The organism is Corynebacterium sp. (assembly GCF_030532195.1).
GTDB lineage: Bacteria > Actinomycetota > Actinomycetes > Mycobacteriales > Mycobacteriaceae > Corynebacterium.
Genome location: NZ_JAUNLP010000008.1, coordinates 1 through 57,671, shown reverse-complemented (window position 1 = coordinate 57,671; position 57,671 = coordinate 1). Strand labels below are relative to the sequence as shown.

Annotated in this window: 48 protein-coding genes and 6 tRNA genes (1 of these 54 running past the window's edge); 34 read left to right on the top strand and 20 right to left on the bottom strand. The window is 58.3% G+C overall.

Translation table 11 applies throughout. The features are described 5' to 3' along the window. Both Q4E11_RS09205 and Q4E11_RS09200 read right to left on the bottom strand, forming a co-directional pair. Nucleotides 1-446, bottom strand: the 5' portion of a protein-coding gene (locus Q4E11_RS09205) for an ATP-dependent DNA helicase (RefSeq protein WP_303165338.1). It extends 1,597 nt beyond the left edge of the window; the window shows 446 of its 2,043 coding nt (coding positions 1-446); the start codon lies at nt 444-446; its stop codon lies off the left edge, out of view. A 15-nt stretch (nt 447-461) separates the two neighbouring features. Then, nucleotides 462-1,772, bottom strand: a complete 1,311-nt coding sequence (locus Q4E11_RS09200) for a nicotinate phosphoribosyltransferase (protein ID WP_303165337.1) — start codon at nt 1,770-1,772, stop codon at nt 462-464. Nucleotides 1,773-1,853: 81 nt separating this feature from the next. Here Q4E11_RS09200 and clpS point away from each other — a divergent pair, with 81 nt between their 5' ends. The 8 genes from clpS to Q4E11_RS09160 all read left to right on the top strand — a co-directional run bounded on the left by clpS (nt 1,854) and on the right by Q4E11_RS09160 (nt 8,005). Beyond that, nucleotides 1,854-2,147, top strand: a complete 294-nt coding sequence (clpS, locus tag Q4E11_RS09195; protein ID WP_303165336.1) for an ATP-dependent Clp protease adapter ClpS — start codon at nt 1,854-1,856, stop codon at nt 2,145-2,147. 47 nt (nt 2,148-2,194) lie between these two features. Then, entirely contained in the window at nt 2,195-2,746 is a 552-nt protein-coding gene (locus Q4E11_RS09190) for a DUF2017 domain-containing protein (protein WP_303165335.1), read from the top strand. Nucleotides 2,747-2,801: 55 nt separating this feature from the next. Further along, complete coding sequence (locus Q4E11_RS09185; protein ID WP_303165334.1) at nt 2,802-3,932, top strand: P1 family peptidase; 1,131 nt, start codon at nt 2,802-2,804, stop codon at nt 3,930-3,932. A gap of 167 nt (nt 3,933-4,099) precedes the next feature. After that, the gene (locus tag Q4E11_RS09180; RefSeq protein WP_303165333.1) at nt 4,100-4,705 is read left to right on the top strand and encodes a rhomboid family intramembrane serine protease; all 606 of its coding nucleotides are present in this window, start codon (nt 4,100-4,102) and stop codon (nt 4,703-4,705) included. Between the two features lie 68 nt (nt 4,706-4,773). Then, a complete protein-coding gene (gene murI, locus Q4E11_RS09175; protein ID WP_303165332.1) occupies nt 4,774-5,601 on the top strand; it encodes a glutamate racemase in 828 nt (275 codons plus the stop codon). A gap of 79 nt (nt 5,602-5,680) precedes the next feature. Next, the gene (locus Q4E11_RS09170) at nt 5,681-6,457 is read left to right on the top strand and encodes an MBL fold metallo-hydrolase (RefSeq protein ID WP_303165331.1); all 777 of its coding nucleotides are present in this window, start codon (nt 5,681-5,683) and stop codon (nt 6,455-6,457) included. Nucleotides 6,458-6,545: 88 nt separating this feature from the next. Beyond that, entirely contained in the window at nt 6,546-7,307 is a 762-nt protein-coding gene (rph, locus tag Q4E11_RS09165) for a ribonuclease PH (protein ID WP_303165330.1), read from the top strand. Next, the gene (locus Q4E11_RS09160) at nt 7,304-8,005 is read left to right on the top strand and encodes a non-canonical purine NTP pyrophosphatase (RefSeq protein WP_303165329.1); all 702 of its coding nucleotides are present in this window, start codon (nt 7,304-7,306) and stop codon (nt 8,003-8,005) included. Before rph ends, Q4E11_RS09160 begins: the two co-directional genes overlap by 4 nt. A gap of 48 nt (nt 8,006-8,053) precedes the next feature. On the opposite strand, the gene Q4E11_RS09155 is transcribed toward Q4E11_RS09160, so the two are convergent. After that, entirely contained in the window at nt 8,054-8,407 is a 354-nt protein-coding gene (locus Q4E11_RS09155; protein ID WP_303165328.1) for a DUF3817 domain-containing protein, read from the bottom strand. A gap of 37 nt (nt 8,408-8,444) precedes the next feature. Further along, the gene (locus Q4E11_RS09150) at nt 8,445-8,837 is read right to left on the bottom strand and encodes a hypothetical protein (RefSeq protein WP_303165327.1); all 393 of its coding nucleotides are present in this window, start codon (nt 8,835-8,837) and stop codon (nt 8,445-8,447) included. Between the two features lie 151 nt (nt 8,838-8,988). Here Q4E11_RS09150 and Q4E11_RS09145 point away from each other — a divergent pair. The 4 genes from Q4E11_RS09145 to Q4E11_RS09130 all read left to right on the top strand — a co-directional run bounded on the left by Q4E11_RS09145 (nt 8,989) and on the right by Q4E11_RS09130 (nt 19,275). Next, nucleotides 8,989-9,070 (top strand) — tRNA-Leu (locus tag Q4E11_RS09145). Between the two features lie 144 nt (nt 9,071-9,214). Continuing rightward, nucleotides 9,215-9,412, top strand: a complete 198-nt coding sequence (locus Q4E11_RS09140; protein WP_303165326.1) for a hypothetical protein — start codon at nt 9,215-9,217, stop codon at nt 9,410-9,412. A gap of 384 nt (nt 9,413-9,796) precedes the next feature. Continuing rightward, a complete protein-coding gene (locus Q4E11_RS09135) occupies nt 9,797-18,874 on the top strand; it encodes a type I polyketide synthase (protein WP_303165325.1) in 9,078 nt (3,025 codons plus the stop codon). Further along, nucleotides 18,871-19,275, top strand: coding sequence for a holo-ACP synthase (locus tag Q4E11_RS09130; protein WP_303165324.1), 405 nt, complete (start codon nt 18,871-18,873; stop codon nt 19,273-19,275). The genes Q4E11_RS09135 and Q4E11_RS09130 overlap by 4 nt, the downstream gene beginning before the upstream one ends. 15 nt (nt 19,276-19,290) lie before the next feature. Here the strand turns inward: Q4E11_RS09130 and Q4E11_RS09125 are convergent, their stop codons facing one another. The 3 genes from Q4E11_RS09125 to bcp all read right to left on the bottom strand — a co-directional run bounded on the left by Q4E11_RS09125 (nt 19,291) and on the right by bcp (nt 22,424). After that, nucleotides 19,291-21,039, bottom strand: a complete 1,749-nt coding sequence (locus Q4E11_RS09125) for a neocarzinostatin apoprotein domain-containing protein (protein WP_303165323.1) — start codon at nt 21,037-21,039, stop codon at nt 19,291-19,293. Between the two features lie 168 nt (nt 21,040-21,207). Continuing rightward, nucleotides 21,208-21,870: a TetR/AcrR family transcriptional regulator gene (locus Q4E11_RS09120; protein ID WP_303165322.1), complete on the bottom strand. Its 663-nt coding sequence runs from the start codon at nt 21,868-21,870 to the stop codon at nt 21,208-21,210. Between the two features lie 23 nt (nt 21,871-21,893). After that, nucleotides 21,894-22,424, bottom strand: a complete 531-nt coding sequence (gene bcp, locus Q4E11_RS09115) for a thioredoxin-dependent thiol peroxidase (protein ID WP_303165321.1) — start codon at nt 22,422-22,424, stop codon at nt 21,894-21,896. Between the two features lie 140 nt (nt 22,425-22,564). Here bcp and Q4E11_RS09110 point away from each other — a divergent pair, with 140 nt between their 5' ends. Continuing rightward, entirely contained in the window at nt 22,565-22,846 is a 282-nt protein-coding gene (locus Q4E11_RS09110) for a DUF3618 domain-containing protein (protein WP_303165320.1), read from the top strand. 297 nt (nt 22,847-23,143) lie between these two features. On the opposite strand, the gene Q4E11_RS09105 is transcribed toward Q4E11_RS09110, so the two are convergent. Continuing rightward, nucleotides 23,144-23,216 (bottom strand) — tRNA-Lys (locus Q4E11_RS09105). Nucleotides 23,217-23,928: 712 nt separating this feature from the next. On the opposite strand from Q4E11_RS09105, the gene Q4E11_RS09100 reads away from it, so the two are divergent. Continuing rightward, nucleotides 23,929-25,089, top strand: coding sequence for an Ig-like domain-containing protein (locus Q4E11_RS09100; RefSeq protein ID WP_303165319.1), 1,161 nt, complete (start codon nt 23,929-23,931; stop codon nt 25,087-25,089). A 146-nt stretch (nt 25,090-25,235) separates the two neighbouring features. Here Q4E11_RS09100 and Q4E11_RS09095 read toward each other — a convergent pair whose 3' ends face one another. Together Q4E11_RS09095 and Q4E11_RS09090 are read right to left on the bottom strand one after the other, a co-directional pair. Beyond that, nucleotides 25,236-25,922: a response regulator transcription factor gene (locus tag Q4E11_RS09095; protein WP_303165318.1), complete on the bottom strand. Its 687-nt coding sequence runs from the start codon at nt 25,920-25,922 to the stop codon at nt 25,236-25,238. A 44-nt stretch (nt 25,923-25,966) separates the two neighbouring features. Beyond that, nucleotides 25,967-27,169 carry a sensor histidine kinase gene (locus tag Q4E11_RS09090; protein ID WP_303165317.1) on the bottom strand — a complete coding sequence of 401 codons (1,203 nt, stop codon included), beginning with the start codon at nt 27,167-27,169 and terminating at the stop codon, nt 25,967-25,969. Between the two features lie 160 nt (nt 27,170-27,329). Between Q4E11_RS09090 and Q4E11_RS09085 the strand changes: the two genes are divergently transcribed. Together Q4E11_RS09085 and Q4E11_RS09080 are read left to right on the top strand one after the other, a co-directional pair. Further along, the gene (locus Q4E11_RS09085) at nt 27,330-28,355 is read left to right on the top strand and encodes an ABC transporter permease (RefSeq protein WP_303165316.1); all 1,026 of its coding nucleotides are present in this window, start codon (nt 27,330-27,332) and stop codon (nt 28,353-28,355) included. A gap of 46 nt (nt 28,356-28,401) precedes the next feature. Further along, the gene (locus Q4E11_RS09080; protein ID WP_303165315.1) at nt 28,402-29,169 is read left to right on the top strand and encodes an ABC transporter ATP-binding protein; all 768 of its coding nucleotides are present in this window, start codon (nt 28,402-28,404) and stop codon (nt 29,167-29,169) included. An 83-nt stretch (nt 29,170-29,252) separates the two neighbouring features. On the opposite strand, the gene Q4E11_RS09075 is transcribed toward Q4E11_RS09080, so the two are convergent. Then, nucleotides 29,253-29,328: transfer RNA gene (locus tag Q4E11_RS09075), tRNA-His, on the bottom strand. A gap of 151 nt (nt 29,329-29,479) precedes the next feature. Next, nucleotides 29,480-30,133 (bottom strand): oligoribonuclease, encoded by a 654-nt coding sequence (gene orn / locus Q4E11_RS09070; protein ID WP_303165314.1) that lies wholly within the window; start codon nt 30,131-30,133, stop codon nt 29,480-29,482. Between the two features lie 264 nt (nt 30,134-30,397). On the opposite strand from orn, the gene Q4E11_RS09065 reads away from it, so the two are divergent. Further along, complete coding sequence (locus tag Q4E11_RS09065) at nt 30,398-31,045, top strand: TetR/AcrR family transcriptional regulator (protein ID WP_303165313.1); 648 nt, start codon at nt 30,398-30,400, stop codon at nt 31,043-31,045. A gap of 65 nt (nt 31,046-31,110) precedes the next feature. Here Q4E11_RS09065 and Q4E11_RS09060 read toward each other — a convergent pair. Next, nucleotides 31,111-31,183 (bottom strand) — tRNA-Arg (locus Q4E11_RS09060). Between the two features lie 86 nt (nt 31,184-31,269). Here Q4E11_RS09060 and Q4E11_RS09055 point away from each other — a divergent pair. From Q4E11_RS09055 to Q4E11_RS09035, 5 genes are all read left to right on the top strand, one after another. Beyond that, complete coding sequence (locus Q4E11_RS09055; RefSeq protein ID WP_303165312.1) at nt 31,270-33,417, top strand: cytochrome c oxidase assembly protein; 2,148 nt, start codon at nt 31,270-31,272, stop codon at nt 33,415-33,417. A gap of 229 nt (nt 33,418-33,646) precedes the next feature. Further along, on the top strand, nt 33,647-34,276 hold the full coding sequence (locus Q4E11_RS09050; RefSeq protein WP_303165311.1) for a single-stranded DNA-binding protein: 630 nt from the start codon (nt 33,647-33,649) through the stop codon (nt 34,274-34,276). A 164-nt stretch (nt 34,277-34,440) separates the two neighbouring features. Continuing rightward, on the top strand, nt 34,441-36,111 hold the full coding sequence (gene ettA, locus Q4E11_RS09045) for an energy-dependent translational throttle protein EttA (RefSeq protein WP_303165310.1): 1,671 nt from the start codon (nt 34,441-34,443) through the stop codon (nt 36,109-36,111). 155 nt (nt 36,112-36,266) lie between these two features. Continuing rightward, complete coding sequence (locus Q4E11_RS09040) at nt 36,267-36,692, top strand: thioesterase family protein (RefSeq protein WP_303165309.1); 426 nt, start codon at nt 36,267-36,269, stop codon at nt 36,690-36,692. A 7-nt stretch (nt 36,693-36,699) separates the two neighbouring features. Further along, entirely contained in the window at nt 36,700-37,473 is a 774-nt protein-coding gene (locus Q4E11_RS09035; protein ID WP_303165308.1) for a hypothetical protein, read from the top strand. A gap of 6 nt (nt 37,474-37,479) precedes the next feature. On the opposite strand, the gene Q4E11_RS09030 is transcribed toward Q4E11_RS09035, so the two are convergent. Continuing rightward, a complete protein-coding gene (locus Q4E11_RS09030; protein WP_303165307.1) occupies nt 37,480-37,878 on the bottom strand; it encodes a globin in 399 nt (132 codons plus the stop codon). Nucleotides 37,879-37,931: 53 nt separating this feature from the next. After that, on the bottom strand, nt 37,932-40,634 hold the full coding sequence (gene pepN / locus Q4E11_RS09025; protein WP_303165306.1) for an aminopeptidase N: 2,703 nt from the start codon (nt 40,632-40,634) through the stop codon (nt 37,932-37,934). Between the two features lie 135 nt (nt 40,635-40,769). On the opposite strand from pepN, the gene Q4E11_RS09020 reads away from it, so the two are divergent. Beyond that, nucleotides 40,770-41,414 carry a DsbA family protein gene (locus Q4E11_RS09020; RefSeq protein ID WP_303165305.1) on the top strand — a complete coding sequence of 215 codons (645 nt, stop codon included), beginning with the start codon at nt 40,770-40,772 and terminating at the stop codon, nt 41,412-41,414. A gap of 17 nt (nt 41,415-41,431) precedes the next feature. Here the strand turns inward: Q4E11_RS09020 and Q4E11_RS09015 are convergent, their stop codons facing one another. Beyond that, on the bottom strand, nt 41,432-42,616 hold the full coding sequence (locus Q4E11_RS09015; protein ID WP_303165373.1) for a TIGR04053 family radical SAM/SPASM domain-containing protein: 1,185 nt from the start codon (nt 42,614-42,616) through the stop codon (nt 41,432-41,434). A 244-nt stretch (nt 42,617-42,860) separates the two neighbouring features. Between Q4E11_RS09015 and Q4E11_RS09010 the strand changes: the two genes are divergently transcribed. Continuing rightward, nucleotides 42,861-43,334, top strand: coding sequence for a ribose-5-phosphate isomerase (locus Q4E11_RS09010; RefSeq protein WP_303165304.1), 474 nt, complete (start codon nt 42,861-42,863; stop codon nt 43,332-43,334). 135 nt (nt 43,335-43,469) lie between these two features. Here the strand turns inward: Q4E11_RS09010 and Q4E11_RS09005 are convergent, their stop codons facing one another. From Q4E11_RS09005 to Q4E11_RS08995, 3 genes are all read right to left on the bottom strand, one after another. Beyond that, nucleotides 43,470-44,348, bottom strand: coding sequence for a DUF1542 domain-containing protein (locus Q4E11_RS09005; protein ID WP_303165303.1), 879 nt, complete (start codon nt 44,346-44,348; stop codon nt 43,470-43,472). A gap of 157 nt (nt 44,349-44,505) precedes the next feature. After that, entirely contained in the window at nt 44,506-44,739 is a 234-nt protein-coding gene (locus Q4E11_RS09000) for a hypothetical protein (RefSeq protein WP_303165302.1), read from the bottom strand. A gap of 76 nt (nt 44,740-44,815) precedes the next feature. Next, nucleotides 44,816-44,890: transfer RNA gene (locus Q4E11_RS08995), tRNA-Gly, on the bottom strand. Between the two features lie 565 nt (nt 44,891-45,455). Here Q4E11_RS08995 and Q4E11_RS08990 point away from each other — a divergent pair. The 5 genes from Q4E11_RS08990 to clpX all read left to right on the top strand — a co-directional run bounded on the left by Q4E11_RS08990 (nt 45,456) and on the right by clpX (nt 49,748). After that, nucleotides 45,456-45,532: transfer RNA gene (locus Q4E11_RS08990), tRNA-Pro, on the top strand. Then, the gene (gene tig, locus Q4E11_RS08985; RefSeq protein WP_303165301.1) at nt 45,505-46,974 is read left to right on the top strand and encodes a trigger factor; all 1,470 of its coding nucleotides are present in this window, start codon (nt 45,505-45,507) and stop codon (nt 46,972-46,974) included. Before Q4E11_RS08990 ends, tig begins: the two co-directional genes overlap by 28 nt. 98 nt (nt 46,975-47,072) lie before the next feature. After that, nucleotides 47,073-47,687 (top strand): ATP-dependent Clp protease proteolytic subunit, encoded by a 615-nt coding sequence (locus Q4E11_RS08980; RefSeq protein WP_303165300.1) that lies wholly within the window; start codon nt 47,073-47,075, stop codon nt 47,685-47,687. 38 nt (nt 47,688-47,725) lie between these two features. Continuing rightward, entirely contained in the window at nt 47,726-48,355 is a 630-nt protein-coding gene (locus Q4E11_RS08975; RefSeq protein WP_303165299.1) for an ATP-dependent Clp protease proteolytic subunit, read from the top strand. Nucleotides 48,356-48,485: 130 nt separating this feature from the next. Continuing rightward, a complete protein-coding gene (clpX, locus tag Q4E11_RS08970) occupies nt 48,486-49,748 on the top strand; it encodes an ATP-dependent Clp protease ATP-binding subunit ClpX (RefSeq protein ID WP_303165298.1) in 1,263 nt (420 codons plus the stop codon). A gap of 81 nt (nt 49,749-49,829) precedes the next feature. Here the strand turns inward: clpX and Q4E11_RS08965 are convergent, their stop codons facing one another. Beyond that, nucleotides 49,830-50,615, bottom strand: coding sequence for a TetR/AcrR family transcriptional regulator (locus tag Q4E11_RS08965; RefSeq protein ID WP_303165297.1), 786 nt, complete (start codon nt 50,613-50,615; stop codon nt 49,830-49,832). A gap of 229 nt (nt 50,616-50,844) precedes the next feature. Between Q4E11_RS08965 and Q4E11_RS08960 the strand changes: the two genes are divergently transcribed. From Q4E11_RS08960 to ndk, 5 genes are all read left to right on the top strand, one after another. Further along, nucleotides 50,845-51,828 (top strand): malate dehydrogenase, encoded by a 984-nt coding sequence (locus Q4E11_RS08960; protein ID WP_303165296.1) that lies wholly within the window; start codon nt 50,845-50,847, stop codon nt 51,826-51,828. Between the two features lie 162 nt (nt 51,829-51,990). Next, nucleotides 51,991-54,726, top strand: coding sequence for a valine--tRNA ligase (locus tag Q4E11_RS08955; protein ID WP_303165295.1), 2,736 nt, complete (start codon nt 51,991-51,993; stop codon nt 54,724-54,726). 185 nt (nt 54,727-54,911) lie between these two features. Continuing rightward, nucleotides 54,912-56,417 carry a folylpolyglutamate synthase/dihydrofolate synthase family protein gene (locus Q4E11_RS08950; RefSeq protein WP_303165372.1) on the top strand — a complete coding sequence of 502 codons (1,506 nt, stop codon included), beginning with the start codon at nt 54,912-54,914 and terminating at the stop codon, nt 56,415-56,417. Then, nucleotides 56,414-56,941 carry a DUF4233 domain-containing protein gene (locus tag Q4E11_RS08945; protein ID WP_303165294.1) on the top strand — a complete coding sequence of 176 codons (528 nt, stop codon included), beginning with the start codon at nt 56,414-56,416 and terminating at the stop codon, nt 56,939-56,941. Before Q4E11_RS08950 ends, Q4E11_RS08945 begins: the two co-directional genes overlap by 4 nt. A gap of 109 nt (nt 56,942-57,050) precedes the next feature. Then, nucleotides 57,051-57,461: a nucleoside-diphosphate kinase gene (gene ndk, locus Q4E11_RS08940; RefSeq protein ID WP_303165293.1), complete on the top strand. Its 411-nt coding sequence runs from the start codon at nt 57,051-57,053 to the stop codon at nt 57,459-57,461. The last annotated feature ends 210 nt before the right edge of the window (nt 57,462-57,671 follow it).

Below are 57,671 nucleotides of genomic sequence, written 5' to 3'. Positions count from 1 at the left end.
GCATCTTCGTCATCATCAAAGACAGGGTCCTTGATGACATTTCCCACCTTCGACTTGCACAGGTAATTCGAGCGACCCTTCAAAATCGCAAACGTGGGTGTCCGCGATAGATGCGGCTCCAAGGACTCAACCAGCCGCGGTAAGTCGCGCTCCACCAGCTGACGCTGCAGCGCGATTGTTGCAGTCGAGATAATCACCGGCTCATCGGTCTCCATGGCCTGCACAATTGCAGGAACAAGGTAGGCCAGCGACTTACCGGTACCGGTACCGGCCTGCACTGCCAGGTGGCGCTCCCGAGCAAATGCTGAGGCAACCGCGCGGGACATTTTGACCTGGTTGGGGCGGGTGGTGCCGCCGAGTCCCTTCACGGCCGCGCCGAGCAGGTCCTCGATGGAGTCGAGGTCATGAACGCTGGGGTGCTCCGTGCTATCTGACCTATCTGACACAGGCTCACTCACCGCTTACACGCCGTGGAAGCGGACAGACAGCACCGGCTCATCGCGAGAGAGCGCCAGGCCCTCCCACGGCAAGCTCACCAGTGCATCTACCAGGTGCTTTCGAGACTCCTCCAGGGTTGGCAGACCGTCGAGAATCTCACCGTCGCGCATCATCGGAATGGTCAAATCGCGGTATTGCAGATTGCCAACGTCGGGAATCTCCGCACCGAGTGGGAAGGCAATCTCCTCCACCGCCGTACCCGAGCGACGGCACGTACGAATCGCCGCTTTCACGCCACCGTGGCTGCGCTTGTCCAGGGAACGCTTGGCGACGGGCACACCGTCGACCTCAACCATCTTGTAGACCAGACCCGCAGTCGGTGCGCCGGAGCCGGTGACAACAGAGGTGCCCACACCGTAGGCATCAACTGGTTCCGCACGCAGGGCAGCAATTGCGAATTCGTCGAGATCGGAGGACACCACAATGTTGGTGTTGTGGGCACCGAGTGAATCCAGCTGCTGACGTACCTGGCGGGCCAGAACACCGAGGTCACCGGAGTCAATTCGAACGCCACCGAGTTCTGGGCCGGCTACCTCAATTGCAGTGTTGACGCCCTCGGTGATGTCGTAGGTATCCACCAGCAGCGTGGTTTCGATTCCCAGTGCATCCACCTGTGCCTTGAAGGCGGCTGCTTCATTCGGAGTGCCGTCAGGGTTGGTGTGCAGCAGTGTCCATGCGTGAGCAGCGGTACCGGAAGCTGGAATGTCGTAGCGTGCTGCAGCCTCCAGGTTGGAGGTGGCGCTGAAGCCGGCCAGGTATGCGGCACGTGCCGCGGTGACTGCGGCTTCCTCATGGGTGCGGCGCGAGCCCATCTCAATAATCGGGCGGCCACCTGCGGCAGTGACCATACGAGTTGCCGCAGACGCAATTGCGGAGTCGGCATTGAGAATGGAAAGAATTACTGTTTCCAAAATCACGCACTCTGCAAAGGTGCCACGCACAGCCAGAATCGGGGAAGCAGGGAAGTAGAGTTCGCCTTCGCGGTAGCCGTCAACGTGGCCGGTAAAGCGGTAATTGCGCAGGTAATCCAGCGTGCGCTCATCGAGAAAGTCGAGTGATTCCAGCTGCTGTTCGGTGAACCGGAAATTCTTAATAGCTTCCAACACACGAGCCGTGCCAGCGACAACACCGTAGCGGCGCTCATTGGGAAGGCGACGGCCAAATACCTCAAAGGCGCACTGTCGTTCGCTGGTGCCGTCGGCAAGCGAGGCCTGCAGCATCGTCAGTTCGTACTTATCGGTGAGAAGGGCGGTGGAGGAATGCTTATCAATCACGCAGAACAGTCTAGTCGCCGAACCCGTGCGCGGGCAGTCCGTTCCGACCCCAGCGTGTAAGTCCGTACTATCCTGGTGCCTATGAGCATGCCAGCAGCAACACCGATGCCCACCATGGATGCCGATGTCGTGACGGAATCGAATCGACCCTGGCAGTGCATTGTGTGGGATGACCAGGTTAATTCCATGAGCTATGTCACCTACGTGTTCCAGATGCTCTTCGGCATGGATCGCAAGAAAGCCCATGCGCTGATGATGAAGGTGCACACAGAGGGCAAGGCAATTGTGTCCTCAGGCGAACGTGACAAGGTGGAGACAGACGTCAAGAAGCTCCACAAGGCCGGTCTGTGGGCGACAATGGAGCAGGCGGACTAAAGCAATACTGTCTAAACCAATACTGTTAAAAGCGGGAGAGAAATTACATGCGTCCTTGGAAGCGCAAGCGGTCCATCCTCGGTGGTGGCGTCAAGTACGTCACTACCTTTGAGGGCACGGAGCGGGATTTGCTGTTAAATCTCGCGGCGACCGTGGCGGATTCACTGATGGATCGTGCCCGCACGGCTCCGAAGGATGAGCTGGCGGAATTGACGGGTATGCCGACAGGCCACTCGGAAGCTCCTGCTGACCCGCGGCTGGCACGCCTATTGCCGGATTTTGCCAAGCCGGATGCGGAGAGCGTGGAGGGCGAAAATGCCCTGATGCGCCAACTGCATGAATCTGAAATTGTAGAGAGCAAGCTGCATTCCCTGCGGGCCATCATCGATGCGCTGGAGCCGAGCGAATCCGGGCAGGTCTCGATTTCCGAAAGCGATGCACACGCATGGGTCGCTGGAATCAATGATCTGCGTATTTACCTGCACGTAACCATGGAGAACCTGCAGGGCTCCATCGAGCAGATTGAACAGGCTGATGCGATGTATCAGTGGCTGTCGTACAACCAGGAGTCGCTGCTTGACCAGCTCATGGGTGAGTAGGGTCCCTGCCGCAGCTTAAAGACACTAACCGTCTCGAAAGGTGCCGTGGTCGACAATGAACAATTCCCCTAACAATTCCGAAAGCTCCTCGCCGGCCACGGGCCTTTTTGGTATTCCCGCTGCCGATGTTGCCCGCCACGCCAGTAGCAGTGCGTTCGGCACTAGCATCACCGCTGGCCCAGGTAGTTTTGCCGATATTGACGGTATCTCTATCGGGCACGCGAGCGAAGGCGACACAGGTGTGACCGTCATCGCCGCCCCCAGTGGTGCCACAGGCGCTGTCGATGTGCGCGGCGGAGGTCCCGGCACGCGCGAGACCGACCTGCTCGCCCCGGAAAACACGGTCGAACGAGCCCACGCCATCGTGCTCGCCGGCGGATCCGCATTCGGATTGGCCGCCGCCGACGGCGTCATGCGCGAATTGCGCGACCGCGGCATCGGCTTCGAAATCACCCCGACACGCCCTGACATCCTGGTGCCCATCGTCCCCGGCGCCGTCATTTTCGATCTCCTGCTCGGAGAGCCCACGCTGCCTACCGCGCAGCTTGGACGAGAAGCACTGTCGCACGCGCTTGACGACGACTCCGCCGCCTCGCCCTCCGGTACTATCGGTGCTGGTACAGGCGCTATGGCCGGTGCCATCAAAGGTGGTTTCGGGCAGGCTAAGGTGACCTCGGCCGATGGCAAGTACTTCGTCGCCGCGGCAATGGTGGTGAACTCCTTTGGTGCGGTTATCGATGATGAAGGTCACCTTTACGGCATGCCCACGGCCGCTGGAGTCAGCCGCGAAGCGCTTGCCAAATTGGATGAGGTTTTCGTCGGACGGACCAAAGTGTTGACCGAGGAGGCCGGGCAAGGGCAGCCGTCGCAAAGCACGCGTAACACCACGATTGGAACACTGGTGACCAATGCGCCGCTTTCAACGGCTCAGCTCAAGCGACTTGCAATGTGCGGCCATGACGGGTTGGCGCGGGCAATCCGACCTGCGCATGCGCCGATGGACGGTGACACGCTCTTTGCACTTAGTACGGGAAATTTGGCTGAATCAGAGGGACTCGATCCGGAGGTTGTGGCACTGTTGACGGCGATGGCAGCTGACGCGGTGCAAATGGCCATTGTTGATGCAGTGCTCAGTGCATCCGGGCGCGCAGGAGTTGCGGCCGTGTCGGAGATGCGCGCGAAATAGGGTGTGAGGACTAGGCTCGGAAGCAACATCCGGCCTCTATATGTGAGGAGAATTCACCTACGATGCCTTCCCAGAATCCGGGTTGGAGCCCGAATTACTCTCCACAGTATGCGGGGAACCCTTATCAGGGCAGCCAGTTTTCAGGCAGCCCGTACACGGGTGGTCCCGTGCAAAACCGTCGGCGCAATCAGCTGATGCCGCAGGATCGCGATGGCGGGCTGAGCGCCGCTATCAGCACCGCGGTCGGCTTTTTGGTTGTCATTTGGCTGGTCTTCCTGGTTAATCACTTCATATTCTTCGACAGCCTCAATAACTTCGGCGTTCGGCCGCGCGATACGTCGGCGTGGTGGGGTATTTTTGCGGCACCACTGTTGCACGCTAACTTCTCGCACATCATGGCCAATTCACTGCCCGGCGCGTTATTTGCCGGGCTGATTGCGCTGTCGTCGAAACGCCTGTTCTGGCAAGTCACGCTTTTGGTCACGGTGGTCTCCGGTGCGTGTACGTGGCTTGTGGGTGATATTTATAGTGTCCACATCGGTGCTTCGGGCCTCATTTATGGCTGGTTGGCGTTTCTGATTGTGCGTGGTTTCGTCAACCGCCGCATACTGCAAATCATTCTGGGCATTATCTTGGCATCGATGTATTCCGGTCTGGTCTGGGGCGTATTCCCAACGGAGATGGCCATTAGCTGGCAGATGCACCTCTTCGGCGCGCTCGGTGGTATCTGGGCGGCCTTCATGTTTAAGCGTGGTCGTCAGCGGTCTGCCTAAGATAGATACTCGATAGACACGCGCGTAGCGCAGTGGGCGCAAGTGGATTGAGGAGTTTTTAAGTAACCGTGGACGCTTCGCAGGACAGCGGTTTTCCGGACCCAACGGCACCAATCGGCATTTTTGACTCCGGTGTTGGCGGGTTGACCGTGGCTCGCGCAATCATGGATCAGCTGCCACATGAGTCGATTATGTACATCGGTGACACAGCCAATGGGCCATACGGTCCGCTGCGTATTGCCGAGGTTCGACGTCATGCGGAGGCTATCGCCGATGATTTGGTTGAGCGCGGTTGCAAGATGATTGTCATTGCCTGCAACACCGCGTCGGCGGCATTTCTGCGGGATGCACGTGAGCGTTACCCAATCCCGGTTGTTGAGGTAATTTTGCCTGCTGTGCGCAGAGCGGTCTCGACGACCCGCAACGGCAAGATTGGCGTAATTGGCACTGCCGCGACTATTCGTTCGCGCGCTTATCAGGATCTGTTTGATGCCGTGCCGGGCGTGGAGGTCTCTGCAGTTGACTGCCCGCGGTTTGTGGACTTTGTGGAACGCGGTATCACCTCGGGCCGCCAGATTTTGGGTATCGCCGAGGGATACCTGGCTCCGTTGCAGGCGGCGGGAGTTGACACGTTGGTGCTTGGCTGCACGCACTATCCATTGCTCTCTGGTGTCATTCAGTTGGCCATGGGGGAGGATGTGGCGCTTGTTTCCTCCGCAGAGGAAACGTCCAAGGACGTGCTGCGCATCCTCACTGAGACGGATATGCTCGCCGATCCGGAGAATAATCCCAACCCGGTTAGAACCTTTGAATCCACTGGTGACCCCCAGGTTTTTGCTACTTTGGCCAAGCGCTTCCTCGGCCCATGTATTAGTCAGGTCACTATGCATGCCTAAATGTGACGTTTGTTATTGATGGCGTGTAGTCGACTGGTTTTTGTCTCTACTTTGGGTAGATACATGGCAAGCTTGAAGTATGCGATTGAAGGTTCTGGGATGTACGGGCAGTATGGGCGGCCCATTGGCGCCAGCATCTGGCTACTTCGTCGAGCTAGATAATGGCCGAACCTTTGCCATGGACATGGGCCCTGGTGTCCTTGTGGAATTGCAAAAAGTCGCAGACCCAGCTGCGTGCGACTTGTTGCTGACGCATGTCCACCCAGACCATACTGCGGATATTCCCGGTCTTCTGGTGTGGCGTCGCTTCCACCCGACCGCCCCTGCAAAAAACCGCAATCTGCTTGTTGGCCCTGGCGATATCCACACGCGCATTGGCGTGATGTGTGCAGCTATGGGCAATGAGGACGACGCAAATCTGGATGACACCTTTGAACAGATTGTGTGCCACCCTGGTGAGTCCTTCAACGTCGGTGGACACCCTGATGACGGAGGTGCCGTCGTCACGCCATATTCAATGATTCATCCGGTGCCTACGGTCGGTTACCGTATTGAAGCCGATGGACAGGTTTTCGCTTACTCCGGCGACAGTGCGTGGACGGACCAGCTGGTGGAGCTGGCTCGAGATGCGGATGTCTTCGTATGCGAAGCCACGTGGTGCAGTAACGAAGAGGGCAATCCGCCGAACATGCATATGTCCGGCTATGAGGCTGGCAGAGCGGCGAGCCTGGCAGGGGTAAAACGTCTGGTACTGACACACATCCCGCCGTACAGCGATGGCAATGAAGCACTGCGTGCGGCGAAGACAACTTTCGACGGCGAAGTGGAGCTGGCCTACCTGGGCATGGAGCTTTGAGGCCTACCAGTCCTGGATGGATCCGTGGCGGTAGGCCGACTGCTGCTTTTGTCGCGGCGTCTCCGCGCCGGGCGGTAGGGTAGTGGTTATGACTACAGCTGATTCCGATTTCCGTCGCGCAGACGGCCGTGCGCTCGATGAGATGCGCAAGGTGACTATTACCCGTGGTTTCACCGATAACCCAGCAGGTTCCGTGCTGGTGACTTTCGGCAACACTCGTGTGATGTGTACGGCCTCCGTAGAGCAGTCGGTGCCGCGCTTCAAGCGCGATACCGGTGAGGGCTGGCTGACCGCCGAGTACTCCATGCTGCCTGCCGCTACCCATGAGCGCATGCCTCGTGAATCTATGAGGGGCAAGGTCAAGGGCCGCACTCATGAGATTTCCCGTCTGATTGGCCGTTCCCTGCGTGCAGCTGTGGACCTGAAGGAACTCGGCGAGAACACCATCAATATCGACTGTGATGTGCTGCAGGCCGACGGCGGTACTCGTACCGCCTCCATTACCGGCGCATATGTTGCGCTGGCAGATGCCCTGACCTACCTACACGCAGCCGGCGCCGTGCCAGGTGCACCGCTGAAGGCCCCGGTTGCCGCCGTCTCTGTCGGCATTGTCGATGGTCGCGTCAGCCTGGATCTTCCTTATGAGGAGGACTCGCGCGCTGAGGTCGACCTCAACGTTGTCATGACGGCAGAGGGCAAGTTTGTGGAAATCCAGGGCACTGGCGAGGACGGCACTTTCGACCGCGACCAGCTAAATGCCATGCTCGATTCCGCTGAAAAGGGTCTTCGTGAACTCATCGCCATTCAGCAGGAAGTTCTGCGCGCTCCGTACCCAGGAGAGCTGCCGTGAAGCTGCTAGTTGCTACGCGCAATGCCAAGAAGCTGGAAGAACTCGACCGTATTTTGAAGGCCGAGAACATCGACTCGATTGAGCTGCTGTCGCTCCGCGACGTCGAAGAATACGAAGAAAAGCCGGAAACCGGTCGCACTTTTGTCGACAACGCCCATCTGAAGGCACTCGAGGGTGCTCGCCATACCGGTCTTGCCTGTTTGGCGGATGACTCTGGCCTCAGCGTCGATGAGCTCAACGGAATGCCGGGTGTGCTGTCTGCCCGCTGGTCGGGCGCTCATGGTGACGATGCCGCAAACAATAAGCTGCTGCTAGCGCAGATGGCTGACTGCCCAGATGAGCGCCGCGGTGCTTCCTTCCGCAGTGCCTGCGCGCTGGTGATTCCGGGTGTCGGCAAGGTACCGGCCGCGCTTTCCGACGCCGGTTTCCCGGCGGTCATCGATGATTCCGGCAACCTCTTGCTGTTTGTGGAGGGCCGCTGGCCGGGCAAGCTTCTGCGTGAGCCTATCGGCGAAAATGGCTTTGGCTACGACCCAATCTTTGCACCGGAGGTGGGTGAGGGCGGTAATGCTGAGGGCACTTTGTCCGCAGCACAGCTAAGCGCCGAAACCAAGGACGCACACAGCCACAGGGGGCGTGCATTGCGTGCGCTGGCTTCGGCGCTCAAGATTCTGGCTGGACTGCCGGAATTCGCCTAAGCGGCGTCCGGCTTAACCGTTGCCGTAGCCGCTAAAGCGGCAGCGGCCTTATTTCAGCTGGAAGGTTTCGGCGACCTCGTCGCGGCGCTTCTTTTCAACGAAGAAGGACAGGAACGGGACAACACCGCCGAGTGCGGTGATGATCCACTTGGCAGGCTCCCAGCGGGCCTTGGTGCCCAGGTTCACGGTGGCAATCAGGAACGCCATGTAGCCAAAGCCGTGAACCTGGGCGATGGTGAAGAACCATCGTGGCGACTCACCGGTGTCGCCCAAAATGCCGTAGCGGTAAATCATTGCGCCGACAAGTGCGAGCAGCATCACGCCGGTGAAGTAGGCAGTAATCGAGAAAAATGTCAGTGCCTTCTTCACACGCTGTTGACGATCTGGGTTGATGTTGGTCACTAAAAGTCCTTTTCTAAAAAGTAAGTGGTGAAGTCACCTAGGAATTAGCGCTGTCGGCCGAGCTTGCCTGGTCAGGGTGTGGCTCTTTTCGAGAACCATCCGGGTTCGTTGGCAGGAACTCGTCCGGAATCTCAGTCATTACGTCGTCACGCACGACATGCGCAGCTTCGTCGTTGCCCTCTAGTCGTTCGCGCTCGTATTCCATGTACTTGCGGTAGGCCCAGATGAAGAACAGGCCAAAGGCTGGCCACTGTAGCGCATAACCCAAGTTTTGGAACGAGCTAGTCGTGTTCCACCGGCTGAATTGCCAATAAGCGAGCGCGAAAGTAGCACCGACGGCGATGACGAGAAAGATCAGCTGAACTACCCGCGTGCGGGTAGGAATCTTTTTAGGCTTGTCGGTGACATTGTCATGCTTCGAAGTGGACACATAACCACCATAGCCAGTGAGAGTCTTGCCTAGCCAGCGTCGTTTAGCGGGCCTGTTATTAGGGCATTAGGAAATCTGGTCTTAACTCGATAAAGTGTGTACAGTCCAAAAGGGTTGTGATGAATTACTCATCGTGGCTTCTTTTCGACGAGCGCCTGTGGCGGAATTGGCAGACGCGCTGGATTTAGGTTCCAGTGCCTTAGGGCGTGGGAGTTCAAGTCTCCCCAGGCGCACAGTATTTCACCCCGTGACTATGCAGGTCACGGGGTGTTTTATTTTTCGGCACGTCTCTACCCGCGCCTAAGGCAGATTTACGCCAGCTGCGGCAATTTGCAGGAGAACTACCAACCTCATTTAATAAGGGCAGGGAGGCAATAATGAGCATCTCAATGCACTTGGATGAATACATGGCGCGACGCGGAATTGTTCCCGATGACACCGTCGTCAGCGATGACCCCTGCGCAGTTTTTGACGGCAATGTTGTTCGCAACGGTAAGTCGCAGCAGGATGTTGAGGAGTCCGAGCGCCGCTTAGCGGAAGCGGAGTCCGCGATTTTGGACGCACTCGGCGACTAACTAAGGCCATATTTTCATAGGCTGCACACGTGCCATATCTGTGATGTTCATCACGAAACATCGTAGGTAGTGGCACTATTTTTGTGTCTCCCTTTGCCGTAATGACAACTCTCCCGGCGATGGTCGCGTAAAACATCCCGGCGGGGAACACTGTTTCCTACCTGCGGAAATCATTCCCCTGACAAAACCTTTCGCCCTCTAACTGGTGTGCTCGTCCATGTGGGCCTTCCTATGTAGTTGCGTTGCTACCTGATGTTCTTATCGCGTACCCGCCACAACAAAACATGATGAATCCCTCATGATTTGTGGCATAGTGTCCTGACAAGGATTCGGAAACAAAATCAGTTTCCGTCTCATACTTCAAAAGACAAGGACCTCAGCCACGTGAAATTCGAAATGCTCGACGCCTCGCGCACGACCACCCCAGCCGTGCCAAACCTCGGTACTTTTGCAGTTACTTTCGCCGGTCAATCACGTCCCTGGCTGGACACACTCGCAAACGCCTTGGCCAGCGGAACCGCACACAGCCTCCGGGATATCTGCAACCGCGCTGAGGAATTGCTCGCACCGCTTTACGACGATCTCGCCGGCCAGCTCCCTGCAGGCTTTGACCCAATTGGTTGGGCAACCGCTCTGGTCACGGATGAACCGATTGCAGCAGATCTCACCAATCCTGCCGTCAGCGTCCCCGGCATTGTCCTGGCACAGTTGGGCATCATCGAACAACTGGCAGCGCAGGGAATATATGTGGCAGATGCCGTGGCGGTAGCCGGGCACTCGCAGGGAGTGCTGGCTGCGGAAATCGCCGCGCGCCCAGAACAGACAGCCGAGATTCTCGCGCTGTCTCGCCTGATCGGTGTGGCCTGTGCCCGCGGCACCCGCGTCGCTGGATTCGGTCACTCGCCGATGATGAGTATTTCCGGTCTAACGGCTGAGGAACTCCAGCCTCAGCTGCCGGAGAGTTGCGTCATTGGCCTGAAAAACACCCGCACCACCAACGTCGTCGTTGGCCCACAGGCAGAGCTGGACCAGCTGAAAGAGCAGCTCACGGAAGGGAGGGAGTCCGCGGCACCCAACCAAAAGAACAAGAGCGTCGAGTGTACCGTCTTGCCAGTCAGCGGAGCGTTCCACCACCCAGCACTCGCACCTGCAGTCGCGTGGGTGGGGGAGAAAGCCAAGCTCATTGGGCTGGATACCAACGTGGCGGACAGGCTCGCTCGCACAATTTTGGTCGATCCCTGCGATTGGAATGCCGACGTGCGCAGGCTCATCGATCAAGGGGCTACCACGATTGTGGATTTGGGGCCACACACGGGCGTCGTCAAGCTGACGGAGGACAACGCCGAAGGCTACGGCGTTGCGGTGATTCCTGCGGCGACGGCGGCGGGGCAGCGGTCGCTCTTTGAATCGGAGATTGAGCACCCGCAGCCGTGGCGAGTCTTTGCGCCGCGCCTGGTGGTGGGTGAGAAGCCTCGGGTAGAGACAAAATTCACCCGGCTCACTGGGCGCTCGCCAATTCTGCTCGGTGGCATGACTCCGACCACGGTGGATCCGGAAATCGTCGCAGCTGCAGCGAATGCCGGCTTTTGGGCGGAGCTCGCCGGCGGCGGACAAGTCACGCCCGAGATTTTTGAGGCCAACGTGCAACGCCTGTCCGAGCTTCTTAAAGAGGGTCGCAGTGCACAGTTCAACACCATGTTTTTGGACCCGTACCTGTGGGGATTGCACATTGGCGGGCGTCGTTTGCTGCCGCGTGCGGTTGCGGCTGGATGTCCGATTGACGGAGTGACGATCTCGGCCGGAATTCCAGAGGTCGATGAAGCCGTAGCGCTTGTTCAGCAACTGCGTGCCGGTGGTATCCCGCACATTTCGTTTAAGCCGGGCACGACCGCGCAAATTGAGTCCGTGCTGAAGATCGCGGATGCACTGGCAGAGCAGGGCACGGCGTATCCAATCATCATGCAGGTCGAAGGTGGGCGTGCGGGAGGCCACCATTCCTGGGAAGACCTCGATGACCTGCTGATTGACACCTACGCGAAGATTCGCACCCGCGATGTCGTGCTGGCGGTCGGGGGTGGCATTGGCAAACCAGAGCAAGCTCGCGAGTACCTGATGGGCACCTGGTCGACGCGCTATGGCCTGGCTCCTATGCCAGTTGATGCCATCATTATTGGCACCGCCGCGATGGCTGCCAAGGAGTCAACGGCATCGGAGTCGGTCAAGCAGATGCTCGTGGACACCTCAGGCACCGACAATTGGATTCCTGCTGGTAGCGCTGCCGATGGCATGGCTTCGGGGCGCAGCCAGCTAGGCGCCGACATCCATGAGATCGACAACGCCGCCGCCCGTGCCGGCCGCTTGCTCGATGCCGTCGCAGGTGACACCGAGGCTGTGCACGCACGCCGCGAGGACATCATTGCCGCCATCAACGCCACCGCCAAGCCCTACTTCGGCGATGTCGACACCATGACCTACGCCGAGCTGCTGCATCGCTATCTCGACCTATGCGCGCCAGGCGGAACGTTCATCGATCCGACGTGGGCAACACGTTTTGTCACCATCGTCGATCGGACAGAGGCGCGCTTGCATTCGGTCGATGAGGGCACATTCGACGCGCTTGCCGACGGCGAAAGCTTGCGCACCAAGCCGCGCGAGGAACTTGCTCGGTTGTCTGACCTGCTGAACCTGGACATTCGCCTTCACCCAGCTGATGTCACCTTCTTTATCACCGAAGCCTGCCGCACGCCTGGCAAGCCGGTGCCATTTGTCCCGGTTATCGATGCTGATGTGCGCCGCTGGTGGCGTTCGGATTCACTGTGGCAAGCGCACGACTCCCGTTATGATGCCGATGCCGTGTGCATCATCCCTGGTCCGCAGGCAGTCGCAGGCATTGACCGCGCCAATGAACCCGTCGCCGAGATTCTGGGTCGCTTTGAAAAAGCCACCGCTCAGGCACTGATGGAAACCGGCTATCTGCCCGGCGCGCCTGTTGATGCCCTCAGCAGGATGCTTGAGGCGCCGGTGATCTGGTGGGCCGGTCGCCAGCAACCCAATCCCGCACTGACGCTGGGGCCAGAGAACGAGTGGGTGTGTGTCTCTGACGACAGCGAGGCGCTGGGCTCGCAACGTCTGGAGCACCCGGGCACCGGTGCCATTGTAGAGATCATCGAGGCTGGTGACAGCGCCGGTGAGGTAGGCGAAAACGTGGCGTGGGCGCAGTTGTCGGTACCGCTGCCGGATGCGATAGGCGAGGACACGGCACTGCGAATTCGCATGTATCAAAGTGAGGCTATGGGCGCTGTGCCCGTCGTAACGCACGCAGATGCGACGGCGGCGATGCGGGAGCTCACGCGGATTGCCGCAGGCGGGCAGCTGGCGGATGTTGTCGATGGGGTAGCGGTGTGGGACTCCGCGTGGGACCCAATGGCGGTGGCGGACTATGACGCGGTGACCATTGGGGCGTTCAGCGGTAAGCGGCAGGAGACGGTGCCGGATGTGCTGGTCGGACATGCGTGGCCGGCGATTTTTGCGGCCGTTGCGCAGGCGCGCACGGAGACGGGCATTGATGTTGTCGAAGGCATGCTCGCACTGGTGCACCTGGAGCATCACATCCGTCTGCTTGGAACGCTGCCGCGAGAGGAAACAACGCTGCGAGTCAGTGCACGTGTCGACGAAGTCGTCGATACTGACCTTGGTCGAGTCATTGTTGTCCGCGCGGAGATTCGTGATGGCGGAGACGCGATTGCGACGCTCAGTGAGCGCTTTGCCATTCGCGGCCGAAATGGTGTGGCAACGGCGAAGACGAATACTGTGCCATTCCCAACAGTGACAGATACGCCGCGCAGTTTCCGCGGGGCGTTGAGCGTCAGTGCGCCAGGTGCGATGGAGCCGTTTAGCTGTGTGACCGGTGATCGCAATCCAATCCACGTTGATTCCCGGGCGGCAGCGCTGGCCGGGCTTCCTGGGGTGATTGTCCACGGCATGTGGCTGTCTGCGATGGCTGAGCATGCAGCGATGGCCACTGCGGAAGCGGGGCTGGGCAACCGCATCGTCGAGTTCACGGCGACGATGCTCAGCCCAGTGCTGCCGGGGCAGAAGGTGGATTTTGTCGTGGAGCGACGTGGCGTAGATGACCGTCCAGGTGCCGGTGAGGTTCGAGAGGTAACGGCCACGGTGGACGGTGAGCTGGTTTTGACGGCGACCGCGGTGATTGCAGCACCGACGACGGCATATGTATTCCCCGGCCAAGGCATTCAGTCGCAGGGCATGGGCCTGGCTGCCCGCACCCGCAGTGCGGCGGCTCGGCGCGTGTGGGACCGGGCTGATGCGGTCACGCGTGAGAAGCTCGGCTTTTCTGTGGTGGCCATTGTCCGGGATAATCCCACCGAGGTCGTTGTCGATGGCGTGCGCTATTTCCACCCGGATGGAGTGCTGAATCTGACGCAGTTTACGCAGGTCGCGATGGCCACGTTAGGGCTGGCACAGGTTGCAGAGCTACGGGAAGCGGGACTGTTAGATGAAGCGGCGCACTTTGCTGGGCACTCAGTCGGCGAGTACAACGCGCTGGCGGCTTTTGCCGGGGCGCTTAGTGCCGATGCGGTGTTGGAGGTTGTCTATCGTCGCGGGCTGACCATGCATGAGCTGGTGGAACGCGATGAGCAGGGGCGCTCCAACTATGGCCTGTGCGCGCTGCGCCCGGACAAGATTGGGGTGTGCGAAGACGAGGTTGCGGACTTTGTTAATCGTCTGTCGAAAGACACCGGCGAGTTCCTCGAGGTCGTAAACCTGAATTTGGCCGGCAAGCAGTATGCCGTCGCTGGTACCGTTGCGGGACTTGATGCGCTTGCTAGCCAGTGCGCGCGTCGTAGCTCTGATGGCAAGGGGTATGTCCGAATCCCGGGTATCGATGTGCCTTTCCACTCCAGTGTTCTGCGCGAAGGTGTCGATTCCTTCCGCACGCACTTAGACCGACTCCTGCCCGCTGAGATCGATTCAAAGCGACTGGTAGGGCGCTATATCCCGAATCTCACAGCTACCTCGTTTGAACTCTCAGAGAAGTTTGTCCGGCAGATGGCGGATGTCGCGGATTCCGAAATTCTCGAGCGCATCCTCGCTGACTTTGACGCTGCCGCCGCCAATCCGTCGCACTTGGCACGCACGCTACTAATCGAACTTTTGGCCTGGCAGTTCTGTTCGCCGGTGCGCTGGATTGAAACGCAAGATCTGCTTTTCGACGATCTCTGCGTCAGCCGCCTTATCGAAATCGGTGTCGGTACCGCGCCGACACTCGCCAACCTGGCGGCCAGGACCTGTCAGTTGCCTCGTCACCGCGGCCGGGACATTCGAGTGCTCAACTTTGAGCGTGATGCCGATGCCGTGTTCATGAGGGACCAGATTCAGCCGGAAAAGACGGAGCAAGAGTCGGTGGCAGTAACGGAGGCCGAGTCCGACCTGCAACCGGACCCGAATCCACGACCGAATCCACAAATGGCGCCCGAGGCAGCAACGCCAGCACCTGCTCCAGTAACAGCGACAGGCACAGATATCGCGGATATCACCATCAGCCCAGCTGAAGCGTTGGATATCCTCATCTGTCAATGGACGAAGGTGCGCGCGGATCAGCTGGGTGCAGCCGATTCCATTGAGACGCTGGTCGATGGTGTCTCCTCCCGGCGCAATCAGCTGCTGCTTGATCTCGGTGTGGAATTCAACCTGGGCTCCATCGATGGTGCAGCCGATGCCGAACTTCCGGTACTGAAGGACAAAATTAATAGCTTGGCCAGGGGATACACCGCTTTCGGCCCTGTTCTCACCGAAGCTATTGCCGATGGCCTGCGCCGTATCACCGGTCCAGCTGGCGCTCGCGCGAACCATATCCAGGACTATGTCCGTGGGCAGTGGCAACTGGGAGATGGTTGGGTCACCGCAGTCAGCGCCGAGATTATGCTTGGCGCCCGTGAAGGCGCCTCCCTGCGTGGCGGCGATCTGGCGTACCTTTCGCCTGCGGCACCTACGGGGGTGGCAGAGCTCGAGCAGCTCAGCGATGCCGCGGTAATGGCCGTTGCCGCGCAACGAGGTATCGCCGTCGCCAAGCCATCGATAAATGAGGGCAGCGCCGGGCTGGTGGATTCGACCGCACTGAACGAGTTTGCCGATAAACTCACAGGTCAAAACGGCATTCTTGCAACAGCAGCACGGACGATTCTGGAGCAACTCGGCCACGAGCTCACCGGCGCCATCGATGTCGATGCCGAGGACGCCGATGACAACCTCATCGATCTTGTCACCGCTGAGCTCGGCGCTGACTGGCCAAAGCTGGTAACGCCCGCGTTTGCGCCGGAAAAGGCAGTGCTTATCGACGACCGCTGGGCCACTTCCCGCGAGGACCTCGCTCGCCTGTGGGCAGCAGCCGATGAGGATGTGGCACACGTCGCGCCGGGCAGTATCCATGAAACAGTCACCGACCAGGCATTGTGGTGGGCAAACAAGGCCGACCAGGCTGGACGGACTCAGCTGGCAGCGACTTATCGACGCTTAGCCCGCGAAGCGACTGCCACGACAGCGGAAAATCTTTCGATGAGCAGCGATATTGCGGTGGTCACCGGTGGTTCACCGCACTCGATCGCCGCTGCCGTGATGGCGCAGTTGCTCGCCCAGGGCGCAACTGTTGTGGCCACCACGTCTCGGCTCCACCATCAGCGATTGGCCTTCTACAAGGAGCTCTACCGCACTCATGCGCGCGGTGGTGCGAAGCTATGGGTGATACCCGCCAACCTGTCCAGCTTTCAGGACTTAGATACGCTGACCAGATGGATTGGTGCTGAGCAAACCGCGACAGTCGGGGCGGACACGGTCGTTACCAAGCCAGCATTGACGCCAACGCTGCTGTTCCCATTTGCCGCTCCGACTGTGTCCGGTTCGCTTGCCGACGCAGGCCCCGCGGCTGAGACCCAAATGCGACTGCTGTTGTGGTCGGTGGAAAAGCTCATTGCCGGACTCTGTGCACTTGGCGGGGACACTAACCTCACGCATCGTCTCCATGTTGTGCTGCCGGGCTCGCCAAACCGCGGACGCTTTGGTGGCGACGGTGCCTACGGTGAAGCCAAGGCCGCTCTCGATGCAGTGGTGGCTCGCTGGAATGTGGAGGAGCTGTGGAAGCAGCGCACGACGCTTGCGCATGCACATATCGGTTGGGTTCGTGGAACCAACCTGATGGGTGGTAATGACCCGCTGGTCGCTGCAGTGGAAGGAAAGGGGGTGCGTACCTTCTCCACGGAGGAAATGGCAGCACAGCTCATTGATTTGGCCAGTTTACAGACCAGGCAGGATGCGCTGGTGCGCCCCGTGGTTGCCGACCTCACCGGTGGCCTGGGAGAGGTCAATCTCAACATTGCCCAGTTGGCTGAGGAGGCCGCGCGGTCGGAAAAGATGGCGCAGGCGGGACAATCGGTGCAGCCAGTGCAGTCGCAAGTGCCGTCGCCAAGCCGCGTGATTGCTGGCCTGCCGAGCCCGCGCCGACCGATTGCACAGACGACGCCGTGCTTTGGCCGTATTGCGGTGGCGCCGGAGGACATGGTGGTCATTGTTGGTGCAGGTGAGCTGGGCCCGTATGGCTCGTCGCGCACGCGCTTTGAGGCTGAAGTCGGTGATATCTCAGCGGCAGGTGTGGTGGAATTGGCCTGGTCAATGGGGCTAATCACATATGACGACGGTTGGCTCGATAACGACGGACAACCGGTTGCAGAGACCGATATTGTTGCGCGCTACCGCGATGAGGTCTTGGCGCGTGTGGGTGTGCGTCGTTACGCAGATGACGGTGACTTGGTAGACAACACTATGACGGAGCTGACCACGGTCTACTTAGACCGCGCACTGAGCTTCCCGGTGCGCGACCGCGCGGCGGCGGAGACATTCGTCAGCTCCAACCCAGGCAACACCACCGTCAGCTTCGATGCGGAGACAGGGCAGTGGTTGGTGACTCGCGCGGCGGGCACTCCAGTACAGGTACCGCGCCGAATGGCGATGAGTCGCTATGTCGGCGGGCAGATTCCACAGGGCTTTGACCCGGCGCGCTATGGCATTCCGGCGGACATGATGGACAATCTCGACCGCGTGAGCCTGTGGAACCTGGTGTGTACCGTCGATGCGTTCTTGTCCTCGGGCTTTAGCCCGGCGCAGCTGCTGGCGGCGGTGAACCCGGCGCGGGTGTCCTCGACGCAGGGCACCGGCATCGGCGCGATGGAGTCACTGCGCAGCCTCTACATTGACGGGCTGCTGGGCCAGCCACGCGCCAACGATGTGCTGCAGGAGGCGTTGCCGAATGTGATTGCAGCCCACGTGATGCAGTCCTATATCGGCGGCTACGGGCAGATGATTCACCCCGTTGCGGCCTGTGCGACGGCGGCGGTGTCGGTAGAGGAGGGCGTTGACAAGATTGCCCTGGGCAAGGCCGATTTTGTTGTCGCCGGTGGCTTCGATGATCTCTCGACAGAGGGCATCACTGGCTTTGGCGACATGGCAGCCACCGCAGACTCTGCCACCATGGCGAACAAAGGCATCGACCATGCGCACTTCTCGCGACCGAATGATCGCAGGCGCGGCGGATTTGTAGAATCGCAAGGCGGTGGAACCGTTTTGCTGGCGCGCGGCAGTGTGGCTCGTGACCTGGGGCTTCCCGTGCTTGGTGTGGTTGCATACGCGCAATCCTTTGCAGACGGCGCGCACACCTCCATCCCCGCTCCAGGGCTGGGAGCACTCGCCGCAGCACAGGGCGGCAAGAAGTCCCGTCTGGCTCACGCACTTGCGGCACTTGACGTGGCAGCTGATGACGTTGCGGTGTTGTCCAAGCACGACACCTCCACCAACGCCAACGACCCCAATGAGTCCGAACTGCATGAGCACATTGCCGATGAGCTGGGTCGTGAATCTGCAAATCCACTGCTGGTGGTCTCGCAGAAATCACTGACCGGTCACGCCAAGGGCGGTGCGGCCGCCTTCCAAATTATCGGGCTGACCCAGGTGCTGCGCAGTGGCATCGTGCCGGCTAACCGTTCGTTGGATTGCGTTGATCCAGCGCTGGCCCAGTACGAGCGTCTGGTATGGCCGACGAAGACGGTGAACTTTGGCGATTCGCTGCCGCTCAAGGCTGGGTTTGTCACTTCCCTCGGATTTGGGCATGTCTCCGCACTGGTCGCCATTGTTCATCCGGAAGCGTTCTATCAGGCCGTCGCACAGCACGATGGGGAGCAGGCCGCGCAGCGCTGGCGCGGAGCTGCGCAAAACCGTGAAGTCGCTGGTCTGCGTCGCATCGACGAGGCCATCTACGGTGGTGAGGCACTCTATGAGCGTCCGCGTGAGCGGCGCCTCGGCGACGGCGGTGTGTTCGGCTCACCCGCAGCACTGGAAAAGGCTGTATTGCTTTCCGACGGCGCCCGCCTCATCGACGGTGTCCTCCAGCCATGATTGGTATCGACTTAGTCCACGTCCCACGCTTTGCCAGCCAACTCCGCGTGCCGGGCAGTCGGTTTGCCCAATCGGTATTCACGCCTGCAGAGTTGCTGGTAGCCCAGCGGCGTGGACTATCCGGTGATGCACGGGCTCGCCACCTGGCAGGTCGCTGGGCAGCGAAGGAGGCGTTCGTTAAAGCCTGGTCACAGGCCCTATTTGGTGCCCCTCCGCCAATTGCCAGGGATACGTTGGACTGGCGCGAGATTGAGGTGGAACCGGATGCCTTTGGTCGCGTGCGAGTGGTACTCCACGCAGACGTAAGCCGCCACTTCCACAATCGAAAGTGGCGGCTGAGGCCGAGCTTAAGCATCTCTCACGACGGTGACTACGCGATTGCCGTAGTCCGCCTGGACTAGCGTCGTGGGTGCGCGCTAATCGACGGACTTGTTATTGCGGCGGCCGACTAGAATGCCCGCTCCGAAGATGGCAGCGCCGAGAACCGCGCCGATACCGGCGGTGGCAATGGTTTGCAGCGGCGAGCTGGAAGAGACCTGCTCGGTCTGCATGTCAGCAGCACCCTCCGCGCCACTGGTATTGGCACTGTGGCCCTTGGAAGTCGCAGATGCCTTGCCGGATGCCTTCGAGTCGCCCTTGGCCTTAGCAGCTCCGGCCTTCTTGGCCTCCTCGCGTTCCTTGGCGGTGCCGCCGACTACCAAATCGGTGACGGTGTCCTGGCTGCGGTCGGAGGAACCGTGCGCAGCAAAGGTGTAGAGCGCGCAGGAGTTTTCAATGCAGTTAGCGGCATCGGTCACGGCCTCGACGTTAAGCGTCGTGGCGAAGCTACCGTCGGAGGACATCTCAGATGTACGCACGAATGCAGCGGCCGAGAAAGCATCGGCATTCGTGGTGGAGAACTTGTCCTTTTCGGTAACAGCGACGTAAATGCCGTTGCCGGTGGTCTTAAAACCGCTGCCCGTGACAGTGATTTCGGTGGAACCGGTCGGGTTTAACTCAGTGGTGGACAGGCTCACGCTCGGTGTGCCTGTCGAGGACTCGGAACCGGAAGAGCCGCTTGTACTTGTGCTGCCAAAGCTGCTGGAAGAGCTGGACGCGCTGGAGGTGCTTCCACTTGCCGACTGGCCAGCACCACCCGATGGCAAGGCGGCATCCTGCTTGGCCACACCACCTGCGAAGGAAACCGCCGTTGCGGTGTCCTGGCTGCGGTCGGAGGAACCGTGCGCCGCAATGGTGTAGACCGAGCAGGCATTCTTCATGCAGTCCGCAGAGCCGAACTTGGCGCTAACCGGAAGATCGACGCTGAAGCTGCCGTCAGACTTCAGATTGCCGCGGGATGGGGAGACAAACTGCGTGTCGGGGCCAAAGGAGTCGGCGTTGGTGACATCCATCTGGTCATTCTGCGCAATACCGACGTAAATGCCCTGGCCAGAGGTCTTAAAACCCTTGCCCTCAACACGGATGGTGTCGCCACTCGGGTTCAAATCAGTGGTCTTGGACAGGCTGACAGACGCTCCAGATTGCGACTGCGAGCCGGAGCCCTGACCAGCGCCGCCCGCTGCACCGGCAGCACTTGGGGCAGAGTCCTGGGCAGAAGAGCCAGTGGAGGCGTGCGGTGTCGCACCCGCCTTAAAAGTGATGGGTACCCACTGATCATTGCTGCGATCAGACAGGTTCGGGAAGGCGGTAAAAGAGGCCACGTAACACTGCGTCGTGGTGCAGTCGACATCACCGAAGCTGGTAGCGACCTTCAAATCTTGCGTAAACGTTCCGTCTGCGCCGACAGTCACCTTCGCGGCCTCGCCATACGTCGATGGGTAACCAGACTTCGGACGTTCAATCGTCTGCGCGAGGTAAATATTGGCATTGGCCGGGTAGCCCTTGCCGGTGATGGTCACTGTGGAGCCATCAGAGAGGTCAGCGGCGGGCGATACCGTCAGTTCACGGCCTGACTGATCCTTATCACGGTTAAACAAATCACCAATGCCCGGCAGGGATGGCATGTTCAGCGACGGCGAACCGTTGCCTAACTGGCTGAGCACAGGCGTTGTCTGTGCCGCTGCTGGAACCGCAGGGATAACACCGGCGCTAACAACAATTGCCGAAGTAAGAACAATAGAGCGAGGAAGCAAGCTCCGTCGAAAAGCGCCCTGCGAGGAAGACATGGAAACCTCTAATTCTGTTGGATTGACAGCCGACGCGGCGGGGAAGCGGCGGTGGCTGTCCAGATCAAAATTTATAACTAAGGTAACCCTACGCTGAAAGGAGCCTGAGAGCAACAAAGTCCCACGTAGAAGCGGTGTGGGACGGCTCACGAAGGCTTGTTTTTCACACTAGTTTTGCGCAGCATCCGCGACGGACATGAGGTAGGAAATCACCATTCGTTTAATCTCCTGCACCGTCAGTTCATAGTGCAGTTCGCGCTCGGTGTCACTGCCCGGCCGATCGACCGAGTAATTCAGCAGCGCATACGTCGCGTTAATCAACAGATCTGCCATGAATTCCAGCGCTTCATCGCCTGACGACGGTGCCAGCGGGCGCAGCACTTTCGCGATTTCAGTAACCAGGCGCGCTTTTGTATCCTGCGCGGTCGCGCGAGTGGCCGGAGTCGATTGCACGGCCAGCCAGACCGCTCGGCGGGAGACATCCTTGCGCCAGAGAGAGGCGAGGTGGTCAATAAACTCTGAGAGGAACTCCGGCCACTCAAGGGCCGGGATGTGCTTGGCAAAGCGAGTCATCTCTGCCAAGACGGCATCGGTATCCTGCCGGTCAAGCTCGCAGATCATCACGTACTTGTTGGCAAAAAACTGGTAGAGCGTACCGATGGGGATATCAGCCTGTCGCGCTACCTCATCGAACGTGAAGGACTCAAAACCGACGTCGACAAGCACATTTCGAGCAGCGGTGAGCATGCGGGCGTACCGCTTGCGGCTGCGCTCCTGCACAGGCGTGCGGCGCGGCCGAAGAATTTCCGGAGCGTCCTTACTTGTCGTCACCACTGCTTACCCGTAGTTAGTTGTTATTTGTCGGCGGCTGCCTGAGACTCAATTTTCAGATCGCGCAGAACACGCTGGACATGGCCCTTAGCGCGGACGTTGTACCATGCCTGCTCAATCATGCCCTCTCCATTGACCAGGAACGTTGAGCGGATAACGCCCTGGACGATCTTGCCGTAGTTCTTCTTTTCGCCGAAGGCGCCGAACGCGGCCATGGTCTCTTTAGTCGGGTCGGACAGGAGGGTGAAGTTCAGACCGTGGTCATCGCGGAACTTTGCGAGCTTTTCCGGCTTGTCCGGGGAGATGCCCACGACGTCGATGCCGGCATCATTGAGCGCTGCCGATTCATCGCGAAAATCGCAGGCCTCTGTAGTGCAGCCCGGTGTGTTAGCGCGTGGGTAGAAGTAAATAAGGACCGGGCGACCTGCGTAGTCCGAAAGGGAGACCTGTTCCTCCGAATCATTGAGCAGGGTGAAAGCCGGGGCAGTAGTGCCAGGCTCAAGGCGGACATTGTCCTGACCGAAATCTTTATCGCTGGCGGAAGAAGTAGACATGATTTCAATCGTATCTACTCTGGGCGTCAGCGTGGGCTGAGCGTGTATTTTTCTCAGTGCCCGACCACACTGACTTACGGTAGGTGTTAGTCTTTTAGGCGAACAATCACTTTCGATAAATCAAGTCTTAGGGAGTTTACGTGGCTCGCAGCATTGAAGATATCCAGCGCGATATTGAGCGTAACCGTAACCAGCTCGCCCGTACTCTGGATGAGCTCAGCGTGCGGACCAATCCGAAGAACGTTGCGGACGACGCAAAGTCACGTGTCGTCGATGCTCTGAATGAGCCGAAGGTACAGGCTGCACTGGGTGCTGTTGCAGCACTTATCGTCGGTGGCATTGCGCTGACTGTTCGTCGTAGCCGCAACCGCAGCAAGGAGCTCGACCGCATCCGCGAGATGATTGAGGCTGCTGCGAAGTAGTATTTCCGTAGGCGTCAACTATCTAACTGCCATTTACGGCAGTTAGATAGTTAGGCTTCACGTCTACGCGTGTACGTCTACGCGTGTACAAAGGGGCACCCCGCGCAAGCTGCGTGGGGTGCCCCTTTTGGTATTTGCTTTGTGTTTTGGCCACGCCCGTTGACAGATCGATGGGCTAGTCACTGCTCGTTCTTGTTGTTTGATCCAGCCATGTGCATGTCACGGGGAAACGTAGAAGAGCCATTGGGCATACAAAAAGACCGGGAGGACGTTTCCGCCTTCCCGGTCTGTATTCTGTGCGCCATCAGGGACTCGAACCCCGAACCCGCTGATTAAGAGTCAGCTGCTCTGCCAGTTGAGCTAATGGCGCTTTCCGTTTCCTGCTCGGTGCTCTCTTTGTGAGCTCCTCGCTGGCAACGAAAAGATATATAACCAGCTTTTTGATTGTTTGTAAAATCGGCTGGTCAGAGGTGGTTTTTGAAGGCCTTAAAATGCATGTTTTTTCAACGGTTGCAGCGTCGAGTTCTAAAAAAGTTCAAAAAAAGTTTGAAAATCCTCAAACAAGGGGTGATTAGGTGTTGGCTCAGCGTGGATTTACGTGGCGGAGCGTAGGTGTGAGTGACCGGGTATGTGATGGAGTGTGTGATTGCTCGTCTAGTAGGAGCAGTCGCAGTCGAATAGCTTGGTCTGGCTTCGATGATGTTTTGTGACTGCCTTATTGGAGTTTCGCCAGGACTTTCGTCTGGAAAAAGATGTTTTCAATCAAAGAAGCGATAACTTTTTAATAACGCTTACCCCTTCGTGTCTTGGTTACCTGGGCTTTTGTAGTGCCCTGAATAGTTAGGGGTTGCGGTGAATTCTCGCAGCGGGTTAAGTTTAAGAATCGTCTGGACTGTCCAGGGGTTTGAGATTCGTTCGCGAGATCTCAAGCTGCATTTCTGCAGCTAAAAGCGATTATGAAAACGTATGCTTGTTCACCGGCGGGGAACGTCGGTGCCGAGTATCGTTACCAGTTCAGCGCCACGCACTGCGTGAGGCGGAAGTTCTCTTAATTTAATGCACTGTTGGAGTGAAGCACGATTATGCGGCGAACTTTTAAGCGTCTGTCGATGACTATCGTGGCATTTGCCACTACCGCGACTATGGTGGCTTGTTCTTCTGGCGGAGCCGAATCGGAGCAAGCAGCAGCGGAGCCGGACGCAGGTCTCGTCGCCAGCGTAAAGGATGACGCGACTGATGTCTCGGTCATTGACCCAGTTACCGTCCAGGTGGAAAAGGGCCATCGCCTGGACAAAGTCAAGCTTCTTAATGAAGAAGGTAAAGAGGTAGACGGCGAGCTAGACCCAAGCGGCACTAAGTGGACCACCACGGAGCCACTGGGTTACTCCAAGACTTATGAGCTCAATGCCACCTCCGGTAAGGAAAAGCTGGCAAGTTCGTTCACTACCGTTACTCCGAATAATCAGACCTACGGCTATGTATCTCCTGCCGAAGGATCGACTGTCGGTGTGGGGCAGACGATTGCAGTCCGTTTCGACGAGCCGATTGCTGATCGAAAGGCAGCCCAGGATGCCATCAAGGTGACAACCGAGCCACATGTGGAGGGTGCCTTCTACTGGCTGACTAATAGCGAAGTTCGTTGGCGCCCAGAAAACTACTGGGAGCCAGGCACGAAGGTCTCCGTCAAGGTGGATACTTACGGCAAGGACCTCGGTGACAGCCTTTACGGCCAGGAGGCCAGCGAAACCAACTTCACTATCGGTGATGAGGTTATTGCAACAGCAGATGATTCGACGAAGACCATGACCATTGAGAAAAATGGTGAGGTCATCAATTCCATGCCGATTTCAATGGGTTCCAACGTTCACCCGACTCCGAATGGTCAATACATCCTCGGTGACCATAATGAGTCGATGGTCATGGACTCCCGCACCTATGGCCTGTCTCTGGAGGCTGGCGGTTACGTGACCCCGGTCAACTACGCCACCCAGATGTCCTACTCCGGTATTTATGTCCACGGTGCACCGTGGTCGACCTGGGCGCAGGGCAGCGTTAACCAGTCGCACGGCTGCATTAACGTCACCGATGCCAACGCCAAGTGGTTCCTGGAAAACACCAAGCGCGGTGACATCGTCATTGTGAAGAACACCGTTGGCGAGACGCTCTCCGGTGTCGACGGACTCGGTGACTGGAACATCCCGTGGGAGACCTGGAAGAAGGGCAACGCCGACGAGGGCTACTAAGAGTCACCCAGATCCGCTGCTTATCTTGCTTTTAATAGTTAAAACCCGCCGAGTATTTTTCGCTCGGCGGGTTTCTCTATGAAATCTTAACGTCATCTTCATGCCGCATTCGTGCCCACATTGCGCACGGTACTGGGCCATATTGACTACTCGCTGAGCATCCCCAACTCCTGCGCCCTAGCGACTGCGGCAGTTCGTGAATTCACGTCCAGCTTCGTAAAAATATGCACCAAGTGAGACTTGACGGTCGCCTCAGTGAGCACCAGCTGTTCAGCGATTTTCCTATTCGACATGCCCCGCGCGACCAGCTCGAGCACTTCCAGCTCACGCGGGGTCAGCGCAGTATTGGGATTGCGCATCCGTCCCATGAGCCGCCCGGCCACTTGTGTGTTGAGCACGGTCTCACCGCGAACTGCCCGACGAATGCCATCAATGAGTTCTTCGGGAGCCGCATCTTTGAGCAAATAGCCCACCGCGCCGGCAGTGACTGCTCCCAGCACATCGGAGTCCGAGGAATAGTTAGTCACCACCAACACCTCGGGGGCGGGCAATCCCTGCTTGGCCAGGTCTCGAATGGCGGCTGTCGCGTCCACACCACCGGCACGAGTCGTCGCACCTGGGGCTTCACCAAAACGAAGATCCATCAACACCAGATCGATGCGGTCGCATGAGTCGTCGTCAAGCGAAGTGCGTACCTTGTCCACGGCCTCATCAGCGCTGGCGGCTTCGCCGACAACGGTGATATCCGGTGCGGACTCGATGACAGCGCGCAGACCTGCGCGGACGATTGGGTGATCATCGGCGATGAGAACCCCAATGGACGTCGGTGACATGCGGTGGACTCCTTAACAGTCGTGTACTACCTGCATACCAGCGCTTAGGCGGCGCGGCGGGGAATACTGACAGAGACTCCGCAGCCGCACCCCGGTTCGGACTCGATGGTAAAGGTCCCGCCGAGCTTCTCCACGCGACGGCGCGCATTGACAATCCCGACGCTGTCCTCCGAAATCGGGGCAGAGGGATCAAAGCCGACACCGTTGTCGACGCAGTCCAGCAGCACTTCGTCGGGCTGGTAGGTCAGGGTGACGCGGCAGCGCGTGGCATGTGCATGCTTGACGACGTTCGCCAGGCTCGCCTGTGTCACTCTGATGATGGTGGCCTCCACCGTGGCGGGCAGCCTCGTTGGTGTGCCGTCCACGTGGAAGGAGACGGCAGCGCCAAGCACGGTGGACTGACACACTTTTGCTAGGGCGCTGGGCAGGTCGGCCTCGGCAAGCGGTGCGGGTTGCAGGGCTGCGATAATGCGCCGAGTCTCGGCGAGATTGTCGGCAGCGACCTTGCGAGCCAGCTCTAAGGTCTCCAGAGATTTTTCATCATGCTGTGCGGGAGCATTCTTCATCCGCGTTTCCACCGAATGCAACAACAGCTGAATGGAGGACAGTCCCTGCGCGACGGTGTCGTGAATATCCGCAGCTAGTCGAGCCCGTTCATCCAGCTCGCCAGCGCGCCGCGACAGCGCCTCGGACTGTGCACGCGCGGCTTCCAACTCGGCCAGCGCATTGGTTTTTTCAATGGTCTCGCGTTGAATTAGCCGGAATCCCAGACCAACCGTGAGTGCGAAGGTGCCGCCGAGAATTGGCCCCAGCACACCGCCGAAGGTCAACTGCGTGTGCGTGGCAATCGCGCCAATCGCCGTCGCGGTCGTCGCCGCCACCAAAATGACAGCGGCGAGCCCACCGGTGACCTGCAGAATGACAAAGAACAGCGGGAACACCAGGAACGACGCATCCAACGTGGCAAAGGCCAACCCCGTCCAACAAATCAGCAGCAGCACCAACCAGCCCAGCAGCAGCCGACGTGGCTTGGTCAGCGCAACCTCATTGGCCACACTGCCATGGCGCGCACGACCAATCGGCCCCACCGAACCGGCGATATACACCACTAGAAAGCACACTGCACAGGTGATGATGTGCCACTGCGGATTCGGCACCACGCACACCGCGAGCAGCACCAACACCAAAATATCCAGGGCAAAACGCAACACGCGCCAAATGCGATCGAGAGTCTCAGGAGTATCCACGTCCTCGAGCCTATGCGAGCCACGCACCAAAAAGCCTCTCTGACGAGCACTCTTCACGGTCCTGAGGCCAATATCAATCGAAAGTTGGAGACGAAGTTCATCCTCCCTGGCGATTTAAATTGTGGCCAAGACCGCGACTATGAGAGTCATGTACCAGTCAATGAAAGAACTTCGAGCCGCGCCGGGCCGTGCCGCACTGATTACCATCACCGTCGGCATGATTGCCGTGATGGTCACATTCCTCTCGGCCCTAGCCTCCGGCCTATCCAACCAGTCCATCTCCGCATTGGGCGAGGTCTACGGCAACGACGATGCCGTCGTCATCTCAGAGGGGGCGACGTCGTTGTCGTCGTCGAGCATGAGTGACACGGCGCGCGAGAATGTCAGCGCGTGGGCGAGCGACAACGGCGCGCACGTCCGTGAAGTCTTTGTCAGTCGTGCGCGAGTCGACGATACGCCCGTCACCGTCATCTCCGACTCTTCGCTTAACGACGGCCAGGTGGCTGTAACCAACGGTGTCAGCGAGACCGCGCTTGCGGAAGGTGAGTCGCTGACCTTGTCCGGTCCGATGGGGGAGCAGTCGGCCACGATTGCGCGCGTTACTGGCGATAAGTGGCTGGACCATCAGGCAGTAGTTTTTGCTGGGCGTGGCGTGATGGAAGCACTGACCCCAGGCCCGGCTGGGATGGCAGCCCCGGCGGCGTTGGTGGTGGACGAATCCGCGGCAACGCTTCCGGCGATGGCTGAAACCGAGGTGCTTCGCGATGGCGAACGGAACAACCTTTCTGCCTCCTATCAGGGTGAACAGACTTCGCTGAATGCGATGACCTCGATGCTCTATGTCATTTCCGCGCTGGTTGTGGGCGCCTTCTTTACCGTTTGGACGGTGCAGCGACTCTGCGGTGTGGCTATTTCCTCAGCGCTGGGCGCGTCGCGAAAGGTGCTCGTGGCTGACTCCCTGGCACAAGTACTTGCCGTGCTTGCCATTGGTGTTGGCGGAGGTGTGGCGCTGACTGCAGCTGCTGGCTGGGCTCTGCGAAGCGCTGATGTGATGCCAATCGTGGTTGATGTTTCGACCACTGTTGTACCGGGCCTCATTTTGGCTGTGACCGGCGTGATTGGTGCGCTGCTGGCGCTCGTGCCGGTGTTCCGCGTCGATCCGACTACTGCACTGGCCAACGCCTAAAACCAGTTTTTCGAGACAGAACTTCGAGACAGAACAAGGTGCGAAAATGACAACTTTTGATGCCAACAATGCCCCGGTCGCACTGGAGCTAACAGACATTTCGCTGAAGGTACAGGATGGTGAGAACAAGCGCACTATCTTGGACGATATTTCGCTGTCTATCCGTGCTGGTGAAGTAGTGGGGCTCGTCGGGCCGTCGGGCTCTGGTAAGTCCACGTTGCTGACTATTGCCGGTTGCCTCAAAACTGCCGACTCCGGAACCGTCACCCTATACTCAGGTGCCGACCGCAAGCCCATCGACCTGGGAGTGCGTGGTGCCGAAGCCGCGGCTATCCGCCGCAATCACATCGGCATTGTGTTCCAGCAGCCCAACCTTCTGCCATCGTTGACCGTCAAACAGCAGCTACTGGCTATGCGACGCCTCGGTCGAGTATTCGGCTGGCCCGCAGGCGGCCGTCGTGCTGCCGAACAGCGTGCCGAGGAGCTACTCGACGCAGTGGGGCTGGCCGGCTTCGGGGACCGCCGCGTCAGTCAGCTCTCCGGTGGTCAGCAGGCACGCGTCAATGTTGCGCGTGCGCTCATGAATAACCCCGAGGTACTGCTTGTCGACGAACCAACGGCAGCCCTCGACCAGAAAACCGCAGGTTCTGTTACTAGGTTGATCATGAATGTCACCCGGAAAATGGGCGTGGCCACGCTCTATATCACTCATGACTTAAACCAGCTCCACGGTGCTGACCGCGTGGTGGAGATGGTCGATGGCAAGTTACAGCCCTCGGACTCGCTTGTGGCAAGCAGCTACCAGGTGGTGTAGGTATCGGTGCCCACGGTAAGTCCGTGGTCGTCATATAAAAGAAGAACCCTCGGTCAAGCAAAATGCCTGGCCGAGGGTTTATTTGGGGTGACTGACGGGACTCGAACCCGCGACACCCAGGATCACAACCTGGTGCTCTACCAACTGAACTACAGTCACCATTACCACTTGAGAACCATGCCGAATCATCGGCTAGTCCGTAGCAGCGAGATATATGGTATCCCACAGTTGGTAAGAAACAAAAACTGCTGGTCAATCCGGATAAATTCGCGCTAGTTGGTGGTAGGGGCCGTCGTAAAGCGAAAAAGCGCTAGCCGCGGATCTCGCCGAACTTGTCTGAGGCGGCCTCCGCAGCGGACGCGATAGTGTCGGTATCTGGGCCGGGGTGGGGGACAAGCATCGCGCGGCGGTAGTAATCCAGCTCGCGGATGGACTCCTTGATGTCGGCAAGCGCACGGTGCGCCAGCCCCTTTTCCGGAGCGCCGTCGAGGACCGTCGGGTACCAACGGCGAGCGAGCTCCTTGAAGGAAGAGACGTCAATCATGCGGTAGTGCAGGAACTGGTCGAGCTCCGGCATGTAGCGGTGAATGAACTTGCGGTCCGACGCGATGGAATTGCCGGCCAGTGGGGCAGTTCGTGGCTCGGAAACCCACTGCCGGATGTAGTCGAGTACTGCCTGCTCAGCATCAGCGACGTTGGTGTTGCTGGCGCGGATTTCCTCATCGAGTCCAGAATTGGCGTGCATCTTGGTGACAAAATCATCCATCTGCGCAAGCTCGGTCTCGGAGGCGTGAACGACAATATCGACACCCTCGCCGAGGATGTTGAGGTTTGCATCGGTGACAAGAGCGGCGATTTCGACGATGACGTGACGCTCTGGTTCAAGCCCCGTCATCTCGCAGTCAATCCACACAATTCGATCCTGTTCGGCCGGGAGCTGAAGATCGGGATTGGGTTGCGTCATTACTTCACCTTTCCTAGAAGAGATGCCCATTGTTGAGCGCAATTATGGTCTTTTGTCGCCACTTGTGCAGCCGCGTGCAGCCGGGTGTACTGAGCAATTGGGCATCACGCAAACAGTTGATAGCAGTCGTCTTTTTTATAGTTTAGCTGGGCTTTTATCGGCAATAGTCAACATGGCACTATCAACCTCATAGAGGCATTGTGTTACGCAGCTCGTTTTGCCTGGTAAAATCTTACGTCTGAATTCGAAGTTTTAATGGGGAGAATGTCGACGATGGGTCAAACTGGTCATACCGATAGTGCCGTCAATAACGACAGTGCGACGCGCAAGCCTTCGGTTGATGACATCATCATTGCAGCTGCGCGTGAAAGTGTTATGACTCTAGGCCTGCGTAAGACTTCAATTGCTGAGATTGCTCGTCGGGCAGGGGTATCGCGGCCAACTGTTTACCGTCGCTATGCAGATATCGGCGAGGTTATTCGCGAAGTTAATAACCGCGAAATTCTTCATATGCTCGAGGGCCTGAAGTATGTCCCGGGCAATTCCCGCGCCCGTCTGCTGCTGCGTACCCAAATTGTGGTGCAGCGAATTATTGAATATGACTTTTTCCCGAACTTGGTCAAGACCGACCCGGACCGTGTGCTGGAGATGTTGACCGGTGAGATGAGTGACTCCGAAATGGAGATTGTGGAGAAGTTCATTCTCCCCGGTGTCATGCACGGTCAGGAAGACGGCACAATTCGTCACCATGATCCGATGACCCTGGCGCGCAATGTCTACCGCATCATTCAGACCATGGTGCTGACCTGGCGCCCGCATGGGAATGAAACCGAAATTGGCAAGGAATCGGTCGACGAGGTTGTCGATATGGTTGACCGATACCTGCGCCCGGATCCGGTGGAAGAAAACTAGATATAAAAACCCGCCTGCAACTAGCGTTAACAAACATGAAACAGCCAGTTGAAGGCGGGTTTTTGCGCCCCCAGAAGGATTCGAACCCTCGACCAATCGGGTAGAAGCCGACTGCTCTGTCCACTGAGCTATGGAGGCCAACTAAGAAAAGCATTGTAGCGTCTTAAGTGCAGCCAAACACAACCGGTTCCGTGCTGGCGGCTTTGGTGGCTAAGCTTATGACTATGACTGCCTCAACCAAGGTCGAAACACCACCGCCCATCAGCAAGGATAAAAAAGTCCGTAAATCCGCTGGTTGGTATATCACTTTCGTACTTATCGGCGGCATTCTAGCTGGATTGCTGTCACTGGCGTTCAACATGGATTCCCGCGCCACGTTGGGGATTCCAGACCCCGGCGCAATCACCACCTTCGGTTTTCCCTTCGTAAAGGCCGCAGGCGAGCTGCTCGCATGCCTCGGTGTCGGCTCATTCATGCTGTCCGCGTTCGGTACAAAACAGCGTTCCGACGGCACTTTGGGCCTCGATGGTTACACTGCATCCCGCACCGGCATGTGGGCGATGCTCGGTTGGGGACTCTTCGCCTTGGCGGAGATTCCGCTGGTGCTTTCCGACGTCTCTGGGCAGCCTCTGTCCACCACAATTCAGCTGAGTAACTGGTCGGTATCCCTCGACCAGACCAAGGAAGGCCTCGCCTACCTGTGGGTGGCCATCTTCGCTGGCATTGTGGCATTGGGTTCGTCACTGACTCGCAAGTGGATTTGGCAGCCGGTGTTCTTCGCCATCAGCTTGGTGTCGATGATGCCGCTGGCCGTCGTTAGCCACAATGCTTCTGGCGGTGCTCATGACTACGGCACGAACTCCTACATCTGGCACCTGACTTTCACCGTCTTCTGGGTCGGTGGGTTGATGGCGCTGATTGGCCATGCTCGTCGCCGCGGTGACTTCCTGCCGGAAGTGGTCAAGCGCTACTCGTTTGTCGCTTTGGTGTCCTTCATCGTGATGTCCGTCTCGGGCTTCATCAATGCCGCAATTAACCTCAACTGGTCTGACCTGGTGGACAACAACTACGGCATTTTGGTCCTGGTCAAGGCCGTTTTGATCGTATTCCTTGGCCTGTGCGGCTACATGCACCGCAAGCTGACGATTCCGGAGATTGAAAAGGGAGATTCCAGCCGTCCGTTCTGGCGCCTAGCCATTGTGGAGACCGTCATCATGGCGCTAACCGTCGGTGTGGCTGTTGCCCTGGGTCGTACCCCGCCGCCGCCGAGTTTCTCGGATCAGGCCGGTGGCGAAGGTCTGCCATCAATCACACAGATGCAGATCAAGCTGGGCTACAACCTGGATATGCCGTTTGGCTGGCATGCCATGTTTACGCAGTGGCGTTTTGATATTTTCTTCGGTTCTGCGGCGATTATCGCAGCCTGGATTTACCTCTACTGGCTATACCTGCTGAAGAAGCGCGGTGGCAGTTGGCCAATTGCCAACACACTGTGGTGGGTTGGCGGCTGTGCACTGTTGCTGTTTACCTCCTGCAGTGCGCTGGGTGTCTACATGCCGGCACTGTTCTCGGTACACATGACTGCGCACATGCTGTACTCCATGGGTATTCCGGTCATGCTGGTCCTGGGCGGCCCGGTCACTCTTGCGCTGCGTGCGCTGAAGCCGGCCGGCAGGGATGGTCTGCCGGGTATTCGTGAATGGCTTGTGGTCTTCATTAACAACCCGGTATCGCGTTTCCTCACACACCCAGTGGTGGCGACTACACAGTTCGTCGCGGGCTTCTACCTGCTCTACATGACTCCGCTGTATGACTTCCTAGCGGACGAGCACGCGGGCCACGTGTTCATGAATATCCACTTCCTGATTTCCGGCTACATCTTCTACTGGGTCATCATTGGTGTTGATGCCGCGCCTCAGCAGATTTCTCCGTCGGTCAAGTTGGTGACCCTCATGGGTTCGCTGCCGTTCCACGCCTGGTTCGGTATTTCGCTCATGCAGTCGCAGCAGGTGCTCGCATATGACTACTACGCAGCGTTGGATTTGCCGTTCTACGTGAACCTTCTGGAGGACCAGAACATCGGTGGTGCTGTTGCTTGGGCTGCCGGTGAGGTTCCGCTCTATCTCGTGACCGTTGCCATGTTCTTCCAGTGGCGAAAGTCCGATGCCAAGGACGCTGCGCGGTATGACCGCGTGGCAGATCGCACCAATGATGCCGAGCTGGAGGCATACAACGAGATGCTCGCACGGATGAGTAACCAGACCGGTGTCGCCGGTGAAGATGAGCGCGATTACTACACCACCGAGGTCGATGAACAGCACCCGGTGCATATGGATAATCCAATTGATGCGTCCAAGAAACGCGGTAGGTAACTCACCTGGCTGATTGTGTAGGCAGTCATCGAAAGTCATCGAGAGCCTGTGGATAGTTGCTTTTTCTGGCAACTTATCCACAGGCTCTCTTTTTGCCTCTTCTGTGCGGAGCTCGAAGCCGGAAAAGTAATTGCTACGACACGAATGACTCAGTGAGCAAGAAATCTAAAAGTCATCTGAACCTCATTCGGTCGGTCTGTATCAAAGCTTGATTTGGGGGAGGAGCCCGATGTCTGAGGCAGTCATTACCGTGGTGGGAAATGTTGTCCATCACGTTGAAAATCGCAATACCCATTCCGGGGCAAAGGTTTGTAAGTTCTCGGTGGCATCCAGCAGGTCATGGAAAGGTGACAATGGCTGGGAGCAATCTGAAACTTCGTATTTCGATGTCGAATGTTGGGGCAAGCTCGCAGAGAATGTGAACAATACATTGTGGAAGGGCCAAGCGGTCATTGTTCACGGTCACATTCGAACTGATCGCTGGGAGGGGGATGATGGCACAAAGCATCAGCGTCAGAAGATCATTGCCAAGGCTGTGGGCCCCAATCTGCGCCGGCACTTGGCCACGGTGAAGACCATGACGGAAAAGCCACATGATGCGCCGAATGGTGTGAATCAAAATGGGGGTCGAGAGGTAGCTGGGGAAACTGTGAAAGTCATTCGCGGCGATGGGGAAGTAACCACGCTGGATGCTGGCCGTGTGATGGGGCAGGCGGCTACAGAGACTTCCTTCTCGGATGCCCCTGAGCGCACTGCGGCAGCAGCATCGAACGCGCCGGGCGGGTCGCAGTCAGACGCCGATTCAACCGCTGCGGGGACGGAAGAATTGGCAGGAGCGGGGGCATCTGCGCCCTTTTAGTTTGGTGGCGGTGCAGTCGTAGGCCACGTGATAGTGGGGCCGCTGTCACGTCGTGGCGGCCCCTACCGCAAGTGAGCGTCCTCGTAGATTGTGCCTTTTGATTCCTATGCGTAACCTCTACAGGGATTGATTATTTCCTTTCTACGAGGGGACGAAATTCCACCATGGGTGAGTTCATCTACCAGATGAAGAACGTGCGTAAGGCGCACGGCGACAAGGTTATTCTCGACGACGTCACCATGGCGTTTTACCCGGGCGCCAAGATTGGCGTTGTTGGTCCAAACGGTGCTGGTAAGTCTTCGATTCTGAAGATCATGGCTGGCTTGGATCAGCCGAGTAACGGTGAAGCATTTCTGGAGCCGGGTGCTACCGTCGGCATCCTGCTGCAGGAGCCACCGCTTAATGAAGAAAAGACCGTCCGCGGCAACGTGGAGGAAGGTCTGGGCGACATCTTCGAGAAGAAGGCTCGCTTTGAGGCTATCGCCGAAGAGATGGCCACAAACTACACCGATGAGCTCATGGAGGAAATGGGCAAGCTCCAGGAGGAGCTCGACGCTGCTGACGCGTGGGAGCTGGACTCCAAGATTGAGCAGGCTATGGACGCGCTGCGTTGCCCGCCGGCAGATGAGCCGGTTACGCACCTGTCCGGTGGTGAGCGTCGCCGTGTAGCACTGGCTAAGCTGCTGCTCAGCGAGCCGGATCTGCTGCTTCTCGACGAGCCCACTAACCACCTGGACGCTGAGTCCGTGTTGTGGCTGGAGCAGCACCTGGCTAAGTACCCAGGTGCTGTCCTGGCCGTCACCCACGACCGTTACTTCCTGGACCACGTTGCCGGCTGGATCTGTGAGGTCGACCGCGGCAAGCTCTACCCGTACGAGGGTAACTACTCCACGTACCTGGAGAAGAAGGCTGAGCGTCTTGAGGTTGCAGGTAAGAAGGATGCCAAGCTGCAGAAGCGCTTGAAGGACGAATTGGCATGGGTTCGCTCTGGCCAGAAGGCTCGCCAGGCTAAGAATAAGGCCCGTCTGGAACGGTACGAGCAGATGGTTGAGGAAGCCGAGAAGTACAAGAAGCTCGACTTCGAAGAAATCCAGATTCCGACCCCGCCGCGACTGGGCAACCAGGTCGTTGAGGTCAAGAACCTGGAGAAGGGCTTTGACGGCCGCGTGCTGATCAAGGACCTGTCTTTCACCCTGCCGCGTAACGGCATTGTTGGTGTTATCGGCCCGAACGGTGTTGGTAAGTCGACGCTGTTTAAGACCATCGTTGGCCTGGAAAAGCCGGATGCCGGTGAGGTCAAGGTCGGCCAGACCGTCAAGCTGAGCTACGTCGACCAGGGTCGTGAAAACATCGATCCGGAAAAGACCGTCTGGGAAGTTGTCTCTGATGGCCTCGACTACATCGTGGTCGGCCAGAACGAGATGCCGTCTCGCGCATACCTCTCTGCTTTCGGTTTCAAGGGTGCTGACCAGCAGAAGCCGTCGAAGGTACTCTCCGGTGGTGAGCGCAACCGCCTGAACCTGGCTCTGACGCTGAAGCAGGGCGGCAACCTGATTCTGCTCGATGAGCCTACTAACGACCTCGACGTTGAAACCCTGTCGTCGCTGGAAAACGCACTGCAGAAGTTCCCGGGCTGCGCCGTGGTCATTTCCCACGACCGCTGGTTCCTGGACCGCACTTGTACCCACATCCTGGCGTGGGAAGGCAACTTCGAAGAGGGCAAGTGGTTCTGGTACGAAGGCAACTTCGAGGGCTACGAGAAGAACAAGATTGAGCGCTACGGCGAGGAAGCAGCTCGCCCGTCGCGTGTCACTCACCGTCGCCTGACTCGCTAGGCAGGCACCAAACCTGAGTCGGTCCAAGTGACAAAGCCCGAAACCTGCATCCGCACAGGTTCCGGGCTTTCGCGTTCACTGCTGCAGATAAGCCACGACAGCCAATCGCCGCATTCGGAAGTTCAGATGTCTGCAAAGCGCCTATAGTTCTCTGTATGACTGAATCAGCACCTTTCCGCACTACCGTCGCTGTTCGGTGGTCTGACTTTGATCAGTACGGCCACGCCAACAACACCGCCTTCTTGGAGTACGCCCAGCAAGCGCGCGCAGATTTCGTCCTGCGCGGGCTTGGCGGCTCTGCGGGAGCGCCGGCGGCTGTTGTCCGACGCGTTGAAATTGATTACGTCCGAGCAATTCTGCCGGACACCAAAGAGGTGCTTGTAGAGACCGAAATTATCCGCTTCGGCCGTACCTCCTTTACGCTTCGCCAGACTATTTCCGACGAGCATGAGCACATCGTTGGCGTGCTGGAAACCGTCATGGTCATGTTCGATCTGAAGGCTGCCAAGCCGGTAGAGCTGACTCAAGCTGCTCGCCGAGAACTGGAGCGCTTCGCGGCACCGGCGATTGAGGACAAGTAGATACACAGTGACCGAACCTCAATCCACCGCCGAATTGGCCTTCGGCTCCGCCGCTGCGCTGAAAAACCTCGGCGTGCTGGCTCACAAGGCCTTCGCCATCGACGAGGCAACGCTGCTGCGCATCCGCAAACGCGAAACCCACGACGAACACTCCGATATGTCGCAGGTGTGGGTGAAAACCAGCTTCGGACCGCTGGCCATGCGCACTATCAATCTGCACGCGCTTCCCGACGACATCATTGTCACCGCCGCCGAGATTAAAGACATTGCAGTTCGCGCCATTGCCCAGGCTAAGTCGAGCGATGATAGTCAGGACCAGGAAGCTTCGCTGACAGCGTTGCCGTACCGCGTCCATTCGCAGTCATCCGCGGGCTGGCCGGGGTTTCTGCCGGTGCTCGACGGCTGGCAGGTCATTGATTACGTTCCCGCCAGTGCATTTCGCACGTTGGAAAAGCAGGCGCGCGCAGTCGCCACGGAATCGTCGGGGCCGATGGGCTTGCCGACGTCACTGCTGGACCAAAAGGTGCTCTCAGTACGTGGCGGCGACGCCACGGCCAGCGCTGATACTGCGGGGGATGACTCGCAAGAATCGTCGGCAAGCGTCGTGGACGTGACCATGCGGGACGTGTTTGCGCTGTGTGCGATGGGATTTATCCCTGAGCAACCTGACGAAAAAGAGCCGGTGCGTGTGTCCGCGAAGGGGCGTTGGCACCGACTCGATGGGCGATTTGGCTCGATTTTTACGCTCGAGTCCTTCGGCGTGCTGCCGCTGCTGAACTAGTGGCAGCTACTGCTCATCAAAGCGATTGATGAGCATGTCCGCAACCTGCACCATGTGATTCCACATCGCATCGCGCTGCGGCTTCGGCAGTTCCTCGTCGGGGATGTCGGTCAGCGCGGCGCTCATGATCTCCAACCAGCGGTCGCGCTCGGCCTCGCCGATGGAAAACGGCATATGGCGCATGCGCAAGCGAGGATGTCCGCGCTCCTGGCTGTACGTGCGTGGCCCGCCCCAGTACTGGACGAGGAACATGCGCAGACGTTTTTCGGCACCCTCCCAGTCATCGCTGGGGTACATCGGGCCGATGAGGTCATCGGAACGCATGCGCGTGTAGAAACCATGGACGATGCGGTTGAAGACATCCTCGCCGCCGACGGAGTCAAAAAGCGTGTGAGAAGTTGTCATGGCACCAAGTCTAATGACTTTGGTGCCAATCAACGACAATTGACCTCAGACGACTACTGCGCGTCGAATTCGCGAGCGCGTAGAGCCAGCTTCATCAGGAACTGCTGCTCAGAGATGATGCGCTTGACCGGAGCCGCAGTCTGGTCACTATCCAGCAGGCGCTGAGCAGCCGCGACCGCAGTCTCGGTAATTTCCCAGGTGGGGTAGAGGCCCTCGAGCAGGGTCTGCGCAGTCTCAGAGGAGAAATCCTGCCACCAGCTGTTGGCAACGGCGAAGAAGTGATCCGCAAGGGAGGCTGCCGATGCATCTGCGGAGATGGCGGCGCGGGTGTCGTCGTCAAGCGCGGTGGCCAGCACCTTGCCTGCGCCCGGTGCGTTGAAGCCCATCAGCAGATGGCGAATGACCAGGTTCGACGGCGCCTCGTCGCCGGAGACGGTGGCCTCTGCCCAGACGCGTGCCTTGTTTGCCAGCGTCGGCACCGACGCGCGAGCGGCAATTGCAGCCTGCGTGCCAAGCGCTGAGTTGTCGGTCTTCTCCATGGCGACGATGGCATCCTCGCCCTCGACACCCGCGGCGACCAGCGCCTTCAGCGCGCGCCACTGCATGTCGGTATCGACCGTCACAGCCTGGAAACCGGCCTTATCAGCGTCATTGTTGTAAACGGCGCGCAGGGCATCGAGGACGTCGCTTTCCGACGAGCCCACGGAGCACAGTGCATTGACGAAAATCAGGGCGCGGTCAGCGTCAGTTTCCTTCTGCGCGTATTCCAGGAGGCCCTTGGCCAGCAGGTCGCGGCCAGTGGCTTCAGCCCACTGTGGATCGGCGTAGACATTAACCGCGCTGATGGCCTGAGCGATGATGCGCTCGAGAACCGAGAGCTTGTCCTCGCCCGGGATGCCGCGCAGAACCAGCTCGACAAAGTCGCGGGCGCGCATCTGGCCTGCACGAACCATCTGCCACGTAGCCGACCAGCACAGAGTGCGCGGCATGGAATCGGTGAAGGCACCGATGTGGTCGATGACAGTGGAAAGGGAGCTTTCGTCCAGGCGAATCATGCTGTAGGTGAGATCGTCGTCATTGACAATGACGACGTCACCAATCGGGGTATCCAGAAGTTCTGGCACCTCGGTACGAGCGCCGCGGACATCTATTTCCACGCGCTTTGTGCGTTCCAGAACCGCGTCATCGCCCGTGCCGCGCAGGTTGTAAATACCGACGGCAATGCGGTGATCGCGCAGCTCACCGGCACCTGGCTGAGCACCATCCTGCGTGACCGCAAAGGAAGTGTATTTGCCGGCAGACACTCGGAAATCCGGTGCCAGCGTGGTGATGCCGGTAGTAGTCAGCCACTGATCAGCCCAGCCGGACAGATCGCGGCCGGATGCCTCCGACAGTGCCTCGAGCAGATCGTCGAAGGTGGCGTTACCAAAGCGGTGGCGGGCAAAGTGCAGACGGGCACCGGCCAGGAATGCATCCTGACCAACGTAGGCGGCCAGCTGCTTGAGCGTGGATGCACCCTTGGCGTAGGTGATGCCGTCAAAGTTCTGCTCCACGGTGTCAATGTCGCTGGCATCGGCGGCAATCGGGTGAGTGGACGGCAGCTGATCCTGCTTGTAAGCCCAGGCCTTTTCAACGTTGGCGAAAGCCGTCCATGCACTGGAGAAGTCGGAGACCTCCATCTGTGCAGCAGCAGCCGACCAGGTGGCGAAGGACTCATTGAGCCACAGATCATCCCACCACTTCATGGTGACCAAATCACCGAACCACATGTGTGCCATCTCGTGCAGGATGGTGTCATTGCGGCGCTCATAGAGGTATGCAGTTGGCTTGGAGCGGAAAACGTACTCATCGCGGATGGTGACGCAGCCGGCGTTTTCCATCGCGCCCATGTTGTACTCAGGGCAGAAGACCTGGTCGTACTTGCCGAATGCGTACGGCTCGCCGAAGTGCTTGGCGTAGAAGTCGAAGCCCTCCTTGGTCTCCTTGAACAAGGTATCGGCATCGAGGTGCTCGGCGATGGACTTACGGCAGTAAAGGCCAAGCGGAATGGTCATCTCGCCGTCCGGCTGATGCTCGACCGGTGTCTCCGGGTGTGGTGCAATCATGCCGGTCCAAGTGTCCGTAACTTCGTACCACGGGCCTGCACAGACAGCCACCAGGTAGGTGGACAGCGGGACATCAACGCTGAAGTCAAAGGTGTCAGCATCATTGCCGTGTGCATCGGTTGTCGTGCCGGTCTTGGCTACCGAGTTGGAAATAACCTTCCAACCCTTCGGTGCCACGACATGAATGGAGTAGGTGGCCTTCAAATCCGGCTGGTCAAAGCAAGCAAACACACGCTTGGCATCAGCGGTCTCAAACTGCGAGTACAGGTACGTCTCGCCATCTGCCGGATCCTGGAAACGGTGAATGCCCTGGCCATTGTTGGTGTAACGGCAATCCGCGTCAATCACGACAATGTGGTCGCCCTCGGTCAGGTCCAAGTTAATGCCGGTGTCGCTGTTGTAGCGGGCGGCCTTGGTGGCATCGACACCGTCGATGGTCACGCTTTTAACGTGTGCATCTCGCAGATCAACGAAAGTAGAGCCAGCGCTCTTTGCAGTCAAAGAGATGGTGGTCTTCGATGCGAAGGTAGGAGCACTGTGAGGTGCGTCGACTGGAGCTGTGGTCAGATCCAGGTCGATATCGTAATGATTTACGCGCAGCAGTTCTGCACGGGCAATTGCTTCATTTCGTGTCAGATTCTTTGACGTCATAGGTACCAGAGTAGCCACTGCCCGCATTTTGGTTCTGGCTTCGAGGCCGAATCTGTACTCAGCCCTCGAAGAACCAGCCCATGTGGTACTAAGGTGCCGAATAGAGGACAACTCCAACGAAAGGAATCTTCAATCATGAGCAACCGAGACAAGGTCACTTTTTACTTCGATGTTTCCTGCCCGTTTTGCTGGGTGACTTCCCGCTGGATTAAGGAAGTCGAAAAGGTTCGTGACATCGACATTGAGTGGAAGCCGATGAGCCTGTCAGTGCTTAATGAGGGCCGCGATGAGCTGCCGGAAGACTACAAGTTCATGATGAAGTGCAACTGGACTCCGGCACGTCTGTTCAATGCAGTCTTTAAGCAGGACGGTCAGGACGCCGTCGATAAGCTCTACACCGCGCTGGGCACCAAGATTCACAATGAGGGCGGCGTTAATCTTAAGGCGCATGTCGACGAGCCGGAGCACGTGTTCGACGAGCTGATTACGGCTGCTTTGAAGGAAGTTGGTCTGCCGGAGGAGCGCCTCGCACAGGCTCTGACCACCGACTTCGATGATCTGATGCGTGACAACCACGCAGAGGCCATGAAGGAGGTCGGCAACGATGTGGGCACCCCAGTGGTCAAGCTCAATGATGTTGCTTTCTTCGGCCCAGTTCTCACCCGCATTCCGCGCGGCGAAGAGGCGGGCAAGATTTTCGACGGTGCCGTTGCCGTTGCCAGCTACCCGTACTTCTTCGAGCTCAAGCGCTCCCGCACTGAAGCTCCGCAGTTCGACTAATCCGGAACTAGCTCAGGCTAATCCTTAGCCGTCGCTCCGGTGGAGGCCTGCCGTTCTTCTTCGCTCATTGCCGCCCACCGTGGTGGGATGTAGACGCATGTCGGATCGGATGCCGTGTAATCCCCGGTCAACGCATATGCAGTTGAGCGGGAACCACCGCATACGCTGTGATATTCACATACGCTGCACTTGCCGTGCCAATTATCAGGATCACGGAGAGCCTTAAAAGCCGGCGAATTGGAGTAAATCTCCTGGAATGGCGTGGCCTTCACGTTTCCGCAGTGCAATGGCAGGAAACCATTCGGGTAGACATCGCCGATGTGGTCAATGAAAGCGAATCCTGAGCCCGAATTCACCGCCATAGGGGAGCGCGGGCGCCGCGGCTTTTCCGGCACTGCACCGAGCAGACGCGTGGTCTCTTCGGTGAGATACTTATAGAGCTCGCCGCCCTCATACGGCGGTAGACCCTTTTCCTTGGCTTCCTCCTGCTGCAAAACGACGCGACGATACTGCGGAGCCTCCGTCGTCTTTATGGCAATTCGGTTGGAAATATCCGATAGCCAGTGCAAGACATCCTCGCGTTCTTCCGGGGACAGCGCATCCAAATCCGAGCCGCGACCAGTGGGAACGAGGAAAAAGACGTACCACATCTTGGCCTGCATATCCATCACTGTCTTTAGCAGCGCCGGTGCTTCACGAATATTTCCCTTGGTTAGCGTGGAGTTAATTTGCAGCCGATATCCAGCCTCATTGATGTACGGTGCCATCTCCAGAGTCTTTTCAAACGTGCCGGAGAACCCACGGAACTTATCGTGCGTTTTCGCAGTCGCACCATCCAGAGACATCGACATCGCCTTACCACCTGCTTCGCGCAGCGAGCGAATCCGCTCCGGTGTCAGCTTCGGGGTCACCGAAGGCGACAGCGACATGTTCAGACCGAGCTCCGTGCCGTATCGCACCAGTTCTTCCAGATCATCGCGCTCAAATGGGTCGCCGCCAGTCAGCACGATAAGAGGCTTCGGCTTGCTATACGACGCCAAGGTCTCCAGCAACGTCTTGCCCTCGGCAGTCGTCAACTGGAAAGGGTGCGGCTGGTGCTGCGCATCCGCGCGACAGTGCTTGCACACCAACCCACAAGCGCGGGTGACTTCCCAAATGACAATAAAAGGCTTCTTATTGATGTCATGTCGAACCGTTCGCACAACAGGAGCACGATGCCGCGCTGGCGGGTTCGCGTGCGGGCTGAGTGCGTCCGGATCGACTTGGAACTGAGCTTGTGGCGCAGGAGACACGATAAAAGCACCTAATTCTGGTCTAGAAGACGTGCTGAGATTACAAAAACAGTTGCAGTTTCACCCTATTCGGCAACGCAGGAGTCGTCGTCAAGCAATACCTAAAACGGGTGCAGACTCCGAGTAATCCGCGGGTGCCGCTAAACTTGTTGCCATGCGTATTTACCTTGGTGCAGACCACGCCGGTTTTGAGATGAAGAACCTGATTAAGGCCCACCTGGAGAAGGCTGGCCATGACGTCGTTGACTGCGGCGCTCACACCTATGACCCTGCAGATGATTACCCAGCATTCTGCATTGAGGCCGCTTCTCGCACGGTCGCTGACCCGGGTAGCCTGGGCATCGTTCTCGGCGGCTCCGGCAATGGCGAGCAGATTGCCGCCAACAAGGTCAAGGGCGCTCGTTGTGCACTTGCTTGGTCGGTTGAGACCGCAAAGCTCGCTCGCGAGCACAACAACGCTCAGCTGATTGGTCTCGGTGGCCGAATGCACTCTGAGGAAGAGGCCCTGGCCATTGTTGATGCGTTTGTCTCCCAGCCGTGGAGCGAGGAGGAGCGCCACCAGCGCCGCATCGACATCCTGGCTGAGTACGAAAAGACCGGTGTTGCGCCGGAACTGCCGCAGGAGTAAGTGTTTGTCGCTGTAGACACGCCGTCAGGGCGAACAACAAAGTAAAAGGCTGATTCCAGGAAAGTGCTGGAATCAGCCTTTTGCATGTGCAGAGCCGGTGTTTATGAGACGCGTAGACGCACGGGAAATTTATTCCTAAATATCGAATCCGTCGAAGCCGCCATCGAAGAATCCGCCACCATCATCTCCGCCACCGAAGAGACCGTCGAAGAATCCGCCATCGTCTCCGCCGGCATCACCAGAGTCACCACCGAAATCGCCACCGGCATCCCCGCCGAAATCGTCGCCACCACCGAAGTCATCCCCGGCATCGCCACCGAAGTCGTCGCCACCGGAGGCATCCGGCTCAGTGCCATCGCCCATACCGTCAGCGAAGTGATCCGCACTGTAGGCGACACCTGCCATGCCGTGGAACAGCGAAGAGAACAGCAGCATCGAGCCTGCGGTCCACACACCGGTGCGCAGTGCAGACTTCCACCACGGCTCGGAGTACCAACCAGCCGGGACTGGGCGACCAGCCACACGGCCACCGGGATAGTAGTTCGGAGTCTGCGCAGTGGCGTATGGGGAGGCAGTCAGGGTGTGCCCCTCATGCTCAATGGTGCGGGTCTCTGTGACCGAGCCAGCAGACTTCTGACCCTCCAAGGGCGGCAGAGCCGGGCCTGCGGGAAGTCCCATAATCTCGCGGGCGGCATTGATGTAGTGCAGACCCTCGAGTGCGGACTCACGAGCCATGCGAGCCTGCGCAGGAGTCGAAGCGGTAGAAATCTGTGAGGAGGCCGCGTTGTATCGCTCGGAGGCATCAGCCAGTGCCTGAGTGGAAGCCTGATCGGTACCCGACAGGGTGAGTACCTGAGAACCTAGGCGCTCAATCCAACGACGAGCATCGGCCTTGGCGTCCTCAATCTGATTGTTCTTCCGAGCATCAAATGCCTGGTTTGAGCGCTGCTGTGCCATTGCTGCAATGACGATAGCGCCACCGACAAATAGTGCGATTAGGAATAACGCCCCCATGGGCTAGGCCTCCAAAACGGAAAAAGAGAGAATAGTCGGACTGGTATTGATTTCAACGTCTCAGAAGCCGGAAAAGTTCCCACACCGAAGAGCGCCTGTTAGAAAAGCGATACTTTGTGCAGCTAAGGGCAGGTATTTGCTCAGCGAATTTCAGTTATTACGACTGCTGGGAATCGCCGCGCTGAGCACGTCCCTTACGGTTTGCATGCCACTTCCGGACCTCTTCGGAGTCCCACAGGGTTAGGCCATGGAGCTTTGCGACGGGCTCCGGAGCCTTCTTACGCCCTGCGTAACTAGTAAACGTTCCTCGTGCAGTTCCGGAGAAAGCTGCACACTCGACGGCGGTCCACAATTCATGTCCAGTATCGGCATCAATGATGGTGGGTTTCATGGTGCCTAGCGTACCTGTGCTGCGGGCATAGTCCACAGGAAAAACGAAAAACCGGGAGACAGGCTCCCGGTTGAAGTGGAGGGGATGACGGGAATCGAACCCGCGTCTTCAGCTTGGAAGGCTGAGGTATTAGCCACTATACGACATCCCCAGGCAAGCTCAGTCGGAAGAATGTGAAAACTCTCCGAACCGCGTCTTGGTAAGAAGCATACTAACCCGTCAATCGGCCCAGAGAAAAATCGACAAGGCAATCGCAAGTAAATTGCTACCGAAAAAATGCAGCTTAAACCGGTGAAATGAAGTGGGGTAGAACTGCTATCCGGGGTATGTGAAACTCGCCCGTGGCTGTTGATTACACTGTCACTCGGCTCTTTAGGGAGGAACTCAAGTGATCTTGGGGGCCTGTTTAATGAGTCGGCCGACGAAGGAGTGTTTGTATCAGACGAGGCGATCCCACAAGGATGGCCAAGTTAAAGCAAACGCCCAGTGATATTCACGGAATTCATGGAAACAACTGCAGGGTTCGGGTTAGTTCTCGATTACGTCGTCAAGCGTGCGTACTGCGAGATTGGCCTGGCAGAGGGGTTGGTTTTGTGATTTCATTGAACGTCAGGTAAATCTATACGGGTCCGTTATGGAAATCGTGTGTTCGCGACTACAGGGACCCCGGTGCAGGTGCTCCGGTGGAGTATCTGCTAGGTTTCGAATGACGCATACGGGGTATGGCGCAGCTTGGTAGCGCGTCCGCTTTGGGAGCGGAAGGCCGTGGGTTCAAATCCCGCTACCCCGACCAGTATCACGGGCACTCCCGTGGTCTATGAATTAATCATCGAGTTGCAGGAGAGTGCACCAGTGAAGTCTTCCGTTGAGAAGCTCAACGAAACCCGTGTGAAGATTACCGTCGAGGTTCCGTTCGACGAGCTGAAGCCTGAGTTCGACAATGCTTACAAGGCTCTGGCTCAGCAGGTTCAGATTCCGGGCTTCCGTAAGGGTAAGGCACCGGCAAAGCTGATTGAGGCCCGCTTCGGCCGTGGCCCAATCCTGGAGCAGGTGCTCAACGATATGGTTCCGTCTCGCTACGACCAGGTCGTTCGTGAGGAGGACCTTAAGGTTATTGGTCAGCCGGAGATTGACGTCACGAAGCTGGAAGACGGTGACGTTGTTGAGTTCACCGCTGAGGTGGATGTCCGCCCGGAGATTGACCTGCCGAAGTTTGAAGACATCGCAGTTGAGGTTGACCCGCTGGTCGCCGACGAGGCCGCTGTTGAGGCTGAGTTGCAGAACCTGCTCGCTCGTTTTGGCACCCTCACCGGTGTTGAGCGTGCAGTTGAGAAGGATGACTTCGTCTCCATCGATCTGTCGGCCACCATCGACGGTGAAGAGCTGGAAGAGGCTTCCACCGAGGGCCTGTCCTACCAGGTTGGCTCCGATGACCTGATTGAGGGTCTGGATGAGGCCGTTATCGGTCTGGCTCAGGGCGAGTCCAAGGAATTCACCACCAAGCTGGTTGCCGGTGAGCACGAGGGCGAGGACGCACAGGTCACCGTCACCGTTCAGTCCGTCAAGGTTCGCGAGCTGCCGGAGGCAGACGACGACTTCGCTCAGATGGCTTCCGAGTTCGACACCATCGACGAGCTGAAGGAAGACCTGGCACGCCAGGTTGAGAACACCAAGAAGGGCGAGCAGGCTCAGCAGGTCCGCGACAAGGTTCTGGCTGCTGCAATGGAGCAGACCACCGTCGCTCTGCCAGAGGGCGTTGTCAAGGAACAGGTCGAGGGTCAGCTGCAGCAGCTGCTGGGCCAGTTCGGCGGCGACGAGAAGGTTCTGAACTCCATGCTTGAGGCTCAGGGCACCACCCGCGAACAGTTCGACGAGGACTCCAAGAAGTCCGCTGAAGAGGCAGTCCGCACCCAGCTGTTCCTGGATGCCCTGGCTGAGGAAATCAAGCCGGAGGTCTCCCAGCAGGAGCTCACCGACCACATCCTGTTTACTGCTCAGTCCTACGGCATGGACCCGAACCAGTTCATCCAGCAGATTCAGCAGTCCGGCCAGCTGGGCAACCTCTTCGCAGACGTTCGCCGTGGCAAGGCTCTGGCAACCTCTATCCTGAAGGCAACTGCCAAGGATACCGAGGGCAACGAGATTGACCTGAACGAGTACTTCGGCGAAATCGAGCCGGAGAAGTCTGAAGAAGGCGCTGACGCTGACAAGGCTGAGGAAACCTCTGCTGAGTAATTCCCGTAATTAGCGCGGCACGATCAAAGTGATGCAACGCTGATAGCGAACAAGGGCCGTTCCCGAAACAAAGGGGCGGCCCTTTTCGTTACCCTCTAATGAACGACAAATCTCGCACCCGTACGAAAAGGAGTACACAGATGAGCGATAACCCTCAGATGTCGACGAACACTGTCTTCGACAAGCTGCTCAAGGAGCGCATTATTTGGCTGGGCGATCAGGTCGACGACGAGATTGCTAACAAGCTCTGCGGCCAGATGCTGCTGTTGGCAGCCGAAGACCCGGAGGCGGACATCTCGCTGTACATTAACTCCCCGGGCGGCTCCGTTACCGCTGGCATGGCTATTTACGACACCATGCAGTTCGTTCCGTGCGATGTTGCTACTTACGGCATGGGCCTTGCTGCCTCCATGGGCCAGTTCCTCCTGGCCGCAGGTGCCAAGGGCAAGCGTTACGCCCTGCCGCACGCACGCATTATGATGCACCAGCCGTCGGCCGGTATCGGTGGTACCGCATCCGATATCACCATTCAGGCAGAACAGTTCGCTGCCACCAAGAAGGAAATGGCTCGTCTAATCGCTGAGCACACTGGTCAGCCGGTTGAGCGTATTGAGGAAGACTCGGACCGCGACCGTTGGTTCACTGCGGCTGAGGCAAAGGAATACGGCCTGGTTGACCACGTCGTGACCACCCTCAAGGACACCGCCAACTAGAAGCGGACAGTAGCGAAAATAGAGGCGATTTAATCAACATGGAGATGAACAATATGCAGATGCCGCAGTCGCGCTACGTGCTTCCTTCTTTCGTGGAGCACTCTAGCTTCGGTGCAAAGGAATCCAACCCGTACAACAAGCTCTTTGAAGAGCGCATTATCTTCCTCGGCTCCCAGGTCGACGACACTGCTGCAAACGACATCATGGCGCAGCTTTTGGTTCTCGAGGGACTTGACCCGGATCGTGACATCACGATGTACATCAACTCCCCGGGTGGCTCCTTTACTTCCCTGATGGCCATCTACGACACGATGCAGTACGTGCGCCCAGACGTTCAGACTGTCTGCCTCGGCCAGGCTGCTTCCGCTGCCGCCGTGCTTTTGGCTGCAGGTGCTCCAGGCAAGCGTGCAGCTCTGCCGAACGCACGTGTTTTGATTCACCAGCCGGCAACGCAGGGTATCCAGGGCCAGGTCTCTGACTTGGAGATCCAGGCCAATGAGATCGAGCGCATGCGTAAGCTGATGGAAGAGACCCTGGCACGTCACTCCGGCCGCACTGCGGAGCAGATTCGCAAGGACACCGACCGCGATAAGATTCTGACCGCATCTGAGGCTGTCGAGTACGGCATCATTGACCAGGTCTTCGAGTACCGCAAGGCCAACGCTTAAGAAATAGGCGTTCCGCCGTATGCCCCGCGTCGGTCGTCACCGGCGTGGGGAATCGGCGTTTCTAGGTGCTCACGGTAGGCTAGGCAGAACAGTAGTCGAGGGATAGCGGAAAGGCGGCGGCGGAAGCCTCATGGCGCGTATGCAAGAAAGTGCTGATTTGCTCAAGTGCTCTTTCTGTGGGAAGAGCCAGAAGCAGGTCAAAAAGCTGATTGCCGGACCTGGCGTATACATCTGTAATGAGTGTATTGAGCTCTGCAATGAAATCATTGAAGAGGAGCTCAACACTGGCGGCGAAGCTACTGGTAGCAGCGACCGTCTTCCACGGCCAAAGGAAATTCGGGACTTTCTGGATGAGTACGTAATTGGCCAGGATGTGGCCAAGCGCACGCTGGCAGTTGCGGTCTACAACCACTACAAGCGCCTGCGTGCAGCTGAGTCCAAGGCTGACGACGATGTAGAGCTGCAGAAGTCCAATATCCTGCTGCTCGGCCCTACGGGCTGTGGCAAGACCTACTTGGCACAGACGCTGGCCCGCAAGCTTGATGTTCCATTTGCAATTGCAGATGCCACCAGCCTGACCGAGGCCGGTTACGTCGGTGAGGATGTCGAAAACATCCTGCTCAAGCTGTTGCAGGCTACCGATTTTGACGTCGAAAAGGCGCAGCGCGGCATCATCTACGTCGATGAGATTGACAAGATTTCCCGCAAGTCCGAAAACACCTCCATCACCCGCGACGTTTCGGGCGAAGGCGTGCAGCAGGCACTGCTGAAGATTCTGGAGGGCACTGTCGCCGCTGTGCCGCCACAGGGCGGACGCAAGCTGCCGAACCAGGAGTTCATTCAGTTCGACACCTCCAACGTACTTTTCATCGTGGCTGGCGCATTCGCGGGGCTGGAAAAGGTCGTTCAGGAGCGCGTCGGTAAGAAGGGGCTCGGCTTCGGTGCTGATGTCCATTCAGTCAACGATGAGGACATGAAGGATCCATTCCGCGACGTGCTGCCCGAGGATCTCGTCCGCTTCGGCCTCATTCCGGAATTTATCGGTCGCCTGCCGGTCATCGCTTCCGTGACCAGTTTGGACGAAGATGCACTGGTTCGCGTCCTGACTGAGCCGAAGAACTCCCTGGTTCGCCAGTACCAGCGCCTGTTCGAGATGGACGGCGTCACCCTCACCATCGAGGAAGGAGCACTACGCGCAATCGCAGCCAAGGCAATCAGCCGTAACACCGGCGCGCGCGGTCTGCGTGGCATCATGGAGGAAATTTTGGTTCCCGTGATGTTCGACGTGCCAGAGCGTGACGACGTCTCCGAGGTCATTGTCCACAAGGAGTGCGTCACGGACGGTGCTGCGCCCAAGCTGATTGAGCGTACCGAGGACAAAAAGACCGCGTAGTCTGCGGCAGTGATGACCACAAAACCCGGTTAGAGCTTGTGACTGCTCTAACCGGGTTTCGCTGTAAGTAGCCGCTTTTGTTTAGTCGTCCATGCCGTAGATATCGCGATAGTCAGGAGCGTCATCAGCCGCCAGATCGTCTGTCTCTGGGTTGGGCTGGTCGCCATAGACCTCAGCCCCCAGTGCGGACTCGTTGACGTTGTGGGACGCCAGTAGGGAAGTGTAGGAGCTACCCGGCTCATTACGTGGCGGGGAGGTCAGCAAACTTGTGACCGTATCCTGGGCGAATTCGCGCAGCTTATCCGCCAGCACCGTGGACTTCATTTCGATGCCGTAGAGGTTTTCAAAAGTGCGCTGGTGCAGGGTGGGGAAGGATGCCAGCGACAGCACGAGAATGTAGAGATCAAGTGCCGAGATGTCGGTACGGAAAGCGCCGTAGTCACGACCGAGCAACAAAATGCGGTCAAACTCCAGCACTATCGGGGATTGGCCACCGATGCCCGTGACACCTTCCAGTGGGAGTACTGGGTGCAGATTTTCCTGAATGATAAACCGCACTGCCAATGGGTTCGCTGAGAAGTAGTCGTAGATAACTCCGACAACATGCTGAAGGGCTTCCACTGGCACCGTGGAGTGCGGCCTCAAGGCATCGTCGTCAGGCCGAACGGTTTCCAGCACGTACAACCACGTTGCACGGTACAGCCCCATCTTGTCGCCGCAGTGGTAGTGCAGCATTCGCTTGGAGACCCCAGACGCCGCAGCGATGGCATCCAACCGAGCATCCGCGTACCCCTTAGAGGTGAATTCTTGAAGCGCAGCTACCAAAACTGCATGGGGGATTGCATCGGACGAGCCTGGAGACTTCATGGAAATCCTTTGCTTGGACTAGAGACGGCTAACAGGTTTTGGACTATCAAACGGGGGTGAAATCGTGCGGTCTGAACTACTTTTCAGGCAAATGAGTACGTGACCGTAAGTCATGCCTAATGCTATCTGTTTTTGCATTTGCGCCCTACCGCGTCGCCCCCGTCTGCGCCAATCCGTCCAGCGCATTACAGTGGGCACTGAATTCGTTCTCTATCGAGAAAGGCCTGTAGTGAACAAGACTCCCGTAAAGGTTGCAGTTACCGGTGCTGCCGGTCAGATTGCATATTCGCTTCTGTTCCGTATCGCTAGCGGTTCCGTTTTTGGCCCGGAGACCCCGGTTGAGTTGAACCTGCTGGAGATCACTCCGGCATTGCATGCCACCGAAGGCGTTGCAATGGAATTGTTTGACTCCGCATTCCCGCTTCTGACCGGAATCAACATCACAGATGATGCGGCCAAGGCCTTCGACGGCGCCAATGCAGCATTCCTGGTCGGTGCAAAGCCGCGCGGCAAGGGCGAGGAGCGCTCTGCGCTGCTCGGTGCCAACGGCAAGATTTTCGGCCCGCAGGGTGCTGCTCTGAATGATCACGCAGCAGATGACATCAAGGTCCTGGTCGTCGGTAACCCGGCCAACACCAACACCCTCATTGCCGCTTCTCACGCCAAGGACATTCCGGCTGAGCGCTTCACCGCAATGATGCGTCTGGATCACAACCGCTCCCTGTCGCAGCTGTCCCAGAAGATCGGTGTTCCAACCACCGAGATCAAGAACATGATTGTGTGGGGTAACCACTCCGCAGATCAGTTCCCGGACATCACCTACGCAACTGCTGCTGGTGAGAAGATTTCCGACAAGGTTGATGCCGCATGGGTTGAGCAGGAGTTCAGCCCGCGTGTCGCAAAGCGTGGCGCAGAGATTATTGAGGTTCGCGGTTCTTCCTCCGCAGCTTCTGCTGCTGCCGCTGCAGTCGATCACATGCGTGACTGGGTCATGGGCACTCCAGAGGGCGACTGGGTATCTGTCGCACTGCCGTCTGACGGCTCCTACGGCATCGATGAGGGCCTGGTCTTCGGTGTTCCTTGCCGCGCAGAAAACGGCGAATGGGTCCGCGTTGAGGGCCTGGACCTCTCTGACGCACAGCGTGCTGGCATTGAGCGCAATGTCAAGGCTCTGCGCGAAGAGCGCGATGCCATCAAGGACCTGCTGGGGTAAGAGCACATAGCAAGGCAATAATCTAGCCGACAAACTAAAGCGCCTATCCGCGGAGAATTGTCCCGTGGGATGGCGCTTTTTTGTGTCTGGTTGCAGGTGGCAAAAGTGCCGTCGGAAAGCCATGCTAAAAACCAATCCGAGCAAGGCGCTAAGATGTGACGCGTGACTGAGAACAACGTGGACCTAAACAGAGCAGATAAGTTGCCCAAGTCGTGGAACCCGGCTGACGTGGAGTCAGACCTGTACCAGGGTTGGGTAGACGCCGGCTACTTCAAGGCGGATCCGTCGAGCCCGAAGCCGGCCTACTCTATTGTGTTGCCGCCGCCGAATGTGACCGGTCAGCTGCACATGGGCCACGCGCTGGACCACACTCTGATGGATGCGCTGGTGCGCCGTAAGCGCATGCAGGGATATGAGGTCATGTGGCTGCCGGGGATGGACCACGCAGGTATCGCCACGCAGACCAAGGTCGAGGCCATGCTGAAGGAGACGGAAGGCAAGGACCGCTTCGACTATGGCCGCGAGGAATTCGTGGAAAAGGTCTGGGAATGGAAGAAGGAATACGGCGGACGCATCGGCAACCAGATGCGCCAGATTGGTGATTCCCTGGATTGGTCGCGCGAGCGCTTCACCCTGGATGAGGGGCTGTCGCGTGCAGTGCAAACTATCTTCAAGGAATTGTTCGACCGTGGTCTGATTTACCGCGCAAAGCGCATGGTCAACTGGTCACCGGTGCTGCAGACCGCAATTTCGGATATTGAGGTCAAGTACGAAGACGTAGAGGGCGAGCTGATTTCGTTCCGCTACGGCGATGGCGATGAGTCCATTGTTGTGGCCACCACTCGTGTGGAGACCATGTTGGGTGACGTGGCTATTGCCGTGCACCCGGAGGATGAGCGCTACACCCACATGGTGGGCAAGGTGCTTGACCACCCGTTCCGCGATGATCTGAAGATTCAGGTTATTGCGGATGATTATGTGGACCGTGAGTTCGGTACCGGTGCAGTGAAGATTACTCCTGCACATGACCCGAATGACTTTGCCATGGGCCAGCGCCATGACCTGGATATGCCGGAGGTTATTGACACCACTGGACGCATTTTCAACACGGGTACGCGCTTTGATGGCATGGACCGCGCGGAGGCCCGTACTGCGCTGACTGAGGCGCTGCGTGAGCAGGGACGCATTGTTAAGGAAGTTCGCCCATACGTCCACTCCGTGGGCCATTCCGAGCGCTCCGGTGAGCCGATTGAGCCGCTGCTGAGCCTGCAGTGGTTTGTGAAGGTCGATGAGCTGGCGAAGATGTCCGGCGATGCTGTCCGTGAGGGCGACACTGTCATTCACCCGGCATCGCAGGAGCCACGCTGGTTCGACTGGGTCGATGACATGCATGACTGGTGTATTTCCCGCCAGCTGTGGTGGGGGCACCGCATCCCAATCTGGTACGGCCCGAACGGTGAAGTAGTCTGCGTCGGCCCGGATGAAGAGGCCCCGACGGGCGAGGGCTGGACGCAGGATCCGGATGTGCTGGATACCTGGTTCTCCTCGGCGCTGTGGCCATTTTCCACCATGGGTTGGCCGGATGCCACCCCGGAGTTGGAGAAGTTCTACCCGACATCCGTGCTGGTCACCGGCTACGACATCCTGTTCTTCTGGGTCGCCCGCATGATGATGTTCTCGACCTTCGCCGCAACGTTGCCGAATTCCCCGTTGGGCAAGGGCCGAGATGGTCGTCCGCAGATTCCGTTCAAGGATGTCTTCCTCCACGGTCTGGTCCGCGATGAGCACGGCCGCAAGATGTCCAAGTCGCTGGGCAACGGCATCGATCCGCTGGACTGGGTGCGTGACTACGGCGCAGACGCGCTGCGTTTCACCCTGGCTCGTGGCGCTAACCCGGGCTCTGACCTGCCGGTTGGTAATGATGCCGCACAGAGCTCGCGTAACTTCGCCACAAAGCTGTTCAACGCCACGCGCTTCGCGCTGATGAACGGTGCACATGTCGGCGAGCTGCCAGACCGAGACAAGCTCACTGATACCGACCGTTGGATTCTCGACCGCCTTGAGCAGGTCCGCGCAGAGGTCGACACCGCGCTGGATAAGTACGAGTTCTCCAAGGCCAACGAGGCTCTGTACCACTTTGCGTGGGATGAGGTCTGTGACTGGTACTTGGAGATGACCAAGGTTGACTTCCCACGCCTGGCAGAGGGCGAAACCATGACCGAGGAGCAGGCTGCGCGCGCTGCCTCCACACGTCTGGTTCTCGGCCGCGTGCTGGACACCCTGCTGCGTCTGCTGCACCCGACCATGCCGTTTGTCACGGAGACGCTGTGGAAGGCGCTTACCGACGATGACGAGGGCTTCGAGGATTCGCTGGTAATTTCGGCCTGGCCGGATGCTTCCATGACCACCAACGGCGCTGCTGTTGATGAAGTGGCTGCACGTCGCATCGCGGATACTCAGAAGCTGGTGACCGAGCTGCGTCGCTTCCGCAATGACCAGGGTGTGAAGCCTTCGCAGCGTGTTCCGGCTCGCATGAACTTGGCCGATGCTGACCTGGCTGGCCAGGAGGAGATGATTCGCTCCCTGGCTCGTGCAGAGATGCCGGAAGACGGCTTTAAGGCAACCGCCTCCATTGAGGTCCGTCTGTCGCAGGCAACGGTTCTGATTGAGCTGGATACCTCCGGCACAGTCGATGTTGCTGCTGAGCGCAAGCGTCTGGAGAAGGACCTGGCCAAGGCGGAGAAGGAACTCGCTGGCACCGAGAAGAAGCTCGGTAACGAGGCCTTCCTGTCCAAGGCGCCAGAGCAGGTCGTGGAAAAGATTAAGAACCGCCACCAGTTCGCTCTGGAGGAAATCGATCGCATCAAGGCTCGTTTGGAGGGGCTTCCTAAGGCATGACCGAATCACGCGATGAGGCTGCCGACGAGATTCGTCTGAATCTCGGCAGCGGCGAAGACGAATCGGCATCTCAGATTCAGGATGATTCTGCAGATGCGCCAGAGTTCGACTTCGACCCGGCTGATACCCAAATTGTCGAAGACCGTGCACCACGCGAAATCGCAGGTGTCATGGCTGATGACCCCATGCCGGACGACATGCGGCTGGGAGAGGTATCAGTGTCGGAGGAGGGCTTAAGCCTTCCTGTCGATGTTGACCGCCCGGTCAACGAGCCAGCTCCACTGGCGGCGACCGAGGAAGAGATGCGCGAGCTCGCCGAGGTTGAGGCGGAGCTGGATCAGCGCTGGCCTGAGACCAAGATTGATCCGTCGCTCGAGCGCATTGAGCTGCTGATGGATCTGCTCGGTCACCCAGAGCGAGCAACTCCGGTCATTCATGTCGCCGGTACCAACGGCAAGACCTCTACCGTGCGCATGATTGAGTCTCTGGTGCGTGCTCTGGGGCGCCGCACCGGCCGTACCACCAGCCCGCATTTGCAGCTGGTGACTGAACGTATCGCCATCGACGGTCAGCCGATTCATCCGCGCGATTACGTGCGCATTTGGCGGGAAATTCAGCCCTATGTGGAAATGGTCGATGCCAAGTCCGCCGAGCAGGGTGGGCCGCAGATGAGCAAGTTCGAAGTGCTCACAGCCATGGCCTATGCCGCATTCGCAGACGCTCCAGTCGATGTCGCCGTCGTGGAAGTCGGCATGGGCGGCACGTGGGATGCCACCAACGTTGCCGAGGCCGATGTAGCGGTGATTTGCCCAGTCGGGTTGGACCACACGGAATACCTCGGTGACACGTTGGCTGAAATCGCTGGTGAGAAGGCCGGAATTATCAAGTCGCGGTGGAACAAGGACGACCTGCTGACACCTCCGGACAACGTCGCCATCATCGGTGAGCAGGAGCCGGAGGCAATGGAGGTTCTTCTGCGCCGCGCCGTCGAGATGGATGCCTCAGTTGCCCGTGCTGGAATTGAATACGGAGTCGTCAGCGATCAGCTAGCGGTGGGCGGCCAGAACTTAACCCTGAAGGGGCTGGCCGGCGAGTACGACGACATTCACCTGCCGCTACACGGTCCGCATCAGGCTCGCAATGCCGCTACCGCGCTCGCCGCGGTGGAAGCGTTCTTCGGCGCAGGTCCGGGGCGTCCGCTCAATATCGACGCAGTTCGGGAAGGCTTTGCGACGGTCACGTCGCCCGGCCGCCTCGAGCGCGTCCGCGCAACCCCAACTGTGTTCATCGATGCTGCGCACAACCCGCATGGCGCTCATGCTCTGCGTGAGGCTCTCTCCGCTGAGTTCGACTTCCGCCGTGTGATTGGAGTTCTTTCGGTGCTGGGGGAGAAGGACGCACGTGGCCTGCTTATGGAGCTGGAGCCGTACTTTGAGGAAGTAGTCATCACGCAGAACACCTCACCGCGTGCGCTGCATTATGATGACCTGGCTGATCTGGCTGTGGAGATCTTCGGTGAAGAGCGCGTCCACCGAGTGCCAACATTGCCTTCCGCCGTGGAATTGGCCGTGGCGCTGGCGGAGGAGACCGATACCGGTGACGGCATTGTCTCTGGCTCTGGTGTGATTATCACTGGATCTGTCGTCACTGCGGGCGAGGCCCGGACTCTATTTGGAAAGGATCCGCAATGAGTGATTCTCAGGCAAGCGAATCTCAGTCCCAGGGTGGTTCCCAGGGCGGTAAGGACTACTCGGCAGCCGACCGAGAAGCCCTGCGCGCCTACCGCGAAGGCCGTGACTTAACTGAAGGCGGTAAGTACGGCCCACTCGGTGCTGGACATGATCCGGCAAAGGACCCAATGAAGGGCCTGCGTGGCGTGATGTCGGGCACCCTGATCATGCAGGCAATTTCAGTGCTGCTGGGGCTCACCGTGGTCACTCGCATCTCTGATGGCCAAATCAACCAGACGTTCTCGGTGGTTTACATCTCGGTGCTGGGCATCGCGATGATTGTGATGGCCTTCCTGCAGAAGCAGCCCTGGGCGCTGACGGCCAACATTGTGCTGCAGGTATTCGGCGTTTTGGCGGTGTTCACGCATGTGTCCATGGGTGTTGTGGGGGTCTTCTTTGCACTGGTGTGGGCGTACATTCTGCACCTGCGTAAGAACCTCATCCAACGTATGGAGCGAGGCCTGCTCACTACGCAGCATTCCTAGTTGCACATAGAGTTGCGCACGGCCCGGCATCCTGCTGGTCAGGGATTATATTTCACCCCACTGCACTGTCACCCGGTGCGGTGGGGATTGTCATAGTATGATGCACAGCATGACTGAACGTACTCTTATTCTGATCAAGCCGGACGGCGTTTCCCGCGGTCTGGTCGGCGAAGTTATCTCCCGTATTGAGCGCAAGGGCCTGAAGTTGGTCGCGCTTGACCTCCGCACGGCTGATGAGGCCACTGCTAAGGAGCACTACGCAGAGCACGTCGATAAGCCGTTCTTCGGTGAGCTGGTTGACTTCATCACCTCTGCACCGCTGGTTGCTGGTGTTATCGAGGGTCCGAATGCGATTGCTGCATGGCGTCAGCTCGCAGGCGGCACCAACCCGGTTGAGGCTGCAACTCCGGGCTCCATCCGCGGTGACTTCGCGCTTGAGGTTTCCAACAACGTTGTTCACGGCTCCGACTCTCCGGAGTCTGCTGAGCGCGAGATCGGCATCTGGTTCCCGAATCTCTAAGTCTTAGCCGCTTACAACTTCCAGCGCCGAACCTGGGCAAGCCTTCAAGCTTGCAGGTTCGGCGCTTTTTGCTTGTCCTTCGCTTGCCGACGGCCCCAGCGACCCCCTCGCGGAGTAGCAAACGTGAAACTGATTAGGTTTATGGCATTTTGATACCGGTAGGGTCAGGCGGTCATTGCATCATGGATAACACCAGAGATTACCTCCCGG

Excerpts from the sequence above, each read along its gene's own strand:
- clpS (WP_303165336.1), top strand. The coding sequence starts at position 1,854 with ATGAGCATGCCAGCAGCAACACCGATGCCCACCATGGATGCCGATGTC.
- Q4E11_RS09190 (WP_303165335.1), top strand. The coding sequence starts at position 2,195 with ATGCGTCCTTGGAAGCGCAAGCGGTCCATCCTCGGTGGTGGCGTCAAG.
- Q4E11_RS09185 (WP_303165334.1), top strand. The coding sequence starts at position 2,802 with ATGAACAATTCCCCTAACAATTCCGAAAGCTCCTCGCCGGCCACGGGC.
- Q4E11_RS09170 (WP_303165331.1), top strand. The coding sequence starts at position 5,681 with ATGCGATTGAAGGTTCTGGGATGTACGGGCAGTATGGGCGGCCCATTG.
- rph (WP_303165330.1), top strand. The coding sequence starts at position 6,546 with ATGACTACAGCTGATTCCGATTTCCGTCGCGCAGACGGCCGTGCGCTC.
- Q4E11_RS09140 (WP_303165326.1), top strand. The coding sequence starts at position 9,215 with ATGAGCATCTCAATGCACTTGGATGAATACATGGCGCGACGCGGAATT.
- Q4E11_RS09130 (WP_303165324.1), top strand. The coding sequence starts at position 18,871 with ATGATTGGTATCGACTTAGTCCACGTCCCACGCTTTGCCAGCCAACTC.
- Q4E11_RS09125 (WP_303165323.1), bottom strand. The coding sequence starts at position 21,039 with ATGTCTTCCTCGCAGGGCGCTTTTCGACGGAGCTTGCTTCCTCGCTCT.
- bcp (WP_303165321.1), bottom strand. The coding sequence starts at position 22,424 with ATGTCTACTTCTTCCGCCAGCGATAAAGATTTCGGTCAGGACAATGTC.
- Q4E11_RS09100 (WP_303165319.1), top strand. The coding sequence starts at position 23,929 with ATGCGGCGAACTTTTAAGCGTCTGTCGATGACTATCGTGGCATTTGCC.
- Q4E11_RS09095 (WP_303165318.1), bottom strand. The coding sequence starts at position 25,922 with ATGTCACCGACGTCCATTGGGGTTCTCATCGCCGATGATCACCCAATC.
- Q4E11_RS09085 (WP_303165316.1), top strand. The coding sequence starts at position 27,330 with ATGAAAGAACTTCGAGCCGCGCCGGGCCGTGCCGCACTGATTACCATC.
- Q4E11_RS09080 (WP_303165315.1), top strand. The coding sequence starts at position 28,402 with ATGACAACTTTTGATGCCAACAATGCCCCGGTCGCACTGGAGCTAACA.
- orn (WP_303165314.1), bottom strand. The coding sequence starts at position 30,133 with ATGACGCAACCCAATCCCGATCTTCAGCTCCCGGCCGAACAGGATCGA.
- Q4E11_RS09065 (WP_303165313.1), top strand. The coding sequence starts at position 30,398 with ATGTCGACGATGGGTCAAACTGGTCATACCGATAGTGCCGTCAATAAC.
- Q4E11_RS09055 (WP_303165312.1), top strand. The coding sequence starts at position 31,270 with ATGACTGCCTCAACCAAGGTCGAAACACCACCGCCCATCAGCAAGGAT.
- Q4E11_RS09050 (WP_303165311.1), top strand. The coding sequence starts at position 33,647 with ATGTCTGAGGCAGTCATTACCGTGGTGGGAAATGTTGTCCATCACGTT.
- ettA (WP_303165310.1), top strand. The coding sequence starts at position 34,441 with ATGGGTGAGTTCATCTACCAGATGAAGAACGTGCGTAAGGCGCACGGC.
- Q4E11_RS09040 (WP_303165309.1), top strand. The coding sequence starts at position 36,267 with ATGACTGAATCAGCACCTTTCCGCACTACCGTCGCTGTTCGGTGGTCT.
- Q4E11_RS09030 (WP_303165307.1), bottom strand. The coding sequence starts at position 37,878 with ATGACAACTTCTCACACGCTTTTTGACTCCGTCGGCGGCGAGGATGTC.
- pepN (WP_303165306.1), bottom strand. The coding sequence starts at position 40,634 with ATGACGTCAAAGAATCTGACACGAAATGAAGCAATTGCCCGTGCAGAA.
- Q4E11_RS09020 (WP_303165305.1), top strand. The coding sequence starts at position 40,770 with ATGAGCAACCGAGACAAGGTCACTTTTTACTTCGATGTTTCCTGCCCG.
- Q4E11_RS09010 (WP_303165304.1), top strand. The coding sequence starts at position 42,861 with ATGCGTATTTACCTTGGTGCAGACCACGCCGGTTTTGAGATGAAGAAC.
- Q4E11_RS09005 (WP_303165303.1), bottom strand. The coding sequence starts at position 44,348 with ATGGGGGCGTTATTCCTAATCGCACTATTTGTCGGTGGCGCTATCGTC.
- Q4E11_RS09000 (WP_303165302.1), bottom strand. The coding sequence starts at position 44,739 with ATGAAACCCACCATCATTGATGCCGATACTGGACATGAATTGTGGACC.
- Q4E11_RS08980 (WP_303165300.1), top strand. The coding sequence starts at position 47,073 with ATGAACGACAAATCTCGCACCCGTACGAAAAGGAGTACACAGATGAGC.
- Q4E11_RS08975 (WP_303165299.1), top strand. The coding sequence starts at position 47,726 with ATGGAGATGAACAATATGCAGATGCCGCAGTCGCGCTACGTGCTTCCT.
- clpX (WP_303165298.1), top strand. The coding sequence starts at position 48,486 with ATGGCGCGTATGCAAGAAAGTGCTGATTTGCTCAAGTGCTCTTTCTGT.
- Q4E11_RS08965 (WP_303165297.1), bottom strand. The coding sequence starts at position 50,615 with ATGAAGTCTCCAGGCTCGTCCGATGCAATCCCCCATGCAGTTTTGGTA.
- Q4E11_RS08950 (WP_303165372.1), top strand. The coding sequence starts at position 54,912 with ATGCCGGACGACATGCGGCTGGGAGAGGTATCAGTGTCGGAGGAGGGC.
- Q4E11_RS08945 (WP_303165294.1), top strand. The coding sequence starts at position 56,414 with ATGAGTGATTCTCAGGCAAGCGAATCTCAGTCCCAGGGTGGTTCCCAG.
- ndk (WP_303165293.1), top strand. The coding sequence starts at position 57,051 with ATGACTGAACGTACTCTTATTCTGATCAAGCCGGACGGCGTTTCCCGC.